41 protein-coding genes and 3 pseudogenes (1 of these 44 cut by a window edge) are annotated in these 48,866 nt (G+C 71.7%); 23 read left to right on the top strand and 21 right to left on the bottom strand.

The window, feature by feature from the left end:
* Positions 1 to 56, top strand: a pseudogene (locus ACWD5D_RS14775) (class I SAM-dependent methyltransferase); its annotated part reaches 244 nt to the left of the window's first position; the annotation flags it as partial.
* An 87-nt stretch (positions 57 to 143) separates the two neighbouring features.
* Here the strand turns inward: ACWD5D_RS14775 and ACWD5D_RS14780 are convergent.
* Positions 144 to 1,169: a GlxA family transcriptional regulator gene (locus ACWD5D_RS14780; protein WP_451373053.1), complete on the bottom strand. Its 1,026-nt coding sequence runs from the start codon at positions 1,167 to 1,169 to the stop codon at positions 144 to 146.
* A 145-nt stretch (positions 1,170 to 1,314) separates the two neighbouring features.
* Here ACWD5D_RS14780 and ACWD5D_RS14785 point away from each other — a divergent pair, with 145 nt between their 5' ends.
* On the top strand, positions 1,315 to 1,905 hold the full coding sequence (locus tag ACWD5D_RS14785; protein ID WP_451373054.1) for a cysteine hydrolase family protein: 591 nt from the start codon (positions 1,315 to 1,317) through the stop codon (positions 1,903 to 1,905).
* A 110-nt stretch (positions 1,906 to 2,015) separates the two neighbouring features.
* Here the strand turns inward: ACWD5D_RS14785 and ACWD5D_RS14790 are convergent, their stop codons facing one another.
* Genes ACWD5D_RS14790 through ACWD5D_RS14800 form a run of 3 tightly spaced genes read right to left on the bottom strand, consistent with a single transcriptional unit; the run spans position 2,016 to position 3,136 of the window.
* Complete coding sequence (locus tag ACWD5D_RS14790) at positions 2,016 to 2,507, bottom strand: peptidylprolyl isomerase (RefSeq protein ID WP_451373055.1); 492 nt, start codon at positions 2,505 to 2,507, stop codon at positions 2,016 to 2,018.
* Between the two features lie 10 nt (positions 2,508 to 2,517).
* Positions 2,518 to 2,943, bottom strand: coding sequence for a branched-chain amino acid transporter permease (locus ACWD5D_RS14795; protein WP_451373056.1), 426 nt, complete (start codon positions 2,941 to 2,943; stop codon positions 2,518 to 2,520).
* Entirely contained in the window at positions 2,936 to 3,136 is a 201-nt protein-coding gene (locus ACWD5D_RS14800; RefSeq protein ID WP_451373057.1) for a hypothetical protein, read from the bottom strand. The genes ACWD5D_RS14795 and ACWD5D_RS14800 overlap by 8 nt, the downstream gene beginning before the upstream one ends.
* 269 nt (positions 3,137 to 3,405) lie before the next feature.
* On the opposite strand from ACWD5D_RS14800, the gene ACWD5D_RS14805 reads away from it, so the two are divergent.
* Both ACWD5D_RS14805 and ACWD5D_RS14810 read left to right on the top strand, forming a co-directional pair.
* Positions 3,406 to 3,900, top strand: coding sequence for a hemerythrin domain-containing protein (locus ACWD5D_RS14805; RefSeq protein ID WP_451373058.1), 495 nt, complete (start codon positions 3,406 to 3,408; stop codon positions 3,898 to 3,900).
* Positions 3,901 to 4,331: 431 nt separating this feature from the next.
* Complete coding sequence (locus ACWD5D_RS14810; protein WP_451373059.1) at positions 4,332 to 6,017, top strand: sigma-70 family RNA polymerase sigma factor; 1,686 nt, start codon at positions 4,332 to 4,334, stop codon at positions 6,015 to 6,017.
* 138 nt (positions 6,018 to 6,155) lie between these two features.
* Here ACWD5D_RS14810 and ACWD5D_RS14815 read toward each other — a convergent pair whose 3' ends face one another.
* Positions 6,156 to 7,229 (bottom strand): NAD(+)/NADH kinase, encoded by a 1,074-nt coding sequence (locus tag ACWD5D_RS14815; protein ID WP_451373060.1) that lies wholly within the window; start codon positions 7,227 to 7,229, stop codon positions 6,156 to 6,158.
* Between the two features lie 342 nt (positions 7,230 to 7,571).
* Between ACWD5D_RS14815 and ACWD5D_RS14820 the strand changes: the two genes are divergently transcribed.
* On the top strand, positions 7,572 to 8,288 hold the full coding sequence (locus ACWD5D_RS14820; protein WP_451373061.1) for a DUF4232 domain-containing protein: 717 nt from the start codon (positions 7,572 to 7,574) through the stop codon (positions 8,286 to 8,288).
* Positions 8,289 to 8,346: 58 nt separating this feature from the next.
* Here the strand turns inward: ACWD5D_RS14820 and ACWD5D_RS14825 are convergent, their stop codons facing one another.
* Complete coding sequence (locus ACWD5D_RS14825; RefSeq protein ID WP_451373062.1) at positions 8,347 to 9,276, bottom strand: serine hydrolase; 930 nt, start codon at positions 9,274 to 9,276, stop codon at positions 8,347 to 8,349.
* A 278-nt stretch (positions 9,277 to 9,554) separates the two neighbouring features.
* Between ACWD5D_RS14825 and ACWD5D_RS14830 the strand changes: the two genes are divergently transcribed.
* Positions 9,555 to 11,006, top strand: coding sequence for a purine-cytosine permease family protein (locus ACWD5D_RS14830; protein WP_451373063.1), 1,452 nt, complete (start codon positions 9,555 to 9,557; stop codon positions 11,004 to 11,006).
* A 51-nt stretch (positions 11,007 to 11,057) separates the two neighbouring features.
* Here the strand turns inward: ACWD5D_RS14830 and ACWD5D_RS14835 are convergent, their stop codons facing one another.
* A complete protein-coding gene (locus ACWD5D_RS14835) occupies positions 11,058 to 11,918 on the bottom strand; it encodes a CAP domain-containing protein (RefSeq protein WP_451373064.1) in 861 nt (286 codons plus the stop codon).
* A gap of 616 nt (positions 11,919 to 12,534) precedes the next feature.
* Here ACWD5D_RS14835 and ACWD5D_RS14840 point away from each other — a divergent pair.
* Positions 12,535 to 13,695: an MFS transporter gene (locus ACWD5D_RS14840; RefSeq protein WP_451373103.1), complete on the top strand. Its 1,161-nt coding sequence runs from the start codon at positions 12,535 to 12,537 to the stop codon at positions 13,693 to 13,695.
* Here ACWD5D_RS14840 and ACWD5D_RS14845 read toward each other — a convergent pair.
* The 3 genes from ACWD5D_RS14845 to ACWD5D_RS14855 form a co-directional block, all read right to left on the bottom strand.
* Entirely contained in the window at positions 13,667 to 13,954 is a 288-nt protein-coding gene (locus ACWD5D_RS14845; protein ID WP_451373104.1) for a DUF1905 domain-containing protein, read from the bottom strand. The two genes, ACWD5D_RS14840 and ACWD5D_RS14845, sit on opposite strands and share 29 nt — an antisense overlap.
* Before the next feature lie 114 nt (positions 13,955 to 14,068).
* On the bottom strand, positions 14,069 to 14,770 hold the full coding sequence (locus tag ACWD5D_RS14850; protein WP_451373065.1) for a hypothetical protein: 702 nt from the start codon (positions 14,768 to 14,770) through the stop codon (positions 14,069 to 14,071).
* Positions 14,767 to 15,525 carry a YqjF family protein gene (locus ACWD5D_RS14855; RefSeq protein WP_451373066.1) on the bottom strand — a complete coding sequence of 253 codons (759 nt, stop codon included), beginning with the start codon at positions 15,523 to 15,525 and terminating at the stop codon, positions 14,767 to 14,769. The genes ACWD5D_RS14850 and ACWD5D_RS14855 overlap by 4 nt, the downstream gene beginning before the upstream one ends.
* A gap of 215 nt (positions 15,526 to 15,740) precedes the next feature.
* Between ACWD5D_RS14855 and ACWD5D_RS14860 the strand changes: the two genes are divergently transcribed.
* Entirely contained in the window at positions 15,741 to 17,087 is a 1,347-nt protein-coding gene (locus ACWD5D_RS14860; protein WP_451373067.1) for a tannase/feruloyl esterase family alpha/beta hydrolase, read from the top strand.
* A 283-nt stretch (positions 17,088 to 17,370) separates the two neighbouring features.
* On the opposite strand, the pseudogene ACWD5D_RS14865 reads toward ACWD5D_RS14860, so the two are convergent.
* Positions 17,371 to 17,675, bottom strand: a pseudogene (locus ACWD5D_RS14865) (transposase); the annotation flags it as partial.
* Positions 17,676 to 18,026: 351 nt separating this feature from the next.
* Between ACWD5D_RS14865 and ACWD5D_RS14870 the strand changes: the two are divergent.
* From ACWD5D_RS14870 to ACWD5D_RS14880, 3 genes and pseudogenes are all read left to right on the top strand, one after another.
* A pseudogene (locus tag ACWD5D_RS14870) lies at positions 18,027 to 18,953 on the top strand (ABC transporter ATP-binding protein); the annotation flags it as partial.
* 221 nt (positions 18,954 to 19,174) lie between these two features.
* Complete coding sequence (locus ACWD5D_RS14875) at positions 19,175 to 20,560, top strand: ABC transporter permease (RefSeq protein ID WP_451373068.1); 1,386 nt, start codon at positions 19,175 to 19,177, stop codon at positions 20,558 to 20,560.
* Positions 20,561 to 20,566: 6 nt separating this feature from the next.
* Positions 20,567 to 23,317 (top strand): alkaline phosphatase family protein, encoded by a 2,751-nt coding sequence (locus ACWD5D_RS14880; protein WP_451373069.1) that lies wholly within the window; start codon positions 20,567 to 20,569, stop codon positions 23,315 to 23,317.
* A gap of 119 nt (positions 23,318 to 23,436) precedes the next feature.
* Here ACWD5D_RS14880 and ACWD5D_RS14885 read toward each other — a convergent pair whose 3' ends face one another.
* Positions 23,437 to 25,041, bottom strand: coding sequence for a glycerol-3-phosphate dehydrogenase/oxidase (locus ACWD5D_RS14885; RefSeq protein ID WP_451373070.1), 1,605 nt, complete (start codon positions 25,039 to 25,041; stop codon positions 23,437 to 23,439).
* On the bottom strand, positions 25,038 to 25,637 hold the full coding sequence (locus ACWD5D_RS14890; RefSeq protein ID WP_451373071.1) for a TetR/AcrR family transcriptional regulator: 600 nt from the start codon (positions 25,635 to 25,637) through the stop codon (positions 25,038 to 25,040). The genes ACWD5D_RS14885 and ACWD5D_RS14890 overlap by 4 nt, the downstream gene beginning before the upstream one ends.
* An 84-nt stretch (positions 25,638 to 25,721) precedes the next feature.
* On the opposite strand from ACWD5D_RS14890, the gene ACWD5D_RS14895 reads away from it, so the two are divergent.
* Complete coding sequence (locus ACWD5D_RS14895; RefSeq protein WP_451373072.1) at positions 25,722 to 27,314, top strand: FAD-binding oxidoreductase; 1,593 nt, start codon at positions 25,722 to 25,724, stop codon at positions 27,312 to 27,314.
* Between the two features lie 82 nt (positions 27,315 to 27,396).
* The gene (locus tag ACWD5D_RS14900; RefSeq protein WP_451373073.1) at positions 27,397 to 28,278 is read left to right on the top strand and encodes a diacylglycerol kinase family protein; all 882 of its coding nucleotides are present in this window, start codon (positions 27,397 to 27,399) and stop codon (positions 28,276 to 28,278) included.
* Between the two features lie 137 nt (positions 28,279 to 28,415).
* On the opposite strand, the gene ACWD5D_RS14905 is transcribed toward ACWD5D_RS14900, so the two are convergent.
* Entirely contained in the window at positions 28,416 to 28,901 is a 486-nt protein-coding gene (locus ACWD5D_RS14905; protein WP_451373074.1) for an ATP-binding protein, read from the bottom strand.
* A gap of 223 nt (positions 28,902 to 29,124) precedes the next feature.
* On the opposite strand from ACWD5D_RS14905, the gene ACWD5D_RS14910 reads away from it, so the two are divergent.
* Positions 29,125 to 29,892 (top strand): IclR family transcriptional regulator, encoded by a 768-nt coding sequence (locus ACWD5D_RS14910; RefSeq protein WP_451373075.1) that lies wholly within the window; start codon positions 29,125 to 29,127, stop codon positions 29,890 to 29,892.
* Positions 29,893 to 29,936: 44 nt separating this feature from the next.
* On the top strand, positions 29,937 to 31,451 hold the full coding sequence (glpK, locus tag ACWD5D_RS14915; protein WP_451373076.1) for a glycerol kinase GlpK: 1,515 nt from the start codon (positions 29,937 to 29,939) through the stop codon (positions 31,449 to 31,451).
* 45 nt (positions 31,452 to 31,496) lie between these two features.
* Here the strand turns inward: glpK and ACWD5D_RS14920 are convergent, their stop codons facing one another.
* Complete coding sequence (locus ACWD5D_RS14920; RefSeq protein WP_451373077.1) at positions 31,497 to 33,419, bottom strand: glycoside hydrolase family 5 protein; 1,923 nt, start codon at positions 33,417 to 33,419, stop codon at positions 31,497 to 31,499.
* A gap of 150 nt (positions 33,420 to 33,569) precedes the next feature.
* Between ACWD5D_RS14920 and ACWD5D_RS14925 the strand changes: the two genes are divergently transcribed.
* Both ACWD5D_RS14925 and ACWD5D_RS14930 read left to right on the top strand, forming a co-directional pair.
* Positions 33,570 to 33,845 (top strand): hypothetical protein, encoded by a 276-nt coding sequence (locus ACWD5D_RS14925; protein WP_451373078.1) that lies wholly within the window; start codon positions 33,570 to 33,572, stop codon positions 33,843 to 33,845.
* A gap of 131 nt (positions 33,846 to 33,976) precedes the next feature.
* The gene (locus ACWD5D_RS14930) at positions 33,977 to 34,357 is read left to right on the top strand and encodes an NUDIX hydrolase (protein ID WP_451373079.1); all 381 of its coding nucleotides are present in this window, start codon (positions 33,977 to 33,979) and stop codon (positions 34,355 to 34,357) included.
* Positions 34,358 to 34,431: 74 nt separating this feature from the next.
* On the opposite strand, the gene ACWD5D_RS14935 is transcribed toward ACWD5D_RS14930, so the two are convergent.
* Positions 34,432 to 34,788: a thioesterase family protein gene (locus tag ACWD5D_RS14935; RefSeq protein WP_451373080.1), complete on the bottom strand. Its 357-nt coding sequence runs from the start codon at positions 34,786 to 34,788 to the stop codon at positions 34,432 to 34,434.
* A gap of 102 nt (positions 34,789 to 34,890) precedes the next feature.
* Positions 34,891 to 36,648 carry an FUSC family protein gene (locus ACWD5D_RS14940; RefSeq protein WP_451373081.1) on the bottom strand — a complete coding sequence of 586 codons (1,758 nt, stop codon included), beginning with the start codon at positions 36,646 to 36,648 and terminating at the stop codon, positions 34,891 to 34,893.
* Positions 36,649 to 36,762: 114 nt separating this feature from the next.
* On the opposite strand from ACWD5D_RS14940, the gene ACWD5D_RS14945 reads away from it, so the two are divergent.
* A complete protein-coding gene (locus ACWD5D_RS14945) occupies positions 36,763 to 37,398 on the top strand; it encodes a DUF1345 domain-containing protein (protein WP_451373082.1) in 636 nt (211 codons plus the stop codon).
* A gap of 113 nt (positions 37,399 to 37,511) precedes the next feature.
* Here the strand turns inward: ACWD5D_RS14945 and ACWD5D_RS14950 are convergent, their stop codons facing one another.
* From ACWD5D_RS14950 to moaA, 3 genes are all read right to left on the bottom strand, one after another.
* Entirely contained in the window at positions 37,512 to 38,762 is a 1,251-nt protein-coding gene (locus ACWD5D_RS14950) for a molybdopterin molybdotransferase MoeA (protein WP_451373083.1), read from the bottom strand.
* Positions 38,759 to 39,016 (bottom strand): DUF6457 domain-containing protein, encoded by a 258-nt coding sequence (locus ACWD5D_RS14955; RefSeq protein WP_451373084.1) that lies wholly within the window; start codon positions 39,014 to 39,016, stop codon positions 38,759 to 38,761. The genes ACWD5D_RS14950 and ACWD5D_RS14955 overlap by 4 nt, the downstream gene beginning before the upstream one ends.
* Before the next feature lie 146 nt (positions 39,017 to 39,162).
* The gene (gene moaA / locus ACWD5D_RS14960) at positions 39,163 to 40,143 is read right to left on the bottom strand and encodes a GTP 3',8-cyclase MoaA (protein ID WP_451373105.1); all 981 of its coding nucleotides are present in this window, start codon (positions 40,141 to 40,143) and stop codon (positions 39,163 to 39,165) included.
* Between the two features lie 470 nt (positions 40,144 to 40,613).
* Between moaA and ACWD5D_RS14965 the strand changes: the two genes are divergently transcribed.
* The 3 genes from ACWD5D_RS14965 (at position 40,614) to ACWD5D_RS14975 (ending at position 45,128) form a co-directional block, all read left to right on the top strand.
* Complete coding sequence (locus ACWD5D_RS14965) at positions 40,614 to 42,926, top strand: FdhF/YdeP family oxidoreductase (RefSeq protein WP_451373085.1); 2,313 nt, start codon at positions 40,614 to 40,616, stop codon at positions 42,924 to 42,926.
* Between the two features lie 162 nt (positions 42,927 to 43,088).
* Entirely contained in the window at positions 43,089 to 43,925 is an 837-nt protein-coding gene (fdhD, locus tag ACWD5D_RS14970; RefSeq protein WP_451373086.1) for a formate dehydrogenase accessory sulfurtransferase FdhD, read from the top strand.
* Positions 43,926 to 44,141: 216 nt separating this feature from the next.
* Positions 44,142 to 45,128 carry a Dyp-type peroxidase gene (locus tag ACWD5D_RS14975; protein WP_451373087.1) on the top strand — a complete coding sequence of 329 codons (987 nt, stop codon included), beginning with the start codon at positions 44,142 to 44,144 and terminating at the stop codon, positions 45,126 to 45,128.
* 97 nt (positions 45,129 to 45,225) lie between these two features.
* On the opposite strand, the gene ACWD5D_RS14980 is transcribed toward ACWD5D_RS14975, so the two are convergent.
* On the bottom strand, positions 45,226 to 45,612 hold the full coding sequence (locus ACWD5D_RS14980; RefSeq protein WP_451373088.1) for an Hsp20/alpha crystallin family protein: 387 nt from the start codon (positions 45,610 to 45,612) through the stop codon (positions 45,226 to 45,228).
* A gap of 243 nt (positions 45,613 to 45,855) precedes the next feature.
* Here ACWD5D_RS14980 and ACWD5D_RS14985 point away from each other — a divergent pair, with 243 nt between their 5' ends.
* Positions 45,856 to 48,441, top strand: coding sequence for an ATP-dependent Clp protease ATP-binding subunit (locus ACWD5D_RS14985; RefSeq protein WP_451373089.1), 2,586 nt, complete (start codon positions 45,856 to 45,858; stop codon positions 48,439 to 48,441).
* Between the two features lie 50 nt (positions 48,442 to 48,491).
* Entirely contained in the window at positions 48,492 to 48,776 is a 285-nt protein-coding gene (locus ACWD5D_RS14990) for a hypothetical protein (protein WP_451373090.1), read from the top strand.
* The last annotated feature ends 90 nt before the right edge of the window (positions 48,777 to 48,866 follow it).

Below are 48,866 nucleotides of genomic sequence, written 5' to 3' on the forward strand. Positions count from 1 at the left end.
GCCGGGGCGTCGAGGGCGGGCCGCCTGCGACATCCCGGTGGGTACGGACGAGGTCTTCGTCTGGCGCAGGCGCGAGAACACCGAGTCCACCTGACGGGCCCGTGCCTACCTGACGGGCCCGTGCCCATCTGACACCCGTGCGGCTAGGACGGGGGCCCATCGGCGGGCCGCGCGTCCCGGCGCGGGGAGTGACGGAAGCGGTGCCGGTATTGCGTCGGTGTCATGTCCAGGGTGCGGCGGAAGGCGCGGATGAGGGTGTCGGTCGTCCCGAACCCCGAGGCGGAGGCGACGCGTTCGAGGGTGTCGTCCGTGGACTCCAGGCGGTTCCGGGCGACTTCGACGCGGGCGGACTCGATGTAGGCGGCCGGGGTCATGCCGAGTTCGCTCTTGAAGACACGGGTGAGCTGCCGCTCGCTGACGTGGGCGTACTCGGCGAGACCGGGGACCGTGAGACGGTCGGTGAGGTGCTGCGCGATGTAATGGCGGAGGCCGTCCATACGGCGGGTGGTGGAGACCGGTTCGATCGGGACGCTGAACTGGCTCTGTCCGCCGGGGCGCTTCAGGTACATCACCAGCTGCCGGGCGACGCGCAGGGCGACCGCCTCACCGAAGTCCTCGGCCACGAGGGCCAGCGACAGATCCAGACACGCGGTGATGCCCGCGCCGGTCCACACCTCGTCGTCGCGGATGAAGATGGGGTCGGCGTCGACCTCGATCGCCGGGTACTCGGCGGCGAGTTGCCGCGCGGTCGACCAGTGGGTGGTGGCGCGCCGGCCGTCCAGCAGGCCGGCGGCGGCGAGGAGGTGCGCCCCCACGCAGACGGAGGCGACGCGCCGGGTCCGGCCGGCGAGGGTCTTCACCCAGCGGACCACCTCCGGGTCCGTGACGGCGTGCACGCGACGCCGGCCGTCGACCTCGACCGAGCCCGGGACCATGAGCGTGTCGATGCTCCGCGTCGACGCCTCCTGGAACGTGATGTCGGGCAGGACGCGGACCCCGGCCGACGTGGTGACCGGGTCCAGGCTCTCGGCGGCCAGTACGACCTCGTAGCCCCTCGCGTCGTCCGTCTCCCGGCGCAGCAGGGCGAACACCTCCGGCGGCCCCGTGACGTCCAGCAGGTCGACGCCGTCGAAGAGGAGCACCACGATGAGCCGGTTGACGTCGCTCATGGCTTCTCCGTCCGTGCGATCAGCTGTCCGATGTCGGTATCTGCAAGTTATCTGACATTGCCGTCATGATCGGCGGATTCGTAGCCTTGAGATGCCAACGCGCGATGGCCGAAACCTTCGACATCCAGCCTGGGAAGGCACGGCAATGCCTACGACAACTCTCCGGGAACTCAGCGGCTTCGATCAGACCCCGGCCTCGCCGGGCGCGGCGACGCTCATCCTCGTCGACTACCAGAACACCTACACGCGTGGCGTGATGGAGCTGACGGGCTGGCGGGCCGCGCTCGACTCCGCGGCCGAACTGCTGGGCCGCGCACGGGAGTCGGGTGCGCGCATCATCCATGTCGTCAACGACGGCGGGGAGGGCACCCCGTACGACATCCGCGCCGAGATCGGCGCGATCCACGAACGGGTGGCGCCCGTCGAGGGCGAGCACGTGGTCGTCAAGACGACGCCCGACGGGTTCGCCGGCACCGAGCTGGGCGAGCTGGTGGACGCGGCCGGGAACAAGGACGTGATCATCGCCGGGTTCATGACCCACATGTGTGTCACGTTCACCACGGCCGGCGCGTTCCTGCGGGGCAACCGGCCCACGGTCGTCGCGGACGCCTGCGCGACGCGGCCTCTGAGTTCGGGGGTCGGCGACGTGTCCGCCGACCAGCTCCACCACGGCGCGCTCGCCACGATCGCCGACCTGTACGGCGTCGTCGTGCCGTCGGTCTCGTCGCTGGTCTGAGTACGGACCGAATCCACAACCGAATGCGGGCCGAGTGCGGTTCCGGCTACGGCAGTGAGTAGCGCCCGCCGTGCCCCAGGGTGTGGGGCACGGCGGTTCGGCGGGTTCGGTCAGACCGTGCCGCTCGCGGAGACCGCGATCTTCGCCGACGTGTCACCGCTGCGGCTGCCGAGCTTCTCGATCTGGTCGACGATGTCCTGGCCCTCGACGACCTCGCCGAAGACGACGTGCTTGCCGTCGAGCCAGTCCGTGACGACCGTGGTGATGAAGAACTGGGAACCGTTGGTGTTCCGGCCCGCGTTCGCCATGCTCAGCAGGTACGGACGGTCGTGCTTGAGGGTGAAGTTCTCGTCCGCGAACTTCTCGCCGTAGATGCTCTTGCCACCGGTGCCGTTGCCACGGGTGAAGTCGCCGCCCTGCAGCATGAACTGCGGGATGACGCGGTGGAAGGGGGAGCCCGCGTAGCCGAAGCCGTGCTCACCGGTCGCGAGCTCGCGGAAGTTCTTCGCGGTCTTGGGGACCACGTCGTCGAAGAGGCGGAAGACGATCCGGCCGGCCGGCTGGTCGTTGATGGTGATGTCGAAGTAGACGTTCTCGCTCATGGGGATCAACCTACCTTCGCTCGGCCCCGCCGCTCGCCAGTGCCCCTTCGCGACGCGCTGCCGTACCCGTGGTCGCCACGTTCCGTGTGCGCGAGAACACGGATCGTCCTCGCAGGGCGCTGAGCAGGGCGACGTAGACGGCGGTGCCGGCGCCGACGCTCAGGACGGTGCGACGGCCGCAGGCCAGGTGGACGACGACGGTGACGGCGACCGCGAGCAGGGCGTACCCGGTGCCGCGAGCGTCTTTGGCGATCGTCCCGTGCAGGGCCGTCACGGCGAGGATCGCCAGAATCCCGACCGGCATCCACGCCGACAGCTGCCGTACCAGGGCCGAGCCGCGCAGCCGGCCGAGCACCGCGAACGGCAGGGCGCGCAGGGCGAGCGTGATGGTGAAGACGATCGCCAGCACGGTGATCAGGTACGAGGTGCTAGGCATCGGCGGCCTCCTGCGTGCGGACGGTCCGGCGGGCGGTCAGGGCGTGACGGGCCAGGAGCAGGCCCACGAAGAGCAGCAGCGCGGTGAACAGGGCGACGCCGGGAGTGAGGACGAGCGCCACGGTGACACTCGCACCGGCCAGGAGAACCGAGGGGATATCCCGGCGGGAGCGGAACGCGTCCAGCGTGAGCACACGTTTCTCAGCCGGCGGGTCATGACGATCCCCCGGTTCAAGAACGTCACCTCGCACTTCACGATGAAAACCGTCAAACCGGAGCCCGTGGGGGAGCGCAGGCGCAAGCCGGAGAGCCGGTAGCGGGCAGGGCCCGTGCCTGAATCCGCCGCTTCGAAACTTCATTGACAGCGGATTTTCGCGTTGATAGGTCTTTGGATCAGCGTCGCGTGTACCCGACAAGGAGACCGTCGAGGGCATGGAGGCGCCGAACCAAAGGGACAACTTTGGTGACACCCGAGGGACGCCTGAAGGCGTTCGGCAACCAGTTGGCCGACGTCCACCTCTGGCTCCGCGAAGAGCTCGCAGCGTTGCGTGAAGACGTCGACACCTATCTCGCCGGGGGCTCACGACTCCATGAACTACGTACGCACTGCGTGACCTTCTGCTCGGCGCTGAACCGGCACCACACCGGTGAGGACAGCGTCGCCTTCCCCGAAGTGGCCCAGCAGTTCCCGCAGTTGCGCCCCGTCCTGGAGGAACTGCGCCGCGACCACCAGCTGGTCGAGGACTCCTTGCGACGGCTCGACGCACTGGTCGGCGAGCTGGACCGGGCGAAGGATCCCGCCGAGGTCCGGCGCGAGATGGACACCCTCGCGGCGCTGATGGAAACGCACTTCGTCTATGAGGAGAAGCGGATCCTCGCGGCCCTCGACGCGCTGAACGTGCCCGACTGGGAGGTCGTGGCGCCGGACTTCCTGCTCACCGACGGCACGGAGCGCTGACCGGTGCGGCGGCCGCTTCGCCGCCGGCCGCCGGTCGGCACCGACGGCATCATCGAATCATCAGGAGGAGGCACCTCGGCGCAGGTCCTCACGGCAGGTCGTCGCGCCCCAGCCACGCCGGCTTGACCGGCACGCCGTCCGTGTGCCGATCGACCCGGGCCGGCTTCTCGCCGTACCGGTCGACATGGTCGAAGACACCCCCTGGACGTGGTCGCCGGTCTTGTGGACATATGACCGAGACCCGGCCGGCCCGGCCGAAGGACCGCCGACGCCGGATGTGATGCGCCCCATTGCGCACGCCGACCGGGGCGAAGAACCTCTCGTGGAACGGATATCCGAAGAACTGTTATCCGGCACTCGCCCAGCGGTCTCCCAGGCATCGGACAGGTGTCGGACCGCGTCGCGTGGCGTCGAGGACAGGGAAGCTTTTGATGAGGACACAGCACACGGTGGACGCCGCGGCACTGGTGAGCGCTGCCCGAGAGGGGGACCCGGCGGCACAGGACGCCCTGGTCAGTGCCTACCTGCCGTTGGTCTACAACATCGTGGGGCGCGCCCTGAACGGCTCCGTCGACGTCGACGACGTGGTGCAGGAGACCATGCTCCGGGCCCTGGACGCGCTGCCCGGCCTGCGTGCTCCCGAGAGCTTCCGCTCCTGGCTCGTGGCGATCGCGATGAACCAGGTACGGACTCACCGGCACGACCGGCAACTCGCCCCCGGCACCGTGGAGGACGCCACCGACCTCGCCGATCCGGGCGCGGACTTCGTGGACCTGACGATGACGCAGCTCCAGCTGTCCGGCCAGCGCCAGGAGACCGCACGCGCGACACGCTGGCTGGAGCCCGGCGACCGGGCCCTGCTGTCGCTGTGGTGGCTGGAGTGCGCCGGCGAGCTGACGCGGTCCGAGGTCGCCGCCGCGCTGGAACTGTCGCCCCAGCACACGGCGGTCCGCGTGCAGCGGATGAAGGCGCAACTGGATGCGGCGCGCGTGGTGGTGCGGGCGCTGGACGCGCGGCCGCGCTGCGAGGAACTGAGGGGCGTGCTGGCCGGCTGGGACGGCTGGCCCTCGGCGTTGTGGCGCAAGCGCACAGCCCGGCACGCCCGCACCTGCGCGCGCTGCGCCGGTCTGTGGAGCGGGCTGATGCCCGCGGAGGGTCTGCTGGCAGGTCTCGCCCTCGTCGCCGTGTCGCCCGTGCTGCTGGCGAAGATGCGGTCCGCCACCGGCGGGATGGCCATCACCGGCTCGGCCTCCGCCCTCGGCGCGCCCGGGGGACAGGTCGCGTCGGGCCCCAAGGCCTCAAACTCTGCGGGCGGGCACCGTGCCCCGCGCGGTCGGGCGGCCTCCCGCGGTGAGGCCCGTCGACGGCGGCGCATACGGCGCCGGGCCGTCGGAGGCGCCGTGGTGGCGGCATCTGTCGCGGTCGGAGGCCTCTGGTACTTCGGTTCCTTCGGCGCGGACCCCGGCGCGGGGAGCGAGGACGCGACCGCCGCACGGACCGCCGAGGAACCCCTCACGGACCACTCGGCCCCGGACTCCGCCACGATCACCCCGTCGGTCTCGGTCTCGGTCTCGGTCTCGGCCTCCGCCTCCACCTCGCCCTCCGCGTCTGCCTCCGAGAAGGCGAAGACCTCCAAGTCCCCCCAGTCCACGAAGAAGACCGTTCCGCCACCCCGGCAGACTCCTCGGACGACGCCCCCCGCACCCCAGCCACCGCAGACGCGACCGACGCCGTCGGACACCGTCTCCCAGGTGGTCGCGCTGGTGAACAAGGAACGGGCGGCGGCCGGCTGCGGCCCGCTCACGGAGGACCCGCAGCTGGAGAAGGCCGCGCAGGACCACTCCGACGACATGGCCGCCCGCGGCTTCTTCGACCACACCGACCCGGACGGCACCGACCCCGGACAGCGCATCACCGCCGCGGGCTACCGCTGGTCCACGTACGGCGAGAACATCGCCAAGGGCCAGCAGACCCCGGAATCGGTGATGGACTCCTGGATGAACAGCCCCGGCCACCGCGCCAACATCCTCAACTGCTCGTTCAAGGACATCGGCGTCGGAATCCACCGGGGTTCCGGCGGCCCGTGGTGGACGCAGGACTTCGGCGCCACGTCGTGACGCCGCTCTCGCCGGAGCACCGCAGGACGCCCTGCCCTCGGCGCCGACCACTGCAGACCGGCCGTACGGCCGCACTGGCCGTACCGGCCGCCACGGACACCGACGGAGAGGCGGCGGACGCCCGCCGACGTCAGTACGTCAGTGGGGCGCCGGCCTTTCGCCGGGGGCCGTGGGCAGGGCGAGGTGGGCGAGATCGCCGGGCGGCGGTGTGGTCACCGGCCACAGAGGGGCGGCGCCCCCGTCGGCGACCGCGGCCGGCGCGTCGGTGAGGTTCATGCGGTCGCGCAGCCGGCCGTAGAAGTCCATGGGGCCGAGCCGGACCGCCTTGAGCCGGTGGGGAGAGGCGTACACGCCGATCCAGTCCCCGGGGTGGAGCACCCCGCGCAGCTGGCCGTCGATACTGACGGCCGCCTGTCCCGACCGTTCGAGCACCCGCAGCGCGATCGGCTCGTCCGGGGCGGCCAGCACCGAACGGTTGAAGGCCATGTGCGGGGCGACCGGCGTGAAGAGAAGCCCTTCCGCGCGGGGCGAGACGACCGGACCGCCGGCGGCGAAACTGTACGCCGTCGAACCCGTCGGCGTGGCCACGAGCAGCGCGTCGGCGGAGTAGGACGCGAGGAGCCGGCCGGCCAGATAGACGGCGACCGACACCTGACGATCCCTGGCCAGCTTCTCCACGACGACGTCGTTGAGCGCGGTGACGTTGAGCGCGACACCCCAGTCGTCGCCGGTCTCGCACTCCACGCGCACCCGGGGCGGCGGCAGCATGGGCCCCCGGCCGTACCGCACCAGGGCGTCCATGTTGTGGGGCACCTCCAGCCGGCACGACGCGCGCATGGTGAGCAGCATCCGCTGCTCGACGTTGATCCGCTCCTCCTGTACGGCGTCCAGGGCGGCGCGCACCGCCGGAGCGGGCACCTCCGTCAGGAAGCCCACCCGGCCGAGGTCGACACCCAGCACCAGGGCGTCGTTCTCCGCCGCCAGCCGGGCGCCGCGCAGGAAGGTCCCGTCGCCGCCCAGCGTCACGATCAGGTCGGGATCGTGCGCGGCGTCGACCTCGTCGCGGGCGTCGTGCCGGGCACCCTCCTGCCACACGTCGATGTCGGTGCACCCGACAGCGTTGTCGGCGCACCACTCGCGCACCGCCTGCGCGACAGCCACGGCCTCCGCCCGTCCGCTGTGAACGACCAGGCCGACACGGCTCACCGTCATACCCGCACACCCGCCTCCCAGCCGGACCGTCCCACGTGCCATCCTCGCCCGCGAACCGCGCCGCCACCACACACGCCACGCCGCACGCACGATGCCCCGCCGCGCCCGCCGCACAGGACCGCGTCCGTCCCGCCGCGCACGCCGGGCTGCCTGGTCGGTCCGTGGCGATCCAGTCTGCTGCGCCACGGTTCCTCCCGTGCCGTCGCGGTCCGACCCGGTTCTCGTCACCGCCCTGTCACGGCTGATCCGACGCGGAACCCGGCCTCGGGCGGCTCTGTCTCCGTCGGTGAGCACCGGCTCGGAGCCGGTCGTCCTTGAGCACATCGGAAATCGGGGGACCTCATGCAGTACGGCACCAACACACGCGTCACCGTCGCGGCCGCGGCCGTGATCGCGTCGGCACTGGCCCTCACGGCGTGCCAGTCGGGCGACGGCGCGAAGGCGGCGGACAAGCATCCCGCGACGCCGACCACCGCCTCGTCTCCCGCCGCGTCCTCCGCGGCGACCGCGCCCCCCGCGGCGTCCGGCACCACGGCCCCGCCGGTTTCCGGGGGCGGGAAGCCGGCCCCCGGCGGCGCCCCCGCCTCCCCGGCGTCCGCCCCCTCCGCCGCCACCGTGCCGGCGTGCGCGGCGACGGCCCTGGAGGTGTCGGCGTACCAGGCGGCCGACCGCCCGGTCGGCACCGGCACCGGTGCCGCGGTGATCGAGTTCAAGAACGTCTCCGCGAAGCCGTGCGCGCTGCGCGGGCACCCGACGGTCGCCGGCGCCGGCAACGGCTCGCCCGAGCACAGCACCCCGCTCACCGTGACCCGTACCGGGTCCGCGTCCACCGTGCGGGTCGCACCGGGCGGCAAGGCCTGGGTGAAGCTCACCTTCGTACAGGTGCAGGGCGAGGGCGACGGCTACTGCGCGTCGGGTGCGAAGCCCGCGGTGTACCCGACCCTCGTGATCGGCCCGAGCGGTTCGGGCAAGCATCAAGTCGCCCTGGACGACGGCCAGTTCGCCGAGTGTGACAACAAGGTCACCGCGACGGCGGTCTCGGCGTCGAAGCCTGCCTGAGCCCCTCCGGAGGGCGGAGGGGCTCAGGCAGGGCGGCGGCGGGGAAGCGGGAGGTGCGTCAGCGGGCGGTCGTGGAGGTGACGGCGGCCCGCGTCGCCCGTTCCACCAGGGCGACGCCCTCCGGCATGGACTTGCTGCCGTCCGAGAGGACCGCGACGAGGTAGCGGTGTCCGCCCTTGGTGATCCGGCCGACGCTGTTGACGTCCCACAGGTCGGTCGTGTTCCGCTGAAGCCAGCCGTTCTTCAGGGCCCAGCGGGAGTCGGTCGCCGCCGAGACGCCCCAGGACTGCTCGGGGGCGATGCCGCTCATCTGCGTGCGGAGGTAGGTGCGGGAGTCCGCGTCGAGCGCGGGCGCGGCTGCCGCCCTCGTGGTCGGCCCACTGTCGAAGACCGCGCGCAGCAGCCGTATCTGGTCGCTCGCCGTCGTCCGGGTCAGGCCCCACTTGGGGCCGGGACCACCCTGGGTGTCGGCCAGGCCCAGCCGCTTGTTCGCCGCATCGAGGCCCGGGGCGCGACCGATCTTCCGCCACAGGGCGTTGGCCGCCGCGTTGTCGCTGTGCTTGATCATCGCCTCCGCCTGTGTGCGCTCCCGCGCGGTCAGCGGGTGCCCGGAGTCCTGCGCCTGGAGCAGTGCGGTGGCGAGGATGTCGACCTTGACGATGCTCGCCGTGTCGTACGGGGTGTCGTCACCGTAGACGTGGGGCGTGCGGCCCGCGCCGTCCAGGTCGAGGACCGCAGCCGTCACACGCTCCTTCCCCTTGGCCTGCACCGACGCCGGGAAGCCGGCCGCGGCGGGCCGGGAGTCGGTCGACGTCGTGGTCACGGTCGTGTTCGTGGTCGTGGCTGCGGCGGCCGGTGTCGCGTGCAGCGGGCCGACCGCGACCAGCGCCGCCGCGGCGAGCGCGCAGGACACCAGCGCGCGCCTGCCCTGGGACCCGGCCTTCAGGGGGCGCCGCGGATGCTTCGAGGGGTGGGGCGGATACGGCATGGGGCCTCAGCAGTTCGGTGGGAGGGACATGCGACTGCGAATGTAGACAAAACGACAGGTCCGCGAAGTGACCGCTGCCACGAAGAAGCCCCGTATGCCGGAATTGTGAGCAGAGCAACAGGTGTGGCGATGAACCGAGAGTGGCGAGAGCTCGCGCAGTGTGACCCTGGCGTGCCCGCACGTATCGCTCGACACCTGTGTGAGCCGCAGGCGCGCCCGATCGGGGGTGTGCGGGGAAAATGTGCTCAGGGAGACGGACCGGTGCTTCGGGAGGCGTCATGAGCACATCAACGGAGCCCAAGGTGTCGGGCCTGGAGGTCCGGTCCATCGACTACGTGCCGCTCGACGAGCGGCACGGCAAACTCTGGCACCTGGGCCCGCTCTGGTTCATGTCCAACGCCCAGATCGCCACCCTGGCCGTGGGGCTGATCAGCATCACCGAGGGCGGCAACCTCGTCTGGTCGCTCCTCGCGATCACCGCCGGGACCCTCATCGGCACCTTCTTCATGGCCTTCCACTCGGCCCAGGGCCCCCAGCTGGGACTGCCGCAGATGATCCAGTCGCGGCCGCAGTTCGGCTACGTCGGCGCCCTTCTCGTGTGGCTGTTCGCCTATGTGCAGTACGCGGGATTCAACGTCTTCAACACCATCCTCACCGCCGACGCCCTGCACACCACGCTGCACGGCGGCGTCAAGCTGTGGGTGGTCGTGGTCACGGTGGTCGCGCTCGTCATCGCCCTGGTCGGCTACGACATCATCCACAAGGCCGAGCGGATCCTGACGTACACCTTCCTGGTCGTCTTCGGGGTCTTCACCGTCGGCGTCCTCGTCAACCTGCACTACCCACCGGGGTCGTTCGACCTCGGCGGCTTCAAGTGGACGCCGTTCCTCGCCCAGTTCGGCGTGGTCGCGGGCTACCAGATCAGCTGGGCCATCTACGTCTCGGACTACTCGCGTTACCTGCCGCCCCATGTGACGGTCCGCAAGACCTTCTACTGGACCTACTTCGGCTCGGCGCTCGGCGGCATCTGGCTGATGGTGCTCGGAGCGCTGCTCGCCGCCTGGGCCGGCAAGAACTTCGAGACGATCACGTCGATCAACGCTGCCGGCGACAAGGTGTTCACCGGATTCGGCGCGGTCGTGCTGCTCTTCGCCGCCCTCGGCCTGGTCTCCGTCACCGCGCTGAACATGTACGGCGGTTCACTGACCCTCATCAGCGCCATCGACTCGTTCAGGCGGGTGCGGCCCACGCTCGGCGTACGCATGCTGACCATCGGGCTGACAGCGGCGCTCTCCCTGGTCGGCGCCCTGGCCGCGACCGCCGACTTCCTGCAGAACTTCAACAACTTCCTGCTGCTGGTGCTCTACCTGTTCATCCCGTGGACCGCGGTCAACCTCATGGACTACTACGTCGTGCGCCGCGGGCACTACGCGGTCGCCGAGATCTTCAACCCGCACGGCATCTACGGACGCTGGGGCTGGCAGGGGATCGTCTCGTATCTGGTCGGCTTCGCCGTCATGATCCCGTTCTTCGCGGTCGGGACCCTGTTCGTCGGACCCGCCGCCGAGGCGCTCGGCGGAGCCGACATCTCCCTGTTCATCGGGCTGCCCGTCTCCGCCCTGCTCTACTGGTGGCTGACCCGCTCGATCGACGTGGCGGCCGAGATGCGGGTGGCCGAGGCGGAGGCCGCGGAACTGGAGCGGGCGGCCCACGAACACCGGGAGCCCTGAGAAGGGCACCACGGGAGCTCGCCGGACCGCCCGCGCCGGGAACCGCTGTCTCTAGCGGGCGGTTCCGAAGTCCTGCGTCCAGTAGCTGCCCGGCTGCGCGAGACCGACGCCGATCTCCTTGAACGAGCAGTTGAGGATGTTGGCCCGGTGGCCCGAGCTGGACATCCAGCCCGCCATGACCTGCTCGGGAGTGGAGTAGCCGTAGGCGACGTTCTCGCCGTAGGCGCTCCAGCTGTAACCGGCGCTGGTGATCCGGTCGCCCGGGGAGGACCCGTCGGACCCGGTGTGCGACATGTTCCGGTGCGTCGCCATGTCGTCGCTGTGCGCCTGCGCGGCCTTCGTGAGCGTCGCGTTCACCTTCAGGGCCGAGCAGCCGACCTTGCCGCGCTCGTCGTTGACGAGCTGCACGATGCGGGCGACGGTCCCGGACGCCGGGGCGGTGGACTCGGCCGTGGTGGTGGGCTTCGGGGTGCTCGGCGCCGCGGGGGCCGTGGTGGTGGGGGCCGTGGTGGTGGGAGCGGTGGTCTTGGGCGTGCTCGGGGCGCTGGGAGCGCTGGGGGTGGCGGCGGGCTTGTGCGGGCGCGCGGGGTGCTCGCGCTCGGGCGCGTGGTGCTTGATCGCGTGGTGCTTGTGCGGGTGGTGCTTGTGGGCGTGCGGGGTCGCGGTCGGGGCCTGCGCCGCCGACGGCGTGGCCGCTCCGGCGTCGCCACCCCACCAGGCCTGGTTCCACTTGTGCCAGGGGCTCGGGTCGCCGCCCTGGCCCTGGCTCGTCGGCTGCTGTGCGCCCGCGGCCTGGGACGTCGGGTCCCAGCCGGTGCAGGCCATGGCGGCGGTCGGTACGCCCACGGCGCCGAAGGCGACGGCGGCTATGACGATTCGGCGGTAGTGCTGCTTCTTGCGGTGCTTACTCATGCGTGACCTCACTCGGTAGTCGCCGAGCGCCCCTTCTGCGGCTGTCTCTGCGCGCACTCCGCCTGCTGAGCTGCGGAGCCGTCCTGCGGTCGCCATTCTTAGGACCCCTTCACTGCGAGCGCAAAGGTGTCTTCGTACTACCTGCCCTCGTAGGCCCCGACGTCCCTGGTGAGGGAAAAGGGCCGTGCTTCCCCGTCGCGCACCCTTCGTTCCGCTCCACTGTCACACCGTCAGAACCCGTCAGGGTTTGCAAAAGCGAGCGAAACGATCAGCTCCTGGAGGCGCGTCCGGAACCGGTGCGACCCGCGCCTGGATCAAGACGGACAAATCCCATTTGTCGGCAGAGCGGCACCTACTATCCGGCATCCTGAATAGCGGGCCCGGTGTGGCGGAAGTCACGGAACCGAAGGGCTGTGGCGCCTGTCATGGCCCCGGAACGGACCCGCCCGACTCGACCGGCCCCCTCCCCGGCCCCCCGGACCCGCCCGGCCGCTCTCACCGCGGCCTACCGGGAGCCCCGTGCCTATGGTGGAGTGTGATCGACACCGACGCCGTGTCTCATCCGCGGAGCCGTCGGCCGGGCTACAAGGCCGCGGCGGCCGTCTTCGCCGTAGGGATGATGGGCACGACGCTGCCCACCCCGCTCTACGGGCTCTACCGGCAGCAGATCGGGTTCTCCGAACTGATCGTGACCGTGGTGTTCGCGGTCTACGCCGTGGGCGTCATCACCGCCCTGCTGGTCGCCGGCGGCGCCTCCGACGTCCTCGGACGGCGCCCGGTGCTGACCGCCGCGCTGGTGCTGGCCGCGCTCAGCGCGGTGTGCTTCCTGAGCGAGGGCGGACTCCCGCTGCTGTACACGGGGCGCGTGCTGTCGGGATTCTCGGCGGGGCTGCTCAGCGGCACGGGCACGGCCGCCGTACTCGACCTGGCGCCACCGGACCGACGGGCACGCGCCGCCCTGGCGGCCACCGCGGCCAACATGGGCGGACTCGGGCTCGGCCCGCTCGTGTCCGGCGTCCTCGCCCAGTACGCGCCCTCGCCGCTCACCCTGCCCTTCCTCGTCCACCTGGTGCTCCTGGCCGTCACCCTGGTCGTCACCGGCCTCCTGCCGGAGACCGTGCGTCACGCCGGGCCGCGCCCGCCGCTGCGCCCCCAGGGCATGACGGTCCCGCCACAGGTGCGCGGGGTGTTCGCACCCTGCTCCCTGGCCGCCTTCGCGGGCTTCTCCCTGCTCGGCCTCTTCACGGCCGTGGCCCCCGCGTTCCTGTCCCAGACGCTGGGGGAACGCAACCTCGCGGTGATCGGTGCCGTCGTCTTCTGTGTGTTCTGCGCCTCGACCGCCGGCCAGGTACTCATGGGACGCCTGGGCCCCCGCGCCGCCCTCTCGTGGGGCTGCGCCGTCCTGGTCGCCGGCCTCCTCCTTGTCGGGGCCTCGCTGGCGGCGACGTCCTTCCCGGTGCTGCTGCTCGGCGCGGTGACGGGCGGCACGGGGCAGGGCATGGCGTTCCGGGCGGGCCTGACCCTGGTGGGTTCCGCGGCACCCCCGGAGCACCGCGGCGCCACCATCTCGGCCTTCTTCGTCATCGCCTACCTGGGTATCTCACTGCCCGTCGTCGGCGTGGGCGCCCTGGCGGTGGCACTGGGCGTGCGCGACGCCGGCCTGGTGTTCACGGCGTGCGCGGTCCTGCTCGTCGCGGCCGTCGGGGTCCGGGTACGACGGCACCCACCCGTCCCGGCGGCCGTCCGCACTACAGACGAACAGTCATTTCCACGCTGACCTCGTCACCCGCCGCGAGACTCCGCGGAGCGCGCACCGCTCTCTTCAACGGCAGCAGGTAGCCCCCGTCCTTCGGGAACAGCGAGGTGGTGAAGACGACGTCACCGATCCGGGCCTCGACGGGGACCACGCCCCAGCCGTAGCTGGCCGTCGCGGCCACCTCGCGGATGTCGGCCGACTCCTGCTCGGGCACCGGGACGAAGTAGTACGGCGACGGGCCGCGCCATTCGACGACCTCACCGTCAAAGGCAAGCTCCACCATGTCGGCACCCTCCCCCCGATCGCGTGCGCCAACTCCCGGTCACCCGGCCCAGGATAAGATCCTCGCCGTACCGCTCGCGCTCGCCCCACCCGGCGCGGGCCGCACCGACGGCTACCTGTACCGGAGTCCCTCGGACGGGTCCGGCGCTCGCACCGTGGTGGTGATCCGTACGAGACAGGGGGCGCGCGGTGTCGAGCCGAAACCGACGTGCACGGGCGGGTCGACGGGGGCGAGGGCGCCGAGGTCCCGTCCGTCGAACCCGGCGGCCGCGCTGGTGACCGGGTGGAGGTCGTGGGCGCCGTACCACTCGTGCCGGCCGGCGCGGGCGGTGCCGTGGGTGCGTACGCCGAGCAGGAGGCGGGCGGCCGGACCCGTGAGGGTGGCGTAGGTGGGGCGCGCGGAGACCGGACCCGGGACGGCGCCGAGCAGGACGCCCAGCGCGCCCCTCCGTCCGACGGTGAAGGTCAGATCGAGCAGGGAGCCGGCCACGACCGTCCAGCGGTTCCCGGCGATGCCCACCCGCACGGGCACGACGCGCACCTCGTCGAAGGTGTACGTGCGGGCGACGAAGTCGGCCGTACGGTGGGTGGGCGCCAGGAGAAGGCGGTGGCCTTCCGCGTGTTCGAGCAACACGTCGCTGTAGGCGCCGAAGGGCGAGTGCGCCCAGTGGCCCAGGACCAGGCGCGTTCCGGAGGCCGTACCGAGTCCCGCGATCCATCCGTCGAAACGCAGGAGGACGGGCCGCTCCGGTCCCGGTGCGGGGCGCCCGGGACCGCGGGCGCCGCGGGACCGCGACGGGAACATCTCGGTCATCGGGGTGCCTGTCCGTGCCGGGCGTGCGTCGTCCGGGCCCGGGGCCGGCCGTCCGCGACGTGGTGGTCGTGGAGGAGCTGCGCGGGGCGGGAGGCACCCAGGCGTACCTGGTGGATGCCGTCGCAGAAATGGACCAGGGGCTCGACGTCGGGCGGGGGCAGCCCCACCGCACGGGTGAGTGTCTCCTCCAGGGCCTCGATACGGGCGCTCCGCAGCGGGAAGGGCACGTGCTCGACAGGGGTCTCCCAGATGACACCGAGCCGCTTGGTGAAGGCGCGCCAGCGCGAGGTCAGCCACACGTCCCGGTGGGTGGGGGCCATCGGGTCGCCGGGGCGGACCGACAGGCGGTACATGGAGCCGGTGTGCCGCCGGGATCCGGTGTACGTCACGACGCCGCTCGCCCGCGACACGCGCAGCCGTGCGACGTGGTACGGAGCGCCCACCGCGCAGGCGGCGAGCATCGCGGAGCAGCCCGCCTCCAGGGACAGGAACCACAGCCCGTCCCGCCCGTCGCGGCGTCGCACGTAGGTGCGCAGGTTGGTCTCGGGGAAGGCGGGCATTCCGGGTACGGCAGCCGGAAGCATCGACGGGCGCAGGTCCGCCATGACGAACGCCGTGAGACTCACCCACGCGGCATCGCCGTACGTGTCCACGACCAGGCCGTCCGGTACCAGCCGCTGCACCTGCTCCGCGGGGTAGGGCCAGTGGACGAACGTCTGGGTCAGCCAGCCGGCGCGCAGCGCGGGGAGATGCACACGCCGCTCCGGCCCGTACGAGACCACGCGCACCGAATGCCCCGGTGCTCCGGGGTGAAACCCCGTGACGGTGCCCGACCAGGGCCGATCGGCATGTGTGGCGCGCCTACTGCAACCGCTCGCACAATGTGTGTCAGCCCCGTGGTCGTGGCGGGCCGGCGGTCCGACGATGGGCGGCCTGGCCCCGTACTTCCCGGACCCGGAAGGCCTTGCCGATGCGCCCCAGCCGACGCAGCACCCTCCTCTCCGCCGCCGCCCTCGCCGCGGCGGCGCTCACGCCCGCGTCCCCGGCCATGGCCTCGACCCCGAACCGCGCCGGTGCCCGTGCCACCGGCCGGCGCCCGGTCAGGGTTCCCGGCGCCGAACGGCAGGAGATCTCCCGGCACGACGACCTGACGACGGGCGCCCTCGTCGGCACGCCCTACACCGACGCGGCGGACTGGGCCGGGCTCGCGGCCAAGGACACCCGCAATCCCTCGGGCGTGCCCGGTGTGCAGATCGACGGCTGCTTCCCGGACGCCTCGCGGCTCAACACCCTGCACGGCTGGAACCACGACGCCCAGTTCGTCGTCCGGCTGCCCGACAGCTGGAACGGCAGGCTGGTCGTCACCGGCGCCCCCGGCGTCCGCAGGCAGTACTCCATGGACCAGCTCGTCTCCGACTGGGTGCTGGCGCAGGGCTACGCCTTCGCCTGCACCGACAAGGGCAACACGGGACCGGACTTCTACACCGACGGTGCCCGTCCCGGTGACGCCCTCGTCGAGTGGAACCGGCGTACGACACAGCTCACCCGGGCGGCGAAGGCGGTCGTCGCGCAGTACTACGGGCACGCGCCGAGCCGCACCTACATGACGGGCATCTCCAACAGCGGCTACCTCACCCGCTGGCAACTGGAGAACCACCCCGAGCTGTACGACGGCGGCGTCGACTGGGAGGGCGCGCTGTGGCGGCCCGAGGGACCGAACCTGCTGACCTTCCTGCCCACCGCGGTCGCCCGCCGGCTCGGGCGGGTGGGTGACGAGGACATGTACGCGGCCGGGTTCGCACGCGGCTCGGAGTTCCTGTGGCCGTACCACGAGCAGGTGTACTGGGGCCTGACCCAGAAGATCTACCGCGCCGAGTTCGACCCCGGCTACGACCCCGCCTGCCCCGGGGCGTCGGCGGGAACGACGGCCGCCCAGATCTTCGCCCCCTGCCCCTCCGACGCCGACTACGACTACGCCGCACGCCCCGGCTCGGTGCACGACGCCGTCGCCCGGGTCTCGCTGACCGGCCGCATCGGCAAACCCATGATCACCCTGCACGGCACGCTGGACGCGCTGCTGCCCATCGCGGTCCAGTCCGACGTGTACGCGCGGATGGTCGCCGCCCAGGGCCGGTCCCGGCTGCACCGGTACTACCGGATCGAGGGCGGCAACCACGTCGACAGCCTCTACGACGCCCACCCGGACCGGCTCCAGCCGATCCTGCCCCACTACCGTGCCGCCTTCACCGCGATGACGGCGTGGGTGGAGCGCCGCGAGGAACCGCCGGCGAGCCGCACCGTGCCCCGGCCGGCGTAGGCCGGGGGTCCGGCCGGCGCCGGGTGCCTGCGCTGATGAGGCGCGCCGCGCGTGGCCCCGGGCGGGAACCGCCGGGGCTGGCCGGGCCCCGCCGGGTTCTTGTCGGAGCCCCGGCGGCAACGCAGCGCCGGCGACTTGGACGCCACCTCATTCGGTGAGTCTTCGGTAGCGAATGAGGGTGCAAGCGATGCCGGTGAAGCCAGGAAGTTCTATGGCCCAGCGGTGGCGGCCAGGCGGTTGAGGCCTCGATGCCCGTGCGGGCGATGCGGTGCCTGATGCCTCGCGCCCGCATGTTCACCGAGTCGATCGCGCAGCAGGACCGGTCCAGCTCACGGTGGGCGCCGAGCACGTCGAGGACCAGGCGGTGGAGTCTGGCCCATACCCTGGCCTGCGTCCACTCGGCGAAGTGTCGGTGAGCCGTGGCTCCCGACGGCCCGAACGACGCGGACGGCAACTGCTGCCACGTGCGCCGCGCAGACGGCCGCCTTCCTGAGGCCGGGCAGGCGCTTTTGGCACCACCCGCTGGAACAGCTCCCACAACTCGTCCGGCACCAGCCGCTCGGCGATGACGTCGACGAGCGAGCGCAGCGCCGACGCGCCCGCGTAGACACCATCTCATTTGGCGTGTTGGGTAGCCTGCTGGCGCGGGAGTCCAGGCGTGGCCCAAGTCTGGCTCGATACTGACTGCTTCGTGCAAGCGGACCGCCGTCTTGTCTTGTCGTGATCACGACACAAACGCCTCGATGTTCGGGATCGCCAGTGTCCGGGGCCGGATGGGCTTTGCGATCCGGGCATCGAAGAGCTGCCCGTCGAGATGTCGGCTGGGCTTCGGCGCGGTGGACGCCGGTCCTCTCCCATTTCGCAAACGTTCAACCGGCTGTTGTGGAGGCCGATGTGTGCCGCACCTAAGTTTCCAGTGGCTTTCGGAAGAAGGGACTCATGGACACACTCCTCGCAGTCCGGGCTCGCGGGATCACCAAGTGCTTCGGTGACGTCGTCGCGCTCGACGGCGTCGACCTGGATGTGACGTACGGTCAGATCCATGGCCTGGTCGGACCGAACGGCGCCGGCAAAACGACACTGCTCGGGCTTCTGCTCGGTCTGGCCGTTGCCGACAGCGGCCGCCTGGAGATCCAGGGTGCGCCGGTCGGGCGGGCGTTCACCGTCCCCGACGGTGTCGCCGGCTTCGTGGACGGCCCCGGTCTCTACCCCTCGCTCACCGCCAGGCAGAATCTGGCCGCGCTGGCTGCTCTGCGCGGCCAGGACGCGCGGACGGCGGGCGTCGACGACGTGCTCGACCAGGTCGGACTCACCGATGTCGCCGACGACCGGGCCCGCGGCTTCTCCCTCGGAATGCGTCAACGGCTCGGGCTCGCAGCCGCCCTGCTCACCAAGCCCCGGCTGCTGGTGCTCGATGAGCCGTCGAACGGCCTCGACCCGGCCGGCAAGAAGCGGGTGCACGGGGTCCTCACCCGGCTCGCGGCGGAGGGGACCGCGGTCGTGCTGTCGAGTCATCGCATGGACGACCTCGAGGCGCTGTGCTCCGAGGTCACCATCCTCGCCATCGGACGGGTCGTCTTCTCCGGTCCGCTGAGCAAGCTGGCCGCCGAGAACCGTGAACTCGACTACCGGCTGGTCACCTCCGACCCACAGTCGGCCCGTCGGCTGGCCGCCGGCACGCCAGGGGTCGCTGTGGCCGACGACGAGGCAGGACGTCCCGACGCCGAGGCGCTTGTCGTACGGGCGTTGGTGCCCGCCCTCGACGAACTGGTGGTGCGGCTGGTGCGGTCGGGTATCGCAGTGCGCGAGCTCGCCCCCGTGGTGTCCCCGCTCGAGGCGGCGTTCCTGGCCCTCGCCGAGCAACAGGGGCTGGGCATCGAAGGGTTGGCGTCCGGTGCAGGGCAGGAGGAGCCCGGCAGGGAGCAGTCGGCATCCGACGGCGAGGGGCAATCGGCCCGTGCCGAGCGGCAGAAGGCAGGCCCCGAGTCGCAGTCGGCCCACGTCGAGCGGCCTGCGTCGGTCGGTGCCGAGCAGCAGGAGACCACCGCCCAGCAACAGGGCACCACCGCCCAGCAGAAGGCCGGCCGATGACCGCATCCCCCGCCCCGACCGTCGTCCCTCCCAAGCCCGAACCCGCGCCCACCTCGGCCGCCGCACGTGTCACGGTTGCCCGGGGCTATCGCTTCGAGTTGGTCAAGCTCGTCTCGCAATGGCGGGTACGACTCCTCGTCCTCGCCTGCTGGATCGTGCCCGCCGTCTTCGTCGCCGGGGTCTCCCAGCAGTCCACCCTGCCCGTCGACACCCTCTTCGGCCGCTGGATGCACGCCACCGGGTGGGCCGCGCCGCTGGTGATGCTCGGGTTCGCGGGCACCTGGGCGCTGCCGCTGCTGACCTCCGTGGTCGCCGGTGACATCTTCGCCTCCGAGGACCGGCTCGGGACCTGGCGGCTTCTGCTGGTGGCGGCGCGCTCGCCCCGCCGGATCTTCGTGGCCAAGGCACTCGCCAGCCTCACCGTCATCGTGCTGCTGGTTGCCGGCCTCGCCGTCTCCAGCACGGCCGGTGGGCTCCTGGCCGTCGGCAACCATCCCCTCGTAGGCCTCGACGGGCACATGCTGTCGCCGGGCGACGCGGCCTCGCGGGTCCTGCTCGCCTGGGTCGCGGCCCTCGCCCCGACCCTGGCCCTCGCCGCGATCGGTCTGCTCGGCTCGATCGCGCTGGGCCGCTCCCCGATGGGGCTGCTGCTGCCGGCGCTGGTCGCCATCGTCATGCAGGTCGCGCAGATGCTGCCACTGCCGGTGGCGGTACGGCTCGCCCTGCCGGGTTACGCCTTCATCTCCTGGAACGGCCTGTTCACCAGCCCGACCCAGCTCACCCCGCTGCTGATCGCCGTCGCGGTCAGCCTGGCGTGGGCGGTGCTCGCGACCGTGCTGGCGTATGTGCTGTTCCAGCGGCGGGACTTCACCAATCTCGCCTACGACGGTTCCGGGCGCCGCGCGCTCACCGTCGGGCTGCTGCCGCTGGTGGGGCTGACCGCCCTCAGCGTCGCGGCAGTAGCCGTATCCACATCTTCCATGGGTTCCGGGATCGAGCAGGGCAAGGTGCAGCGCTCCGTCGCAACGGCCTTCGCCCACCTCTACCGCATGCAGACCGACCAACTGCATCGCCCCGCTGTCACGGAGGCGCAACTGCGCGCCACCGCGACATGCGCCAAAAGCGCAGGCAAGGGAGCCCAGGAAGGCGCGGGCAACGACTGGCGGTGCACCGTCAGTTGGCATCTGCCCGGCGTCGCAGTCACGGGGACGGCGATCTACCAGATCGACATCACCTCAGACGGGCGGTTCATGGCCGACGGCGACGGTCCCAAGGAAGTGAACGGCTACTTCCTGCTGCGGACTTCGACCGGAGACGCCCCGAATCCGCTCTGGCAGTTCGACGGCAACGTCGAGCTGCTCGACACCTCCTCGAAGGGATAAATCTCCATGCAGGTTGCACGACAGCGCCGAGTTCAGCAGAGGGAGCAGGTCAACCTCTTCGGCAGAATCGTCGGCCGTCGGAGCATGATGGTGACGGCGGGTATCGCGGTCGCCCTCGGCATCACGGGCACGGCGGTCGCCTCGACCGCACAGCTCGGCACCCAGCAGGTCGGCCAGGTCACCGACCACGGCCAGGTCGTCTCCGACGACCAGTACATCAAGCCCTACGGTGACCGCACGGTCATCAACTCCGGCAAGATCATGTCGTCGGTGGCCAGCCCGGACGGCAAGCACCTGGCCGCCTCGGTCACCGACGGCGACGCCGCCCTGGTGATCATGGATCTGTCCACCGGCCAGATCGCGCAGAAGATCGGCACCAAAGCGGCCGACGACCTGCGCATCAGCAGCAGCGCCGTGGGCCAGGAAGGCCCGACCTACTCGCCCGACGGCAAGTCGCTGTGGCTGGGCCAGGCGACCGGTTACACCAAGTTCACCGTCAACGCCGACGGCACCCTGGCCAACCCGGTCGCCGTGAACATCCCGACCGTCAGCGGCCTCCAGGCCCTGGTCGGCGCCGCGGTGTTCTCCGCCGACGGCTCCACCGTGTACGGCGCGGTCAACGGCCAGAACAAGGTCGTCGCCATCGACGCCGCCACCGGCACCGTCAAGGCCACCTGGACCACCGGCACCGCCCCGCGTGGCCTGGCCCTGGTCGGCGGCAAGCTGTACGTGTCCAACGAGGGCGGTCGCCCGGCCAAGGACGGCGAGACCACCATCAACTCCTACGGCACCCAGGTCCCGGCCAACGGTGACACCGGCGCCTCCACCACCGGGACCGTCAGCGTCATCAACACCGCCGACGCCACCGCCGCCGTGGGCACCATCGAGGTCGGTCTGCACCCGTCCGCCGTGTACGCGAAGAACGGCGTGCTGTTCGTCACCAACACCTTCGACGACAGTGTCTCCGTCATCGACACCAAGTCGGACAAGGTCGTCCAGACCATCTCCACCAAGCCGTGGGCCGAGGCCTCCGTCGGTTACCAGCCCAACGCCGTCACCCTCACCGACGACGGCCGTCTGCTCGTGACCCTGGGCCGCGCCAACGCCGTCGCGGTCTACCGCTACTCGGGTGCGGCGGAGCCCGCCCGCTACGTCGGCCTGCTCCCGACGGACTACTTCCCCTCGGAGATCGCCCAGGTCGGCGGGAAGATCGTCGTCTCCAACACCCGTGGCATCGACGCCCGTCGTAACGCCTCCCAGCACGGCACCCACGACACCACGTCCAGCCTGACCACGTTCACCCTGCCGAGCGACGACGAGATCAAGTCGTACACGCCCAAGGTGTTCCAGATGAACGGCTGGAGCGGCGACTCGCTCAAGCTGTCCGAGAACAACGGCAACGTTCCCGCGGTGCCGGTCCCGGCGCGGCTCGGCGACCCCTCGACGATCAAGCACGTCTTCTACCTCGTCAAGGAGAACCGGACCTACGACCAGGTCTACGGCGACATCCCCGAGGGCAACGGCGACAAGTCGCTCACCACGTTCGGCGAGAACGTGACGCCCAACCAGCACGCACTGGCCAAGCAGTTCGGCCTGTACGACAACTTCTACGACATGGCCACGAACTCCGCCGAGGGCCACAACTGGCTGACGCAGGGCGACAACCCGGAGTACACCGAGTCCTCCGCCGGTGAGTACACCCGCTCCTACGACACCGAGGACGACGTCCTCGGCCACCAGCGGTCCGGCTTCATCTGGACCGGCGCCAAGGCGGCCGGCAAGACCGTCAAGAACTACGGCGAGTTCCAGACGCTGGAGGAGAAGCCGGCGGGTTCGAGCTGGCAGAACCTGTACTGCGACAGCAAGGACATGCAGGCGACCGGCCAGCCGTCCAAGTACCCGATCAAGACCGGTTCGGCGATCCCCTCGCTGAACGAGACGACGGTCCAGGGCTTCCCGAAGTTCGACACCAGCGTGCCGGACATCTACAAGGAGCAGGTCTGGGAGCAGGACTTCAAGAAGAACGGTCCCGCGAACCTGAACATGTTCTGGTACTCCAACGACCACACCGGCGGCCCGGCGAACTCCGCCGCCCAGGTCGCGGACAACGACCTCGCGGTCGGTCGCATGGTCGACACGATCACGCACAGCAAGTACTGGAAGGACTCGGCGATCTTCATCGTCGAGGACGACTCCCAGGCGGGCAAGGACCACGTCGACGGCCACCGCGCGCCGGTCCAGGTCATCAGCCCGTACGCCCAGCACGGCACGGTCGACAGCCACTACTACTCGCAGGTCACCGCGGTCCGCACCATCGAGCAGATCCTCGGCATCCACCCGATGAACCAGATGGACACCGCGGCCACCCCGATGTTCGGCGCGTTCACGAACAAGCCGGACTACACGCCGTTCAACTCCGTGGCCAACCGGACCTCGCTGACCCTCGGCGTGAACCCGGCCCCGTCCTGTGGTGTGGACACCCCCGCCCCGCAGAACCCGGCAGCGGCCGCCGCGCCCACCTCGGTGGCGATCCCGGCCGCCCAGCAGCCGCTGGCCGACGAATGGAAGAAGTGGCTCTCCAAGCAGCGTCTGACCGGCGAGAACGCCGTGCCTGACTACGCCAACAACGAGCAGATGGACCGCTACACCTGGTACGACACGCACAACTTCAACAAGCCCTACCCGGGTGACAAGAAGATGTACGCGCCGAAGGACGTCCCCGGCGCCAACCTCCCGTCCGCGGAGAATGACGGCTGACCTAGCCTGATCGCGTCAAGGGCCCCTGGCCGGCGGTGACGCCGGCCAGGGGCCCTGCTGTCTCCCCGTCGGCCGCTTCTGGGCGGTGGCGCGCGGTGCCGCCGAGTCGGCGACCGCCCTCACCTCCGTGCTTCGGCGCCCCGCTCCAGCGCGTCCCGCGCCGCGTCCAGTGCCTTGGCCCGGTCCTCGGGGACGAGGCCGATGCGGGTGCGGCGGTCCAGGAGGTCGGACGTGTCCAGTGCGCCCTCGTGCCGGGCGGCCCAGACGAGTTCGGCGCGGGTGACCGGGTGCCCCGGTACGACCGGTTCGGCCAGGGCCGGATCCTGCTCGGCGAGGGCGTGGACGGCGGGGGCCTCGGTCCCGTAGCGGCTCACCAGGCGGCTCGGCGCGCGCAGGGCCCGGAGCCGGTCGGGGGCGGCGGCGCCGACCAGGGGAAGGGCGGCGGTGGGGGAGGGGCCGGCGGTCAGCCGGTGGGCCTCGACCGCCGCGTCGACCGCGTCCTCGGCCATCCGCCGGTACGTGGTCAGCTTGCCGCCGACCACGGTGGTCACGCCCTCGGCCGAGGTGAGCACCGCGTGCCGGCGTGAGATGTCGGAGGTGCGGGGTGAGGCGCCGTCGGGGCCGTCGTGGTCCGCGGTGTCCAGCAGGGGGCGCAGTCCCGCGAAGGCACCGTCGACCTCGTCGCGGCGTACCGGGGCGTCGAGCACGGAGCCGAGCACGTCCAGCAGGAAGCCGATGTCCGTCTCCGGCACCTCCGGCTCGTCCGGGATCTCGCCCTCGACGGGCTCGTCGGTGAGACCGACGTACGTACGGCCGTCGCCCTGGGGCAGGACCAGCACGAAGCGGTTGGTCTCGCCGGGGATCGGGATGTGCAGGCCCGCCGGGAGGGTACCGAGACGTTCCGAGCGCAGGACCAGGTGGGTGCCGCGCGAGGGACGGATGCGGATGCCGTCGACGAGACCGCCCGCCCACACGCCGGTGGCGTTGATGACGGCGCGGGCCCTGATCTCGCCCTCTTCGCCGGTGAGTTCGTCGCGGAAGCGGGCGCCGGTCGCGGTGAGCTCCAGCGCCCTTACCCGGGTGAGCACCCGGGCGCCGCGTGCGGCGGCGGTGCGGGCGAGGGCGGTGACCAGGTGGATGTCGTCGGTCACCTTGCCGTCCCAGGAGAGCAGACCGCCGCGCAGGCCGGCCGTGCGGACCGAGGGCGCGAGATGGCGGGCCTCGGTCGCCGACAGCCGGCGCGGCGCGGGCAGCACCTGGCGCGGGGTGCGGGCGGCGAGCCGCAGCATGTCGCCGGCGCGGAACCCGGCCCAGGCGAGCGAGGCCTGGGCCCGCGACACCAGCGGGGTCAGCGGCAGCACGAAGGGCTGCGCGGCCACCAGGTGCGGGGCGGTCCGGGTCATCAGCACACCGCGCTCCACCGCGCTCTCGTGCGCGACGTCGAACTGCGCGGAGGCCAGATAGCGCAGCCCGCCGTGGATGAGCTTGGAGCTCCAGCGGGAGGTGCCGAAGGCGAGGTCGTGGGCGTCGACCGCGACGACGTCGAGCCCGCGGGCGGCGGCGTCCAGGGCGGCGCCCGCGCCCGTCGCGCCGAGCCCGACGACCAGGACGTCGGCCACCCTGCCGTCGGCCGCCGCGGCCAGGTCCCGGGTGCGCCGGCCGGCGCTGAGGGACGAGCCGGGCACTGCCCCGGTGTGCTCGTCCCGGTTGCTGGTGGGGCTCATGGCGTGAGGGTCCTCTCCAGAAGGATGCGCAGTTCGCCGAGAAAGGCGCGGGTGTCGAGTTCGGGGTCGTCCTCGTCGGTCATGGTGCGCAGCGACAGGGCGAAGGACTGCACGGTCAGCAGCAGGGCGCGGGCCTGCCGGTCGGTGTGGCCGGCGCGCACCGACCCGTCCGCGTGCCCCTCGCGCAGCCCCTCGGCCAGGAGGGCGAGCAGCGCCTCCTGGCTCGCTCCGCGCCGGTCGAGCACGTAGGGCAGCAGCAACTCGGGGTCGACGTCGACGATCTTGTGGAAGAGGGGGTGGGCGCGGAACGCCTCCACCCCCGCGACCAGGCCCTCCACGATCCGTGTGCGCGCGTCCGTGCCCTCGGTGGCCTGAGGCATGGACCGGTTGGCCACGTCGAGCCACTCACGGGTCATCAGGTCGCCCACCAGGGAGCCCAGATCGGGCCAGCGGCGGTACAGCGTCATCCGGGAGACGCCGGCGCGGCGGGCCACGTCGGCGAGGGTGGTGCGGCGGACGCCGACGGCCAGGACGCAGTCGCGCACCGCGTCGAGCACGGTGTCACTGTCCGAACGGTTGTGACGAATAGGCGTCATGTGTCACAGTGTAACGCCCCGGGGGCGGGCGGACCATCGCGCCGCACGAACCGAGCGAACCGACCGTGTGAGGACGACCGTTCAATGGACATGCTGTGGAACGGCTGGGGAGACCCGGCCAAGGCGGCACCGCTGCCCGACTCGGTGACCGGCCTGCTGCGCGACCTGCTCGGCGTCAAGCCGCGCGGCGCCGAGCCGCTCGCCCTGACGGACGTCCCCGTGTCCGAGCCGACCGTCGCCCCGGCGGCACTGGCCGCCCTCGCCGACGCGGTCGGCGGCGCCGAGCACGTCCGCACGGACACGGAGACCCGGATCCGGCACACCCGCGGCAAGTCCACCCCCGACCTGCTGCGCATCCGCGCCGGCGACATCACGGACGTTCCGCGGGCCGTCGTCCTGCCCGCCTCCCACGACGAGGTCCTGGCCGTGCTGCGCGCCTGCTCCGCACACGCACTGGCCGTCGTCCCCTTCGGCGGCGGCACCAGCGTCGTGGGCGGCCTCGCCCCCGAGCGGCCCGACTTCGTCGCCCTCGACCTGCGGCGCATGGACGGCCTGCTCGACCTCGACCCGGTCTCCCGCACCGCCGTCCTGCAGCCGGGCCTGCGCGCCCCGCAGGCCGAAGCCCTGCTCGCCGAGCGCGGCTTCACCCTCGGACACTTCCCGCAGTCCTTCGAGTGGGCGACCGTCGGAGGCTTCGCCGCCGCCCGCTCCAGCGGTCAGGCCTCCGCCGGATACGGCCGCTTCGACGAGATGGTCCTCGGTCTCACCCTCGCCACCCCCGAGGGCACCGTCGAGACGGGCCGCGCCCCGCGCTCGGCCGCCGGCCCCGACCTGCGCCAGCTGATCCTCGGCTCCGAGGGCGCCTTCGGCGTCATCACCTCCGTGACCGTACGCATCCGGCCGCTGCCAGAGCAACGCGTCTACGAGGGCTGGCGGTTCGCCTCCTTCGAGGAGGGGGCCGCCGCGCTGCGCCGGCTCGCCCAGGACGGGCCCCGGCCCACGGTCCTCCGGCTGTCCGACGAGACCGAGACCCTCATCGGACTGGCCCAGCCCGACGCGATCGGCGCCGGCCTCGCGAACAGCGACGCCGGATGCCTGGCGATCACCGGGTACGAGGGCACCGCCGAGGACACCGCGCAGCGCCGCGAGCAGGCCGCCGCCGTCCTGCGTGCCTGCGGCGGCACCTTCGTCGGCGCCGAACCCGGCGAGCGCTGGGCCCACGGCCGCTACTCCGCCCCCTACCTGCGCGACGCCCTGCTCGACGTGGGGGCCTTCGCCGAGACCCTGGAGACGGCCGCCTTCTGGTCCCGCATCCCCGAGCTGTACACGGCCGTGCGCACCGCGCTGACCGACACGCTCACCGCGGCCGGCACCCCGCCGCTGGTGATGTGCCACGTCTCCCACGTGTACGAGAACGGCGCCTCGCTGTACTTCACCGTGGTCAGCGCGCAGGGCGACGACCCGGTCGCGCACTGGACGCCCGCCAAGCACGCGGCCAACGAGGCGATCCTGGCCGCCGGTGGCACCATCTCCCACCACCACGGGGTGGGCACCGACCACCGTGACTGGTACGTCCGCGAAGTCGGACCCCTCGCCGTCGACGCGCTGCGCGCCGTCAAGCGCCGGCTCGACCCCGAGGGACTGCTCAACCCGGGCGTCCTGCTGCCCACCGGCTGACCGTACGCTTCCCGCACTCCGTACGCGTCCCGCACCCCGACCGATCCGTCTCCCGACCCGTCACCGCCCCGGAGGCACACCGATGCGACAGTTCACCGCCGTCGTCAACCCGACCGCGGGCGGCTCCACCGGGGCGGCGACGCTCCTCCAGGTGGCCCGGCACCTGCGCGAAGCCGGCGCCACCCTGGAGACCGAGTACAGCCACAGCCTCGCCCACGCCCAGGAACTGGCCCGCCGGGCCGGGGAAGACGGCCGGGTGGTGCTGGCGGTGGGCGGCGACGGCATGGCGGGCGGCATCGGCGGAGCGCTCAGCGGCACCGGCGCCGTCCTCGGCCTGGTCCCCGCCGGCCGCGGCAACGACTTCGCCCGCGCACTGGACCTGCCCCACGACCCCGAGGCCCTGGCCGGCATCCTGCTGCACGCCGAACCCCGACGCGTCGACACCATCGAGCTGGAATCGGCCGTGCACCAGCGCACGGTGGTCCTGGGCAGCGTCTACGCCGGCGTCGACGCCCTGGCCAACCGGCACGCCAACCACGCCCGCCTGCTGCGCGGCTCCGCCTCCTACTACGCGGGCGGCTTGCGCGCGGTCACCGGCTGGCGCGCGGCGGACTACCGCGTCACCGTCGACGGCGAGGAGCACACCCACCGCGGCTACACCGTCGTGGCCGCCAACTCCCCCTATTACGGTTCGGGCCGCCTCATCGCGCCCGGCGCCAAGGTCGACGACGGGCTTCTCGACATCGTCATGATCCGCGAGGCCCCGCGCCGCCTCTTCTTCGCCCTCATGAACGAACTGAAGACCGGCGCCCATATACGCCGCCCCGAGGTCCGTGTCCTGAGGGGCCGCGAGCTGCGCATCGAAGCCTCCCGCCCGGTGCCCTACGGCGCCGACGGCGAGGTCGAGGCCACCCTTCCGGTGACGGCCCGGGTCCGGCCGGGCGATCTGGCCGTGCTCTGCTGAAAGGCCGTGCCGCGCTGAAAGGGGGCCGCCCGGTCGCGGCCGACACCGCGTCGCCGCTCGCGGTACGCGGCCGGGCAGGTCACCGACTCGGGGCCCGGGCGCGTCGCCGAGCCGAGGAGCGGACTCCCAGGGCACTCCTAGGACGCCTCCGCCCGCTGCTCCGGGAGGGGGTGCGGGACCGAGGCGCGCCCGCACACCCGCAGAGCGACGAGCTCGGCCCAGCGGGTGAGGGTGCCGCGGCTGACGCGTATGCCGTACCGGGTCGCCAGCGCGTGGACGATCTCCATCCCGCGACCGTGCTCGTCCGGGTCGACGCCGGGGGAGCAGCGGCCGGCCGCGAGCGCGGGGCCCGTGTCGGACACCTCCACGCGCAGGGTGCCGAAGCCGTTCTCCCTGATCCAGGACACCCGCAGCAGAGCCGGTGGCAGGGCGTGGACGATCGCGTTGGTGAGCAGTTCCGACACCACCAGCAGTGCGTCGTCGACGATCTCGGCCGACACGTTCCAGTCCGCGAGGAGCGTGGCCACCTGCCGGCGCGCGGCCGGGACGGCCCCCGCGACGGGGGGCACCGGGCAGACGTGTTCGTACGCGTCCCGAACCAGCGTGTTGAGCTGTACCGCCATCATGTCTCCAGGGGGTGAGCCCTACAGGTCTCCAGGGGTGTGGGCCCTGCAGGTCAGGCGCTGGGCCCCGGACACATTGCCAGGACCTGGCAGAACGTTAAGGACATGGACGAAACAGGTCAATGAACCCGGGTCGGCATTGCCGAACGACCGGCCCCGGCACGGCGCCGGCGTACGCCCCACACGCCAAGCGGAGCGGCTGCGACGGTAATAGGCTCGCGTTATGGCAGGCCCAGTCCAGTCCATCGAACGGGCGGCGGCGATTCTGCGTCTCCTCGCCGGCGGTCCCCGCAGACTCGGGCTCGGCGAGGTGGCGGCCTCCCTCGGACTCGCCAAGGGAACCGCCCACGGCATCCTTCGCACACTCCAGCACGTGGATTTCGTGGAGCAGGACGCGTCGACCGGAAAGTACCAGCTCGGGGCCGCTCTCCTGCACCTCGGCACCAGCTATCTGGACGTCAACGAGCTGCGGTCGCGCTCGATCAACTGGGCCGACGCCCTGGCCGCCCGCAGCGGGGAAGCGGTGCGCCTGGGCACCCCCCTGGAGGGCCAGGTCCTGGTCGTCCACCACGTCTTCCGCCCGGACGACTCCCTGCAGACCCTGGACGTGGGCGCGCTGCTGCCCCTGCACGCCTCCTCGCTGGGCAAGGTCCTGCTGGCCTACGGGACCGCGCCCCTGGAGCCGGTGCTCGAGTCGGGGATGGAGGCGTACACCCGGCACACCCTGGTCACCTCCGACGAGCTGTCCAGGGCGCTCGCCGAGGTCCGGGAACAAGGCTGGGCCGCCGAGGTCCAGGAGATGAGCATGGGCGAGGCCGGGCTTGCCGCGCCGATCCGCGGGCACGGCGGCATCGTCGTCGGTGCCATCGGTCTTTCGGGTCCGGTCGAGCGGATCTGTGACAGCCAGGGCCGGCCCCGGGCCAATCTGCTCACGCTGCTCCGCGAGGCCGCGCGGGCGATCTCCAGAGACCTGGGCGCCGCCCGCTGGTAGCCCCCACCGCTCCCTCCGCAACCCACGGGAAGGCAGACCTGATCATGGTTGAACGGTATGTGATGTCCATCGATCAGGGCACCAACTCGACCCGTTGCATTCTGTTCGACCACCGGGGACGGCTGGTGACCGTCGCCCAGAGGGAGCACCAGCAGCACTTCCCGAAGCCCGGATGGGTCGAGCACGACGCCGTCGAGATATGGAACAACCTCCAGCGCGTCGTACCCGAGGCACTGTCCGCCGGCGGGATCGGCGCCGACCAGGTCGCCGCCATCGGCCTGGCCAACCAGCGGGAGACGACCGTCCTGTGGGACCGGCACACGGGTGACCCGGTGAGCCGGGCGATCGTCTGGCAGGACACCCGCACCGCGTCGCTCGTCGAGGATCTCGGCCGCAGCCCCGGAGCGGAGTTCTTCGTCGACCGGTGCGGCCTGGCACCCTCCACCTACTTCTCGGCGCTGCGCGTCCGCTGGCTGTTCGACGACGTCAAGGGTCTGGAGGAGCGAGCGAAGAACGGTGACGTCCTCTTCGGCACGATGGAGAGCTGGCTGATCTGGAACCTCACCGGAGGCACCGACGGCGGCCTGCACCTCACCGACCCCACCAACGCCAGCCGCACCATGTTGATGAACATCCGCACCCTCGACTGGGACGACGAGCTGATGGCCTGCTTCGGCGTCCCCCGGCCGATGCTGCCCGAGATCAGATCCTCCGCCGAGATCTACGGCGACGCGCGCGCCCTCGTCCCCGGCGTCCGCATCTCGGCCGCGCTCGGCGACCAGCAGGCCGCGCTCTTCGGCCAGACCTGCTTCTCCCCGGGCGAGGCCAAGTGCACGTACGGGACCGGCAGTTTTCTGCTGCTCAACACCGGCAGCGTTCTCGTACGGTCCCGGCACGGGCTCCTGACGACCGTCGCCTACCGGATCGGTGACCAGCGGCCCGTGTACGCCCTCGAAGGGTCGATCGCCGTCACGGGCTCCCTGGTCCAGTGGTTCCGCGACCGCCTGGGGCTGATCAACAGCGCGCCCGAGATCGAGACGCTCGCCCGGACGGTCGAGGACAACGGCGGCTGCTACATCGTGCCCGCCTTCTCCGGCCTGTTCGCGCCCCGCTGGCGCAGCGACGCGCGCGGCGTCATCGTCGGCCTCACCTCGTACATCACCAAGGGACACCTGGCCCGAGCGGTCCTGGAGGCCACCGGCTGGCAGACCCGTGAGGTCGTCGACGCCATGAACGCCGACTCCTCGGTGCCGCTGCGGCAGTTGAAGGTGGACGGCGGCATGACCGCGAACAACCTGCTCATGCAGTTCGTGGCCGACGTGCTCGACGTCCCCGTGGTGCGTCCCATGGTCGCCGAGACCGTCTCCCTGGGCGCCGCCTACGCCGCGGGACTCGCCGCCGGCTACTGGTCGGATCTGGAGGTCCTGCGCCGCAACTGGCACCGGGCCGCCCAGTGGCTGCCCGACATGGACCCGCGGCAGCGGGACGCGGAGTACGAGGACTGGCGGCAGGCCGTCGAGCGGTCGCTGGGGTGGGTCAGAACGCCCCGGTCGCCCTGAGGAGTCGATCATTCGGCCCCAGGGCGACGTCGGGGCGAGGCGTGGTCAGGGCAGGGCGCGGCAGAGCAGGGCCGCGGGTCCCGGCCTGCTGCCCACGCGCGTGGTGAACGCGATGCCGGCCGCGTACTCGCTCACTCCGCACTGGCCCTTGTAGCTTCCGTAGGCGAAGTCGCCGCCGGCCGCGTCGCCGGGACGGTTGTCGGACCGGTCGAACCACACGGTGCGCCCGCTGCCGGCCAGTGCGACACGCCCCGGCGCGCACAGGGCCGCCGAGACTCGCTCGCCGCGCGCGCTGTAGCCGATGAGGAACGAGCCGGACGGGCACTGGTACTTGGTGTAGCCGGACGCCCAGTCGCCGCTCCCGGGAACGTGGCGTTCGTCGGTGACGACCGTCTGCCCCGAACCGGAGGCCCGCAGGTCGCCCGCGCCGGAGTCGGTGCACAGCCCGCGACCGGAGGTGTGGCTCAGACCGACGAGCCTGAGCCCGTCCGGGCAGGCGGCCTTGTACGCCCCGGAGTCCCAGTCCCCGGTGGCCCGTACCCGCAGGGACTCCACGGCGTCACCGTGGTCCGTGCTGAGCATCCGCCACACCGGCACCGCCGGTACGGGACCGGACGTGCTCGGCGCGGTCATGAGGTGCTGCCATGCCGTGGCGCGCCAGTCGGCGGCGTCGAGGACGCCCGAGCGGTGGCCCGTACTGTCGTAGCGCAACAGGGCCCAGTCGTCATGGCCCTCGAAGCCCACCAGCGGCCAGTACGCGAAGTCGGCGTCGTGGTCGGCGAAGTAGTCGGTGACATGGCCGAACCAGGCGCGTGCCACCGCGTTCGTCTCACCGGATCCGATCCCGAACTCGCTCACCCAGACGGGCGCGGTGTAGTGCCGGCCGGACTCCTCGACGAAGAACGCCTCGTCGTCGAGGGCCGCGGTCAACTCGGTGGGGGTCAGGTCCTGGTAGCGGGGGTCGTGGGTCTCGCCCACGCCGGTGGCGCCGCTGTGGTGCGGGCCGGTGTAGCCGTAGAAGTGGGCGGAGTAGACGAGCTTGTGGGCGTCGACGAGGGTGTGCGAGAGCGTGCGGGCCGGGGTGAGCATCGGGCGGCCGTGCGGGAGGCCGTCCACCGGCACGCCGGTCCAGTTGATGCCCTCGATGACGATGAGCAGGCGCGGGTCGCCCTCTGTGAGGATGCGGTCGGCGGCCAGTTGGGCCGCGGCGTACCAGTCGTGGTTGTCGCCCAGGCCCCAGTTGGGGTCGTCGAGGATGTCGCGACGGACCTCGTTGTACAGGTCGGCCCCGACCACGCGGGGCACGGAGGCGTAGCGGCGGGCCATGAAGACCCAGTCGTCGGCCCACCGCTGGGTGGACTGACTGCTGTTCCAGCGTTCGTTGCTGTCGACGCCGCAGCACCAACGGGACGTATTGGTGTGGTTGTTGAGGATGACGGCGAACCCGCTCCGGCTCAGCGCGTCGACCACCGCGTCGTAGACCTGGAGCGGAGTGCTGCCGCGCAGCCCGGGGTTGGCCGCGACGGCGTCGTCGGGGACGGGCGTCGTCGCGTGGATCATCTCGTCGGAGAACGGCAGCCGGATCGTGTTGATCCCCAACTGATGGAAGTCGGCGAGCAGTTGGTCCAGAGGAGCACGGTCGAGACCGAGGGGTATGCCGTGCGAGTCCTGCCCGGCGTGGTGATTCGCCGGATCGGAGACGCTGCCGCTTCCGGTCCACGACCCTTGCGCGCCGTCCCAGTTGGCGGCCTTCAGCCGGAAGCGGTCGCCCCGGGCGTCGACGATGTAGCGGCCCCGGGTCGACAGCGGCGCGGTCCAGGCGGCGGGGTCGGCGGCTTCGGCGGAGTGTGGCGCGGAGTGGTGCGGTGGTGGTGACGGGACGGCGAACGCCGTCGTGGACGCGGCGGCCATGAGCAGTAATCCGGCGGTGGCGGCGGCCAGACGCAGCGAGGCGGAGGCGGTCGGCATGAGGGCAGCCCTTGAGGTCGGGGGGTGGCAGCGGTGGAGAGGTCGCGCGACCGAGGGGCCTGAGCCACCTCGGTCGCGCGAAGTCTCCACCACGACGCCCGCACAGGGAAGGGTGAGGGAGCCGCACTCCGCGCACACGGCGCCGCGGGCATGTCCGGAATAGCCGGCGACGACCGGTTCTCCGAGGCCTCGGTGCTGTTGTCGGTGGCCGGCGAGGTGGACGGGCTGCGGTCCCCCGAATTCGACCGGAAGGTCACGGATGACACGTACCTGACCTGGGCCGGGGAGTCCATCGTCACCTTCGGCTCCTTCGGCGTGGTGGGAACCCCGGCCGTCTGGTTCGGCAAGGACGTGATTCCCGTCGTCACCATCGACGGAGACGTGGACATCACCCCGCGGAAGTTCCTGGATCGGATCCAGAACTGACGCCGCCTCGCGCCGCGGGGACGAGCCGGCGCTCTGAGGTGCGCGGACGCCCCTCCTGGGTAGGGAACCGACGCCCGGCCGTGCGAGCGGCGGGCGTGTCGAGACCCGAACAGGGAAGGGGTGGGCCGGAGATGGTGTTCGATCAGGCTGACGGTGCCGTGGTGCAGGCGGTCGTGGTGTACGACGGGCGGCTGCTGCTGGTGGCGCGGGGCGAGGACTGGGCGCTGCCCTCGGGCACAGCGGAGCCGGCCGAGTCGGCGGAGGCGACGGCCGCGCGCATCGTCTACGAACTCACCGGCTATCTCGTCGACGGCTCCCAGCCGCTGGCGCCCCGAGGGGAGGGTGGGGAGGACGCGATACCGGCCGTGGTGTGCCAGTTGCTGAGCCGGTCCCCGTCCGCGGGAGGCAGCCTGACGGAGGATCAGCTGCGCTGGTGCCCGTTCCAGGAGGCCATCGGCGGCCCCCTGCCCGCGGCCGTGCGGCACTACCTTCAGGGACACTCGCCCGTGTGACTGCCTTCAGCGGCACTCCGGCGCGTGAGGACCTTCACGGGCACCCTCACGCCTGAGGACCTTCAAGACCACTCTCACGCGCGAGCCGACGCGAGGAACCGCCCGCGGTCGACGACCGTCCGGTCGATCTCGCCGCTCGCCACCAGTTCCCCCGAGCCGTCGACGGCCCGCACCACGAACGTGAGCCGTCGGCCGGCCGTTTTGGGCGCCGGCTCGGCGGTCACCTCCACCTGTCCGCCCACCGGCGTGGCACGGAGGTGCTCGACGCGGACCGAGGTGCCCACGGTCGTCCGGCCGGGGGTGGTGAACGGCGCGGCGGCCTGTACGGTCGCCGCCTCCAGCCACGCGATCAGGCGCGGGGTGGCGAGCACGGGCACATCACCACTGCCCACCACGAGCGCGGTGTCGGCATCGGTCACTTCATGGCGCATGCCCTCACGCTAACGCCACGCGGATCACCGGTCTCGCGCACACCGCCGCAGTGCGTCGCGCCACCTGCCGCCACCTGCCGCCGCATCCCGCCGGCCACGGCGTCAGCCGTGCAGGAGCTGTCCCAGCAGCAGGTAGGCACGCTGTTCCGCGGCTGCGAGGGCCGCGGGATCGATGCCCGCGGGCCACAGTTCGCCGGCCGCGGCGTCGTCCGCCTCGCGCAGCTCCACCACGGCCACCGCGAGGTGCACCTGGACGACGGGCTGCGCGGGCGCGGGGCGGTCGGCCAGAGCGTGTTCGGCCCGCTCGATCGCCTCGGTGCACGTGGCCAGCGCGCGTTCCACACGTACGGCGGCCCGGTCGTGGACGACGAGGAGGGCGCAGACCAGCCCGACGCCGATACCGAGCAGGCTGGCGAGCGCCCGGTCCTGGACGAGGGCCCCGGCGGGCGTGGGCGCGGCGAGTTCGCTGAGCAGCAGCGCGAGCGGGGTGAGGAAGACGACGCCCAGGCCGTAGTTGCCGGCCACGACGTACTCCAGCAGGAATTCCAGGACCACGACCAGCACGGCGAGCAGCACCGGACGCGGGTGGACGGCCAGCACGCCGAGGGCGATCAGCAGGCCGACGGCCGTACCCAGCGTGCGCTGGACGGCACGCTGCGCCGTCGTACGGACATTGACCGAGTGCAGCACCGCGGCGGCCGAGATCGCCGCCCAGTACCCGTGGCCGAGGCCCAGGCCCACGGCCATCCCGCCCGCCACCAGCGTGCCGAGGACCATGCGCAGCGCGGGCACGACCAGAACCGCCAGGGCGACATGGCGGCCGGGGCGGCCCCGCATCAGTTCCCACGCGCGCTGGGCGGCCGCGTCGTTCGGCGTCTCGGCCGACACGCCCGCCCGGTAGCCCCTGCCCCGTGCCGCCGGGGCCGTGCGCACGGACAGCTCCGGCAGGACCGGGGGATGGGGCTGCCGGCGTGCGGTCAGGAGATCGGCCTGCCGGCGCAGATCCCGGGCCAGTTCACCGCCCTCGGCGGCGGTCTGACGGGTGGACTCGACCAGCAGCGACCAGGACAGGTCGGCCAGGCGCGCACAGGTGGTCGTCCGGTGGACCTGCTCGGTACCCGTCGGGGGAGCGAGACCGAGGCACCGGTACTCCTGGAGGACCTCGGCGGTCGCCCGGTGCCGTGCGCGCCGGATCCCGTCGCCGGCCGCCTCCGTCAGGTCGGCGAGCGCGCGCAGCGCCCCGGCCACCGCGAGGCGTTGCGGCCGCTCCGGGTGCAGGAACCGGCCCAGTACGGCCAGCACCCACGCCGTCGCGGCACCCAGGGCCGCCAGTGCCGTGTGCGGGAGGACGTCGGAGAGCGAGGGCGTGCCGTTGGCCGCCACCGCGAACGAGAAGAGCAGCAGCACCGCGCCGAGTCCGCCGAGCCGGGTGGCGTCGCAGGCGAACTTGGACAGCCCCGCGACCACGGCCGTCGCCGCGACCACCACGGCGGCACCGACGCCTCCCTCCCAGGGACGGGCCACCGCGGCGAGCGCCGAACCGAGGCCCACGCACGCCGTCATGGCGACCGCGACCACGGCGAGGACACGGGCCCGGCGGCCGTAGGGGAGGTTGCGTCCGAACGTGGTGGTGAAGGAGCCCAGCATCGCGTACACCGCGAGATCGGGCCGTCCGGCCAGCACGACGGGCAGCGCCGCGAGCGCCATGGCCAGTGCGGCCCGCAGCGCGAACAGGAACGCACCGTCCACCCGGTGCAGCGCGAGCGCGCCGCGCGGGGTCAGCACACGCGCCAGGCCGGTGGCCGATCGCCGCGGGCCGCCGCCGTTCGCGGCGGGGACCGGCGGGGGCGAAGGGGGCATGTTCGGTGTATATCACCTGGCCCGGCCGGAGTCCTGAGCACCGGTTCGAGCCCGGTTTCCGCCTCCTGGGGCTCGCCGGGCCGATCAGGAAGGAGGCCACTAGCGTTGTGCCGTATGAGGAAGTGGATGCCGCTGTCCGCGGTCCCCCGGCTCGGCGCCGCGGTGGTCGTCGGAGCGATCGTCGGAGTGCTCGTCGGCGTGGCGACCCACGCTCCGATGGGCATGCTCGCCGGGATCGCCTCGGGGGGAGTCGTGTTCGTGGCGTCGGGCTGGATCGTGCTGTGGCCGCTGGACGCCGCGGCGACCCACCGCAACGCGCGGCGCGAGGACTTTCCGCCGGTCACCGAGGAAGTGGTGGTCGCGACCGTCGCTCTGTGCGGACTGATCGGGATCGTGCTCCTGCTCCTCGTGAAGGGCTCCGGCGCCAATCACGCCGCCGCGGCGACCGCGCTCGGCGGTGTTTTCATGGCGTGGGCGTCCCTGCATCTGATGTACGCCACCCGCTACGCGTACCTCTACTACGGCCGGGCCGCCGGAGGGATCGACTTCAACTCCGAGGTGCCGCCCGCGTACCGGGACTTCTTCTACTTCAGCTACAACCTCGGCATGACCTACCAGGTCTCCGACACCTCGGTGTCGAGTCCGCTGATCCGGGCGATGGTGCTGCGGCACACCCTGCTCTCCTACGTGTTCGGCACCGGCATCCTGGCCACGACCATCAATCTGGTCGCCGGGATGATCACCGGCTGAACCGGGCGGCGTGGCAGCCCCTCGACCCGGTCGGCCGGGCGGGGCCGTATCGGGTGGACGGGCCGCCTGGGGCGGGCGGGCCGTCTCGGGCGGGCGGTGCCGGGAACCGGGCGCTAGGTCCCGGGGAGCGTCAGGACCTCAACGGTCGCGCCGGCCGCCGCGCCGCCGGGGGGAACCACGGCGAGGCCGTCGGCGAGAGCCAGTCCGCGCAGCATGGCCGGACCGCCGAAGGGAAGCGGGGTCGCCCCGTCCCCCGTCGTGTGCACGGGGAGCAGACGGGTGTCCCGCGGGTGTCCCGGAAGCGCGGCCGTGGCCCTCGCCCGGCAGGGCTCGGGGGTGGCGTGGCCGCCGAGGGCGCGCAGCAGCGGGACGGCCAAGGTGGCCATGCCGGCCACGGCGGCCAGCGGGTTGCCGGGCAGACCGACGAGATGGCGGGCGCGGCCGTCGGAGGTGGCCGGCAGTTCGGCGAGCAGCATCGGATGGCCGGGCCGTACGGCGACGGAATCGACGAGCAGCCGGGCGTCCAGCATGCCGAGAGCGTCGTGCAGGAAGTCCACCGGTCCGGCCGCCGTGCTGCCCGTGGTGATCACGACGTCGGCGGGGGAGCGGCGCAGCGCCTCCACCAGTGGGTCGAGTTCGTCGGCGATGCGGTGGTGGCCGATCGGTTCGGCGCCGCAGCCGGCCAGCCAGGGCGGCAGCAGCGGGCCCAGCGCGTCCCGGACATGTCCGCCGCGCGGGACGCCCGTGGCGAGCAACTCGTCGCCGAGGACGAGGAGTTCGACGCTGGGGCGGCGATGCACGATCAGCCGGTCGTACCCGGTCGCGGCGGCCAGGCCCAGGACGGCCGGGGTCACGGTGGTGCCGGACGGGAGCAGTGGTTCACCGCTGCGGCACTCCTGCCCGCGCGGCCGGACGTCATGGCCCTCGGGCGTCGGTCCCGGCCCGGGGGAACGGTCGTACAGGACGTCGTGGAGGGGATCCGCGCCTCCGTGTTCCCGGCGCAGTACGGCGGTCGCGCCCGGCGGCAGCGGGGCGCCGGTGGCGATGGGGGCGGCGGTGCCCGGCGCGAGGGGGTCCGGGGTCTCACCGGCCAGCACGCCGCGACCGCTCAGCAGCCAGGGCCCGGGGCCGGAGACGGCCCAGCCGTCCATCGCGGAGGTGGGGAAGGGCGGCAGGTCGGTGAGTGCGGTGATTGGTTCGGCCAGTGCGTGCCCGAGCGCGTCGGTCAGGGTGCGCGGGACGCCGGGCAGGGGGTGTGCGGCGGCGGCACGTGCGGCCGTCCGGGCCTGTTCCCAGGTGTGCGGGGTGCGGGCGGCGTGCCGCGCGGCGGTGTCCCCGGTGGTGTTCGTCCGTGCCGGGGTCATGAGGCCGTCGTACCGCTCTCGTGCTCGCTCGCCCAGCGTGCGGCCGGCTCCGTCACCAGCCGGTTGGCGCGGGCCACGGCCTCGGGGCCGCCGCCGCGCAGCGCTGCGGCATATCCGACCAGGAACGAGGTGACCGGTGCGGCGGGCCGGGCCACCTCGTGGGCGACCACCTTGGTCATGTCCAGCAGGCCGGTCACGTCCACATCGAGATCGATGCCCAGGTCGTCCTCGGCCGCGGCGATCCAGTCGTGCATCCGGCTCACCTTGTCGTCCTCACGTTCGTGTCGAAGGGTCCTGCACCCGGGACTCTCGACAGGTTCTGTGCCCGGGGTTCTCGAAGGGTCTTCCGGTCGGGGTCTCGACGGGTGATCGGGGTCTCGGTGGGCGTTCTGCCCGGGAGTCAGCCGCCGATGGCCGACATGGGCCGGTCCGGGCGGCGGAAACCGGCGCTGTCGATGGCGTGGCCGGGGCCCTTGCCCGCGACGGAGGCGCGCCAGGCCGCTTCCAGCGCGGCGTCGTCGGCGCCGCCGCGGAGCAGGGCCCGCAGGTCCGACTCCTCGGTGGCGAAGAGGCAGTTGCGCAGCTGGCCGTCCGCGGTGAGCCGTACCCGGTCGCAGCTGCCGCAGAACGGGCGGGTGACGCTCGCGACGACACCGACCACGGCGTCCGTGCCGGCGATCCGCCACTCCTCGGCGGGAGCGTTGTCCTCCCGCCCGATCGGCACGAGCGCGAAGCGCTCACCGAGGCGGTTCAGGATCTCCTCGGCCGTGACCATCCGGTCCCGCTCCCAGGCGCCCTGGGCGTCCAGCGGCATCGACTCGATGAATCGCATGCGGTAGCCGTTCTCGACGGCGAAGGCGGTCAGGTCGGCGATCTCGTCGTCGTTGACGCCGCGCACCAAAACCGCGTTGACCTTGACCGGGGACAGCCCGGCTGCCCGGGCGGCGCGCAGGCCGGCCAGCACGTCGGGGAGCCGGTCGCGCCTGGTCAGGGCGGCGAAGCGGTCCGGGCGCAGCGTGTCCAGGCTGACGTTGACCCGGCTCAGCCCGGCCGCACGCAGGGCGGCGGCGCAGCGGGCCAGGCCGATGCCGTTGGTGGTGAGGGAGAGTTCCGGCGCCAGGGGCAGGTCGGCGAGGCGGGCGACGAGGGCGGGCAGGCCGCGGCGCACCAGCGGTTCCCCGCCGGTCAGTCTGACCTCGGTGATGCCCAGGCGCTCGGTGGCGACGGCGACCAGGCGCACGACCTCGTCGTCGGTGAGTACCTCGTCGTTGGGCAGCCAGGCAAGGCCCTCCGCAGGCATGCAGTAGGCGCACCGCAGGTTGCAGCGGTCGGTCAGGGAAAGTCGCAGGTCCGTGTGGATCCGGCCGAAGCGGTCCACCAGCGGTCGCGGGGCGGCGAGCCGGACTCCGGCGGAGCCGCTGCCGCGCCGACCGCTGCCGGTGACGGCGCTGAGCTGGTCGGAGTGCGGTCGGGGCACGGTCCTGCCTTCTTCCTCTGCTGTCCGGTGCTGTCCGGTTTTCCAGTGGCGGTGAATGCTGATTTACCGCCCGCCGGTCAGCGTCGACCAAATTCCCTCGGAAGTCAAAGAGGGGCGGTCGATGGCGCAATAGGTGGCGCTTATCCATGGCTCGGGGGGCGATGTGGGACATCTGTCCGTCCGACGTCATGCCTGGTGAGAGCCACCAGGGCGAGGGAGAGGGCGCGAGATAAACAGCGTCTATCACGTCATCGAAATGGCCTCTTTGACTTTTGGTGACGGGATGAAAGAAGCTGCCTCGCGGCGGGATTCGGAAAGCGGGTGACGTGGACCGTGCCCGTACCGGCGCACGGCAGAAAGAGGCAGGCGACATCATGGGCAGCAGCATCGAGGACCCGATCGACGACCTGTCGGTCACGCCCCCCAAGACCTGGGCGACGGGCGTCCCCGCCGTGGCCCACGCGCTGCAGTACTCGCTGAGCCAGACGTCCCCGCGGCGCACGATGCTGACCCTGCTCAACATCAACCAGGACAAGGGCATCGACTGCCCCGGCTGTGCCTGGCCCGAGCACGCGCCGGGCAAGCGGCACATGAACGAGTACTGCGAGAACGGCGCCAAGCACATCAACGACGAGGCCACCTCGCGCCGCGTCACCCGTGAGTTCTTCCGCGAGCACTCCGTCGCCGAACTCGGCGCCAAGTCCGACTACTGGCTCAACCAGCAGGGCCAGCTGACCGAACCCATGGTCAAGTGGCCCGGCGCGACCCACTACGAGCCGATCGACTGGGACGACGCGTTCGCCCTGCTCGCCAAGGAGCTGAAGCAGCTGGCCTCCCCCGACGAGGCCCTGTTCTACGTGTCCGGCCGGCTGGGCAACGAGGCCGCCTTCCTGCTCCAGCTCTTCGCCCGCGCCTACGGAACCAACAACCTGCCCGACTGCTCCAACATGTGCCACGAGTCCAGCGGGTCCGCCATGACCGAGACGCTGGGCGTCGGCAAGGGCACCGTCTCGCTGCACGACCTGGAGCACTCCGACCTGGTCCTCGTCGTCGGACAGAACCCGGGCACCAACCACCCCCGCATGCTCTCCTCACTGGAGGAGACCAAGCGCAACGGCGGCCACATCGTCGCCGTCAACACCCTGCCCGAGGCCGGCCTGCTGCGCTTCAAGCACCCGCAGCGCCCGCGCGGCGTCATCGGCAAGGGCACGCAGATAGCCGACCAGTTCCTGCACATCCGGGCCGGCGGCGACCTCGCCCTCTTCCAGGCCCTGAACCTGCTCCTGCTGGAGGCCGAGGACGCCGCGCCGGGCACGGTCGTCGACCACGCCTTCATCGAGAAGAACACCACCGGCTTCGAGGCCTTCGCCGAGCACGCGCGCAAGGCCTCCTGGGAGCACATCCTCGACGCGACCGGACTCTCCCGTGAGGAGATCGACGAGGTCTTCCAGCGCGTCCTGAAGGCCGACTCGGTCATCGTGTGCTGGGCGATGGGCCTCACCCAGCACAAGCACGGCGTCCCCACCATCCGCGAGGTCATCAACTTCCTGATGCTGCGCGGCAACATCGGCAAGCCCGGCGCGGGCGCCTGCCCGGTGCGCGGCCACAGCAACGTGCAGGGCGACCGCACGATGGGCGTGTGGGAACGGAGCCCGCAGACGTTCCTGGACGCGCTCGGCGAGGAGTTCGGCTTCACCCCGCCCAGCCACCACGGTCTGGACGCCGTCAACGGCATCCGCGCCATGCACGAGGGCCGGGCCCGGTTCTTCCTCGGCGTCGCCGGCAACTTCGTCCGGGCCACCCCCGACAGCGAGGTCACCGAGCAGGCGATGCGCAACTGCAGCCTGACGGCGCACGTCTCCACCAAGCTCAACCGGTCCCACACGGTGTGCGGCGAGACCGCCCTGATCCTGCCGACCCTGGGCCGCAGCGACCGGGACGTGCAGGCCGCCGGCGAGCAGTTCGTCACCGTCGAGGACTCGATGAGCGACGTGCACGCCTCCTGGGGCAAGCTGCCCCCGGCCTCCCCGCACCTGCTCAGCGAGGTCGCCATCGTCAGCCGGATGGCCGCCGCCACCCTCGGCGACAGGTACGGCATCCCGTGGAAGACCTTCGAGGACGACTACGGCACCGTCCGTGACCGGATCTCCCGAGTCGTGCCGGGCTTCGAGGACTTCAACGCCCGGGTGTCCGAGCCCGGCGGCTTCAACCTGCCCAACCCGGCGAACCAGGGCGTCTTCCGCACCCCCAGCGGCAAGGCCGTCTTCACCGAGAACGAGTTCACGATGCCGCACGTGCCGGGGGGGCACCTGCTGCTGCAGACGCTGCGCTCGCACGACCAGTGGAACACCGTCTGGTACGCCCCCAACGACCGCTACCGCGGCATCCACAACGCCCGCCGGGTCGTGATGATCAACCCCGCCGACCTGTCGCTCCTCGGGTTCGCGGACGGCGACATGGTCGACCTGGTCAGCGTCTGGCACGACGACAAGGAGCGCCGCGCCGAGAACTTCAAGATCGTCGCCTACCCCGCAAGCCCCGGCTCCGCGGCCGCCTATTACCCGGAGACCAACGTCCTGGTCCCGCTGGACAGCGTCGCCGACATCAGCAACTGCCCCACCTCCAAGAGCGTGGTGATCCGCCTGGAGCCCGCCCGGGACACGGCGGGCGCGGCCCAGGCGGACTGAGCGGACCCGTACGCGGCCGGTCGCGCTCGCCCGCTCGGCGTGGTGCGTCCGGCCGGCCCCCGCGATCGGCCCGCTCCCTCGGCCCCGAGGGCAGGGGGCACCTACAGTGGACTTCTCGCAGCGTTGCCGCTTGCCGAAGGGCCGAAGGAGAGGAACAGGACCATGGGACGAGTGACCGCGCGGCGACGGGTTCTCCGCATCCGTGACGGCGTGACCTCGCACCGCCCGGACACCCTGGCCGCCGAGGAGCCGATGGAGATCCGGGTCGGGGGGCGCCCGCTCACCGTGACCATGCGCACCCCCGGCGACGACTTCGACCTCGCCGCCGGCTTCCTGGTCAGCGAGGGCGTGGTCCACGCCGCCACCGACGTGGCCGGTATCCGCTACTGCGCCGGTGCCACGGCCGACGGCGGCAACACCTACAACGTGGTCGACGTCGTCCTGGGGGCGGGCGTCGAGGCCCCGGACGCCTCGCTGGAGCGCAACTTCTACACGACGTCCTCGTGCGGTCTGTGCGGCAAGGCCAGCCTGGACGCCGTACGCACCACGGCTGCCTGGACCGTGGCCGAGGACCGGCTGAGCGTGGGCCCGGAGCTGCTGGCGTCCCTGCCCGACAAGCTGCGGGCCGCCCAGAAGGTGTTCGACAGCACCGGCGGCCTGCACGCGGCCGGACTGTTCTCGGCCGACGGCGAGCTGTTGTGCCTGCGGGAGGACGTGGGCCGGCACAACGCCGTGGACAAGGTCGTCGGACACGCCCTGCGCGAGGGAATGCTGCCCCTGCGCGGCACCGTGCTGATGGTCAGCGGCCGTGCCTCCTTCGAGCTGGTGCAGAAGGCGGTCATGGCGGGCATCCCGCTGCTCGCCGCCGTCTCCGCCCCGTCCTCGCTGGCCGTGGACCTGGCCGAGGAGAGCGGACTGACCCTGGTCGGCTTCCTGCGCGGCGACTCCATGAACGTCTACACCGGAGCCGAGCGCCTGCAGCCGCAGCCCGTCGGCTGAACCGCACTCCAGGGAGCCCCGGGGGGGGCAGGGTCCGGGCCGGGCACGACGCGTCGCGGCCGGCCGCTCCCCGAAGGGGAGTGAACGCTCACCGACCCACGGGTCCCCGCCGGCGAAGGCGACGCGGACGGGCCACGTCGTCTGCGTAATCCGCGGACAACCAGCCGGAAGCGATTATGTTCGTCCTGCACGCAGCCGACGAGGAGGCAGGACCCCGTGATGGAAACCCAGCCCGTGATCGTCCCGCCGGCAAGGGCCGCACTGTTCCTCGTGGTCACGATCTCACCGGGCGGTGAGGAAACCGTTCGCGGGCTGCTGGAGGACGTGTCGGCCCTCAGACGCTCGGTCGGGTTCCGGGTGCCCGACGCCCAGCTCAGCTGTGTCGTCGGCATCGGATCCACCGCGTGGGACCGGCTCTTCGGCGGTCCCCGCCCTCAACTCCTGCATCCCTTCGTGGACTTGGTCGGCGAGCGCCACCGGGCCCTCGGCACCCCCGGTGACCTCCTCTTCCATGTGCGAGGCCTGCGCATGGACCTCTGCTTCGAACTGGGCCGGCTCTTCATGGACCGGCTCAAGGGAGCGGTCACCGTGGTCGACGAGGTGCACGGCTTCAAGTTCTTCGACGACCGCGATCTGCTCGGATTCGTCGACGGCAGCGAGAACCCGGAAGGGCAGGTCGCGGTCGACTCCGTGTACGTCGGCGACGAGGACCCGGACTTCCGGGGCGGCAGCTATGTGATCATCCAGAAGTACCTGCACGACATGGACGCCTGGAACGCCCTGCCGCCGGAGAAGCAGGAGCTGGTCATCGGCCGGTCGAAGCTGGACAACATCGAGTACCCGGACGATGTGAAGCCCGCCGACTCGCACGTCGCCCTCAACACCATCACCGACGAGGACGGGACCGAGCACAAGATCGTGCGCGAGAACATGCCGTTCGGGACCATCGGCAAGGGTGAGTTCGGCACCTTCTTCATCGGCTACGCGCGGACACCCGAGGTGACCGAACAGATGCTGAGGAACATGTTCCTCGGCAGGGAGCCCGGACAGCACGACCAGATCCTCAACTTCTCGACCGCGGTCACCGGTTGCCTGTTCCACGTGCCGACCGCCGGCTTCCTCGACGACCTGCCCCCGGCCCCGCGGCCGGCCGCGGCACAGGCCGACGGGTCACTCGGCATCGGCAGCCTGAAGGGAGCCTGAGCAGGAGCTCGGCCGGTGCCGTGAACAACCCGCACCGCGAACTCGCCCCGATCACGCCCCAGGCGTGGCGTGAGCCCCGCCGGCCCGGGGGACGCACTCAGGAGATCTCGACGGAGCGCGGCGTCACCTGCCCGCTCTTCGGCAGGCGGACGGTCAGCACGCCGTCGGCCAGATCGGCCTGAACCGCTTCCACGTCGACATCGCCGGGGACGCGAATTCCATAGGAGAAAGATCCGGTTCTACGGCGCAGCGCCTTGGTGTCCGCCGTTTCGTCGACAGAACCTTGAATATGCAGTTCTCTTCCGTCGATCTCGATATTCACGCGCTCACGAGGAACACCGGGCAGTTCCGCGCGCACCACGTACGCATCGCCCGCGTCCTCCTCCTCGACCAGGGGCATCCAGTGCCGTGCCGGAGCGGCGGGTTGCGTGGAGTGCTCCAGCAGCCGGCTGACCTCGCCCCACAACTGCTGAAGTTCCAGCACGGGATCGTGTCCGGCCCACCAGGCCGACCTCGCGGTGCGCGCGAGTCCCGCTCGTTCGTCCATGGCCGTGTCTCCGATTCGTGGTCCTGCGACGGCGGTCGGAACGACCGCACGACAACGACTGCACCGTAACCCCGGAAAACAGGCCCGCACCCCTTGTGCTGAGCCGTCTGTGCTCCGGTTGCGGGCCCCTGGACATCGCGGTTCAGTGAAAACCTGATCCGTCGTGTACCAGGAGCTGCCATGTCGATGTCGTTCGGTTCACCGTTCGGTTCATCCGACCCTTTCAGTGAGCTGTTGAACCGCTTCTTCGGCATGTCCCCGGCCACCTCGCCCCCGGCGGTGCAGCGCGTACCCATCGGACGGCTGCTGACGGAGTCGTCCCAGGAACTTCTGAATCTGGCGGCGCAGAAGGCGGTCGACGACGGAACGAGCGACCTGGACACGGAGCATCTTCTCTGGGCCGCGACGCAGGTCGACCCCTCGCGCAAGCTCCTCGCCCAGGTGGGGGTCAATCCCGACAACCTCGCGTCCGAGCTCGCCGAGGTGCTGCCCCGCGAGGCCGGGCAGCCGTCGGCCGAGCCGGGCCTCACTCCGGCGGCCAAGCGCACGCTCGCCTCCGCGTTCGCCCACTCGCAGGCGGCCGGCGTCTCCTACATCGGCCCTGAACACATTCTCACCGCGCTGCTGGACGACAGCGACTCGGGCGCGGGACGGCTGATGACGGCGGAGGGCATCGACGGCAAGAAGCTGGCCGGTCTCACGGAGCAGGCGGCCCGCACGGAAGGGCCCGCCGCCGAGCGGAAGAAGCAGCCGGCCACGACGCTGGACGAGTACGGCCGCGACCTCACGGAAGAGGCCAAGGCCGGAAAGCTCGACCCGGTGGTCGGGCGCGCGGAGGAGATCGAGCAGACCATCGAGATCCTCTCGCGGCGGTCCAAGAACAACCCCGTCCTCATCGGCGAGCCCGGAGTCGGCAAGACCGCGATCGTGGAGGGCCTGGCCCAGCGGATCGTGGCGGGCGAGGTCCCCCACACGCTGAAGGACAAGAGGGTCGTGGCCCTCGACATGTCGGGCCTGGTGGCCGGGGCGCAGTACCGGGGCCAGTTCGAGGAGCGGCTGAAGAAGGTCATCGAGGACGTCCAGGCCGCGAGCGGCGACATCATCCTGTTCATCGACGAACTGCACACCGTCGTCGGCGCCGGCGCGACCGGCGAGGGCTCCATGGACGCGGGCAACATCCTCAAGCCCGCGCTGGCCCGCGGTGAGCTGCACGTCGTGGGCGCGACGACCATCGACGAGTACCGCAAGTACGTGGAGAAGGACGCCGCCCTGGAACGCCGGTTCCAGCCCGTGATGGTGCCGGAGCCGAGCGTCGAGGAGACCGTGCTGATCCTCCAGGGCCTTCGCGACGCGTACGAGGCGCACCACCAGGTCCGCTTCGACGACGCCGCTCTGGAAGCCGCGGCGGGGCTCTCCGACCGCTACATCACCGACCGCTTCCTGCCCGACAAGGCGATCGACCTGATGGACCAGGCCGGTGCCCGGGTGCGGCTGCGCAGCGCCGGGCGCTCCACCGAGGTCGTCAGCCGCGAGGACCGCATCGCCAAGCTGCGCCGCGAGCTGGACCAGGCGGTCTCGGCGGAGAACTTCGAGAAGGCCTCGACCCTCAAGCAGGAGATCGCCGAGGTGGAGGGCGAGCTCGCCGGGATCGAGGAGCGACGCGAGGGCGTCGTCAGTGTCACCGCGAACGACATCGCCGACATCGTCTCCCGCCGCACCGGCATCCCGGTCTCCCAGCTCACCGCGAGCGAGAAGGAGCGCCTCCTCAAGCTCGAGGAGGAGATGCACGCGAGGATCGTCGGCCAGGACGAGGCGGTCACCGCGGTGGCCCAGGCCGTGCGCCGCAACCGCGCCGGCATGGGCGACCCGAACCGGCCCGTCGGCTCCTTCCTCTTCCTCGGTCCCACGGGCGTCGGCAAGACCGAACTCGCCAAGACCCTCGCCGCGTTGCTGTTCGGCGACGAGGACCGCATGACCCGCTTCGACATGAGCGAGTTCCAGGAGAAGCACACCGTCGCCCGCCTCGTGGGCGCGCCTCCCGGATACGTCGGCTACGAGGAGGCGGGCCAGCTCACCGAGAAGGTGCGCCGCCAGCCCTACAGCGTCGTCCTGTTCGACGAGGTGGAGAAGGCGCACCCCGACGTCTTCAACACGCTGCTGCAGATCCTGGACGACGGACGGCTGACCGACGCCCAGGGCCGCACCGTCGACTTCCGGCACTGCGTCGTCATCATGACGTCCAACATCGGCGCGCATCTGATCCTCGACCACAAGGGCGATGTGTCCGAGCTCAAGGACCAGTTGATGGACGAGCTGCGGGGCCGGTTCCTGCCCGAGTTCCTCAACCGCATCGACGACATCATCATCTTCCACGGCCTCTCCGAGGACGATCTGTCGGAGATCGTGGACCACCTGCTGGCCCAGAGCAAGCGACGGGTGCATGCGCAGGGCATGACCCTGGAGGTCACCGAGGCCGCCAAGAAGCTGCTGATCGCGCACGGTCACCAGCCGGAGTTCGGCGCCCGTCCGCTGCGCCGCACGATCCAGGCGGAACTCGACAACCGGATCGCCGAACTGCTGCTCAGCGGCGAGGCCGAGCCCGGGGACACGATCGTCGCCGACATCAAGGACGACTCGCTGCACTGCACGGTGAGCAAGGGCGACCCGGAGGCCGGGAAGAAGGCCGAGGCCTCCGATGCCGCCGCGGACAAGCCGGCCCACGACACGGCGGCGAAGAAGAAGTCGTCGAAGAAGGGCAAGCCGTAGGGCGACGCGGCGGCCAAGAAGGACGGACTGACGGCGACTTGGGAGGATCCATGGGGCACCACCATCACAAGTCCAACAAGGCGGTCGAGGGCGACCCGGACGCCCGGCACGGACGCGGCATGCCGCGACGGCCCGACGAGGCCCGACTCCAGGAGCGCGCCACCGAGGACCGCCGCGACGCGGGGCTGCCCGTCAGGGAGCAGCCGAGTCCCGAGGCGCAGTACGAGGAGGAACAGGCCGAGATCGACCGCGAGGTCGGCCGCGGCGAGATGGAGACCGGCAAGGTCTCCCGCAAGCAGCGGGATCCCTACCCGCCGAGCCGCTACAAGGACTGATCCCGGCACCGACGGACTCCGCAGACGGACTCCGGCCCGCACCGCACGGGGTCGGCGCCCCCCTGGCCCCCCCCGGGGGGGCCGGCGGCA

The organism is Streptomyces sp. NPDC002520 (assembly GCF_053595235.1).

Bases quoted from the DNA above. Each gene is read 5' to 3' on its own strand.
- ACWD5D_RS14780 (WP_451373053.1), bottom strand. From the start codon at position 1,169: ATGAGCGACGTCAACCGGCTCATCGTGGTGCTCCTCTTCGACGGCGTC.
- ACWD5D_RS14785 (WP_451373054.1), top strand. From the start codon at position 1,315: ATGCCTACGACAACTCTCCGGGAACTCAGCGGCTTCGATCAGACCCCG.
- ACWD5D_RS14790 (WP_451373055.1), bottom strand. From the start codon at position 2,507: ATGAGCGAGAACGTCTACTTCGACATCACCATCAACGACCAGCCGGCC.
- ACWD5D_RS14795 (WP_451373056.1), bottom strand. From the start codon at position 2,943: ATGCCTAGCACCTCGTACCTGATCACCGTGCTGGCGATCGTCTTCACC.
- ACWD5D_RS14810 (WP_451373059.1), top strand. From the start codon at position 4,332: ATGAGGACACAGCACACGGTGGACGCCGCGGCACTGGTGAGCGCTGCC.
- ACWD5D_RS14815 (WP_451373060.1), bottom strand. From the start codon at position 7,229: ATGACGGTGAGCCGTGTCGGCCTGGTCGTTCACAGCGGACGGGCGGAG.
- ACWD5D_RS14820 (WP_451373061.1), top strand. From the start codon at position 7,572: ATGCAGTACGGCACCAACACACGCGTCACCGTCGCGGCCGCGGCCGTG.
- ACWD5D_RS14825 (WP_451373062.1), bottom strand. From the start codon at position 9,276: ATGCCGTATCCGCCCCACCCCTCGAAGCATCCGCGGCGCCCCCTGAAG.
- ACWD5D_RS14830 (WP_451373063.1), top strand. From the start codon at position 9,555: ATGAGCACATCAACGGAGCCCAAGGTGTCGGGCCTGGAGGTCCGGTCC.
- ACWD5D_RS14835 (WP_451373064.1), bottom strand. From the start codon at position 11,918: ATGAGTAAGCACCGCAAGAAGCAGCACTACCGCCGAATCGTCATAGCC.
- ACWD5D_RS14840 (WP_451373103.1), top strand. From the start codon at position 12,535: ATGATGGGCACGACGCTGCCCACCCCGCTCTACGGGCTCTACCGGCAG.
- ACWD5D_RS14850 (WP_451373065.1), bottom strand. From the start codon at position 14,770: ATGACCGAGATGTTCCCGTCGCGGTCCCGCGGCGCCCGCGGTCCCGGG.
- ACWD5D_RS14860 (WP_451373067.1), top strand. From the start codon at position 15,741: ATGCGCCCCAGCCGACGCAGCACCCTCCTCTCCGCCGCCGCCCTCGCC.
- ACWD5D_RS14875 (WP_451373068.1), top strand. From the start codon at position 19,175: ATGACCGCATCCCCCGCCCCGACCGTCGTCCCTCCCAAGCCCGAACCC.
- ACWD5D_RS14880 (WP_451373069.1), top strand. From the start codon at position 20,567: ATGCAGGTTGCACGACAGCGCCGAGTTCAGCAGAGGGAGCAGGTCAAC.
- ACWD5D_RS14885 (WP_451373070.1), bottom strand. From the start codon at position 25,041: ATGAGCCCCACCAGCAACCGGGACGAGCACACCGGGGCAGTGCCCGGC.
- ACWD5D_RS14890 (WP_451373071.1), bottom strand. From the start codon at position 25,637: ATGACGCCTATTCGTCACAACCGTTCGGACAGTGACACCGTGCTCGAC.
- ACWD5D_RS14895 (WP_451373072.1), top strand. From the start codon at position 25,722: ATGGACATGCTGTGGAACGGCTGGGGAGACCCGGCCAAGGCGGCACCG.
- ACWD5D_RS14900 (WP_451373073.1), top strand. From the start codon at position 27,397: ATGCGACAGTTCACCGCCGTCGTCAACCCGACCGCGGGCGGCTCCACC.
- ACWD5D_RS14905 (WP_451373074.1), bottom strand. From the start codon at position 28,901: ATGGCGGTACAGCTCAACACGCTGGTTCGGGACGCGTACGAACACGTC.
- ACWD5D_RS14910 (WP_451373075.1), top strand. From the start codon at position 29,125: ATGGCAGGCCCAGTCCAGTCCATCGAACGGGCGGCGGCGATTCTGCGT.
- glpK (WP_451373076.1), top strand. From the start codon at position 29,937: ATGGTTGAACGGTATGTGATGTCCATCGATCAGGGCACCAACTCGACC.
- ACWD5D_RS14920 (WP_451373077.1), bottom strand. From the start codon at position 33,419: ATGCCGACCGCCTCCGCCTCGCTGCGTCTGGCCGCCGCCACCGCCGGA.
- ACWD5D_RS14925 (WP_451373078.1), top strand. From the start codon at position 33,570: ATGTCCGGAATAGCCGGCGACGACCGGTTCTCCGAGGCCTCGGTGCTG.
- ACWD5D_RS14930 (WP_451373079.1), top strand. From the start codon at position 33,977: ATGGTGTTCGATCAGGCTGACGGTGCCGTGGTGCAGGCGGTCGTGGTG.
- ACWD5D_RS14935 (WP_451373080.1), bottom strand. From the start codon at position 34,788: ATGCGCCATGAAGTGACCGATGCCGACACCGCGCTCGTGGTGGGCAGT.
- ACWD5D_RS14940 (WP_451373081.1), bottom strand. From the start codon at position 36,648: ATGCCCCCTTCGCCCCCGCCGGTCCCCGCCGCGAACGGCGGCGGCCCG.
- ACWD5D_RS14945 (WP_451373082.1), top strand. From the start codon at position 36,763: ATGAGGAAGTGGATGCCGCTGTCCGCGGTCCCCCGGCTCGGCGCCGCG.
- ACWD5D_RS14950 (WP_451373083.1), bottom strand. From the start codon at position 38,762: ATGACCCCGGCACGGACGAACACCACCGGGGACACCGCCGCGCGGCAC.
- ACWD5D_RS14955 (WP_451373084.1), bottom strand. From the start codon at position 39,016: ATGCACGACTGGATCGCCGCGGCCGAGGACGACCTGGGCATCGATCTC.
- ACWD5D_RS14965 (WP_451373085.1), top strand. From the start codon at position 40,614: ATGGGCAGCAGCATCGAGGACCCGATCGACGACCTGTCGGTCACGCCC.
- fdhD (WP_451373086.1), top strand. From the start codon at position 43,089: ATGGGACGAGTGACCGCGCGGCGACGGGTTCTCCGCATCCGTGACGGC.
- ACWD5D_RS14985 (WP_451373089.1), top strand. From the start codon at position 45,856: ATGTCGATGTCGTTCGGTTCACCGTTCGGTTCATCCGACCCTTTCAGT.
- ACWD5D_RS14990 (WP_451373090.1), top strand. From the start codon at position 48,492: ATGGGGCACCACCATCACAAGTCCAACAAGGCGGTCGAGGGCGACCCG.